The organism is Prevotella sp. S7 MS 2, from assembly GCF_000762865.1.
Classification (GTDB): domain Bacteria; phylum Bacteroidota; class Bacteroidia; order Bacteroidales; family Bacteroidaceae; genus Prevotella.
On record NZ_JRPT01000037.1, the window covers coordinates 1 to 45,924 of the forward strand.

Consider the following 45,924-nt stretch of genomic DNA (forward strand, 5'->3'; position numbering starts at 1 on the left):
ATCCCGAACTCGCGTACAGAATGTAATAGCAAGTATCTATCCTGTATTTCTTGGTATGAGCTTTGATTCGTGGGAAAACTTGCTGATGACTTTTAATCAACTCTGCCAAAAAGGCACTACGCTGGTGCTAGATGAGTTTCCATATCTAGTAAGTTCGTGCAAATCACTTCCTTCTACATTGCAAAAATTGATTGATTCAAAGGACCTTAACTTTAATCTTATTATATGTGGCTCATCACAAAGAATGATGCAAAGGCTGATGTTAGATGCATCTGAGCCTTTATATGGTCGTGCTCATGAACGCATGGTACTTCAACCGATAGGATTAGGTTACTGGAAGCAGACTTTTGATTTGACGGCAGTACAGGCCATTAAAGAGTATGGTGTGTGGGGAGGTGTACCAAGATATTGGGAATTACGTGAAGATGAAGATAGTTTTGAAGATGCACTTAGACGCCTGATATTTGATTCAAATGGTGTGTTATACGATGAACCTGCTTCTCTTTTTATGGATGAAGAAGGAAATACTCAGCTTTATGCTTCCATAATGACAGCATTGGGACGTGGCTTTTGCCAGTTTTCAAGGTTATCAGATGCGGTCGGAAGAAAAACTACGGAGCTTAGCACGCCTTTAAAAAACTTAACGGATATGGCATATATTTGCAAAGAAGTGCCATTTGGAGAGTCAGAGCGTAAAACCAAGAAAACGCTTTATCGGATAGCAGATCCGTTTCTAGAGTTTTATTATAGGTTTGTCGCACCTAACAAATCATTGATAGCAATTGGCAGAAATGAACGGGTAAAAGCGATGGTGGATGCTCAATTTAATGACCATATCGGGCATTTATGGGAACGTCTTTGTCTTCTTGCCGTGTCTGGTAATGTGTTATTTGGTCATGAGTGGCAGATGGCACGCCGCTGGTGGGGAAAAGTTATCAATGAAAAAGGAGAGTCTGAGCAGTTGGAATTTGATATTGTTGCAGAGAGTGTAGATAAAAAATATCTGCTCATAGGAGAATGTAAATGGAATAAAGCAGATTATTCCAGTCGCTTATTAGCCGAACTGCAACGTAAAATATTACTTCTTCCTTTTGCTAAAAAGAAGAAGATTGTGTTATGTTTATTTTTGCGTGAGCAACCTTTGGATAGTGGGGAATGCAATATCCTCTATCCTGATGATGTGGTAAAGATGTTGTAAAGTGTTTTTATATACTTTTGTCGACTACTTACTTTTCCTAGCAATGATTATCTCTTTCTTGTCTTTGGGTAGGGGAGTGAGCCACTTGATGGTATTGTTTTTCAGTTTGAGACCGGCCACACTCTTGGCATATAGTATGGGATTGCCACTCTGCTCAAAGGTATTGCCGATGATACGAATGTTCTTGTGAACCGGGAATTTCGGGTCGATTATCTTGTTTGACGGGTTGATGGCGATGGTAGCACGCTCCGGATTGGCATTGAATCCGCAATCGATAAAAGTGTTTCCCTTGATGAGAACATCGGTTACAGGACCTGATTCAAACCATCCTTCGGCGTCGCCCTCTATAAGTATGGCACTCATACCGGTTTTCAAGAATGTATTATTAGCAATAACGGCTTTACGAGGGGTGGTGACTAGCACGCCACGCGTACTGGTACGCGTGAAAAAGTTGTCTCGAATCTCGACTTCGGGCGTCCATGTAAAATTCTCAATACAGTCGTGATTGAGTTCTATATCTGTTGGGATGTCGCGGTTGAGAACGAGCTGTATGGTTCTTGGATTCAATGCTTTTACAGCTTTTACAGTGCATTGACTGTAGCGCAACATTCTTGCTGCCCGGACGAAATAGACCGTATCGCCGGGAAAGAAGGCCTCGAAGCCGTAGGTTTGTGGATGCATGAAGTGTAGTTCTAAGGTGCGGTTATCGAATTTACGGATGATGCGTAGGTTGGTTCCATGCACGTTGATGCAGTCGTCTTGGGCTCCGGCATAGCGACAATTGGTAACGGTTATTTTGCCGGCACAGCCTGAGAAATGCATGAAGTCGGCCGAAGAAGCCAGCAATCGTCCACTATCTTCGCGTGGTTCACAGTACACGCTGTCCATTGTAATGTCTCGTGTGAACTGACTTACGATACCCAACCCGTGCATATAGTGTACATATACGTTCTGCAAAGTAATATTACGGCTATACGCAAGGAACATTCCCACTTGATCGCGGATGATGTCGCGCACGGTGAGGGTGTTACCTATTTGAGGTTGGAAAGTTGATGGTGTGTGGAATTTTAGGATACCGGAACTGATTTCCTCAACGTCTGAATGAGCTAGAATCTTGTTGAAATCATTGGTATATTGGAAGTGTTGAGTCTCAGGACTGTACTCTATGCAATGGTTGCGATTGCTACGCCAACCTTCACCAACGAGTTGTAGGCGATGGTTGATGATGGTGTAACGACTGTCGGGATGCAGTTTGAGTACCACACCGTCATTGTCTTGCTTTATGTAGGTGAGTTCTGAACCGCCCGGACGCTCAAAATCGAAATGCAGATTATGGAGTTTGATTTCGCTACTGTGCCAAGTGGAGAGCATCGTCATCTTGCCATGATACATGAGAGTGGCTCCATTGCCCTCGATGGTCAGGTTTTGGAGGCTGTCGAGTAACAAGCCAATGACCTTGGTTTTCGACGGACATTCTATCTCGGAAGAGGTGTTGCTGATGTAGAAATCGCGTCGTTGTGCTCCTTCAGGCCATAAATCGTAGCGCCCATTCTCAAATGTAAGCACTTTGACATGATGTGTACGACAGTATTCGATAGCCTGTCGAAGCGCTTTGGTACAATTCTCAAAACTATTGGCGCGAGCACCAAATTGCGCTACGTTGACGGTATCGATAGATTGGGCTTGCAAATGTAGCGAGCAGCAAATGGCAAGAATGGATGCCAACAGTAGTCGGCTGTGTTTCATGGAATAAGGTGTTTGTGTTTATTTGATGTATTGTACTTCTTGCATATCGGCTATTTGCCGGAGGTTGGCAACGATTTCTCGTACCTCATTACGGTTGTGTACACGTACTTCAATGACGCCATCGAAGATGCCATCGTTGCTAGTGACGGTGACTCTGTGGATATTAATATCCATCTTACCGGATATGATTTCAGCGACATCGTGTAGCATTCCCTTGCGATCAATGCCGTGTAATTCGATGATTGCATCGAAGAACATCTGGTCGTGCATGTCCCATTGGGTGGCAAGGATGCGGTTGCCGTAGCTCGTTTTCAACTTGCTTGCAATCGGACAGTTGCGACGGTGTATCTCTATCTGTCCCTTATTATCGATATAGCCGAGCGTGTCGTCGCCGGGAATGGGGTGACAGCAACTGGGGAAGATAAACGTTCTGATGTTGTCTTCATTGATGATGAGCGGCTTCTTGCGGTTGAAGTCTTTGCCTACAATAAATGTCTCCGGCTTCTTTTCGGCAGTTTTATCTTCTTTTTTATTATGTCCTAAGAATGGAACGTATTTACGCCAACCCAGCGATGTGGATTCTTTCTTGGGCTTACCCATAAGCCCGTCCAAGTCTTTGGCTTCAAGAATGATTTTCTTTTCGGCCAATGCTTGGAAGAAACTCTCAGGTTTTTGGACGTCATGAACATCGCAGAGCTTATCTACAATAGACGCCGACATCTGCATATCGTTCTGCTGTAGCCAAGTGTTGAGCAGTTCCTCACCTTTCTTTTGTAATGCTCGTTCATCGCGACGGAGGATGGCTTGTACCTTGGCACGGGCTTTAGCGGTAGACACAAAGTTAATCCACGAAGGTTGAACATGCTGTGCTTTGCTTGTCAGTATTTCTACTTGGTCGCCACTTTGCAGCTTATGACTGAGCGGTACAAGCTTGTGGTTGACTTTGGCACCGATGCAATGACTACCTAAGAATGTATGGATTTGGAAAGCAAAGTCGAGAGCCGTACAGCCGGCGGGCATCGTTTTAATCTCTCCTTTGGGCGTGAATACGAAGATTTCTGATGCAAACAGATTGAGTTTGATGGCATCAAGAAAGTCCATCGCATCGGGTTGTGGGTCGTCAAGAATTTCTTTGATGGTGCGAAGCCAGTCGTTAAGTTCGCCTTCGTCTTCTGTGTACTCGCCCCCCTCCTTGTATTTCCAATGGGCGGCGAAACCTTGTTCGGCCACTTCATTCATACGATCGCTACGTATCTGTACCTCAATCCATCGGCCTTGTTTGCTCATCAGCGTCACGTGGAGTGCTTGATAGCCATTTGCTTTGGGATGGTTAAGCCAGTCGCGCAGACGATCCGGATGGCTCTTATATATCTGACTGAGGGCTACATAGATGTTGAAGCATTCGTTGATTTCGTTGTTTCGTGATTTCGGAGTGAAGATAACGCGAACGGCAAGAATGTCGTAGATTTCGTCGAAAGTGACGTGTTTGTTTTGCATCTTATTCCAAATAGAATAAGGACTCTTCACTCTTGCTTTGATTTCGTATTGAACTCCCATCTTATCCAAAGCCTCTTTGATGGGACTAGTGAACTGAGCGAACAGTGTATCGCGCTGTGCTTCGGTGGCAGCAAGTTTCCGTTCTATCTTGGCATATTCCTCCGGATGTTCGTAACGGAAGCTGAGATCTTCGAGCTCTGTCTTGATTTTGTTGAGGCCAAGTCGGTTGGCCAGCGGGGCATAGATGTACATAGTCTCGCCCGCTATCTTGTATTGCTTGTTGGCAGGTTGGCTATCCAGCGTTCGCATATTGTGTAGACGGTCGCATATCTTAATCAAGATGACGCGAATATCGTCGCTCATGGTGAGCAGAAGCTTTTTGAAATTCTCTGCCTGAGCAGATGCTTTGTCACCAAAGATACCACCGCTAATTTTTGTCAAACCGTCTACAATTTGGGCTATCTTAGGCCCAAACATATTCTCAATGTCCTCTACTGTGTAGTCGGTATCTTCTACAACATCGTGGAGTAGAGCCGAACAGATACTTGTAGAACCTAACCCCATCTCTTCGCAAGCAACTTGTGCGACGGCTATAGGATGCATGATGTAAGGCTCACCGGAGAGTCGTCGCACTCCTTTATGAGCCTGACGGGCAAAATTGAATGCCTTGGTAATGATGTCAACCTTCTTCCTATGGCGTGAAGCCAAGTAGGTATCTAGTAGATGTTGGAACGCATCATTAATCAATTGATTGTCCGCTAGTTCGCGGTTTTGCTCTTTCAAAGTATGCTCGTCCATAGGATGGTATCGGTTAAAGGTTCTTATTTCACTTTTATCTTCTTTCCGGCGCGGATGCTATTACCGGAAATTTTGTTCAGCTTCTTCAGTTTTTTAACGGTCGTACCGTTGCGTGCTGCGATTTCAGAGAGCGTGTCTCCTTGGCGAATGGTAATACTCTTGCCACGGCTTCTCTTCTCTCTTTTGTGGCGACGTGATGATGATGAACTGCGATGACTGTAGCTTTTGCTTGGTCGATAAGATGGTATGTCGTCGTTGACAGCCACTTCTTTACGCTTCATAGCCAAATCGTCAGGCCCGTAAGCATAGACAGCTTTCTCGTTATCGATGAACTCTGTAATCTTAGCAGAGGGTAGACGGAGTGCGGTTAAGCCATTGCTGCCATTGATAATGTTGCGACGATATTGCGGATTCAGCTCTTGTATCTGATCAATGCTGATACCTAGAACGTGTGATAGTTGCTCAAAATGAATGTCACGGTTTACCATTACGGTGTCTGTCTTGCCCGGTAAATCGGTCGTCATAGGACAGATGTTGTGGTCGCAATAGTAGTTCATGATGTAATTGGCGGCTATGAAAGCCGGTACATATCCTCTAGTTTCTTGTGGAAGATAGGGATATATTTGCCAGTAGTCATTATGCTTGGCACGGTGCATGGCTTTGCTAATTTTGTCGGGACCACAATTATAGGCGGCAATGACAAGATTCCAATCACCATAGATGTCGTATAAGTCTTTCAGATAGTGGGCTGCTGCATACGATGCTTTGACGGGATCGCGACGCTCATCGACCAAAGAATTGACTTCAAGATTATACCGTTTGGCTGTTCTTAACATGAATTGCCATAGTCCGGTAGCACCTACACGCGACACAGCAAGCGGATTTAAGGCTGATTCTATGACCGGTAGATATTTCAATTCCAATGGAAGACCGTAGCTTTCCAGTGCCTGTTCGAAGATAGGCATGTAGAAATTCTGTGCTCCAAGCATAAAGGCTACAGAGCGACGGAGGTGTCCGCTATAGCGATCAATGAACTTCTGAACCACATCATTGTATGGCATTTCGATGATAGTTGGCAACTTGCTGAGGCGTTCCTTGTACACTTTGCGATCGTACATAGGATTGATGTCGGGCATGTTACAGCTTGTATCAATTCTCAAGTAGGCCTTTGAATTATAGAGATGGAGCAGACTGTCCAGCTCTTGGGTCATAGCTTCGGGGAGTTCTATTACTTCATTCTTCCCTTGCGCGTCTGTCACTGTGATTTCGTTGTCATCATTTGATTGGGCTTGCATGCTGCAAATCCCACCGAACATCATAGTGATAACGAGTAGATAAAGTTTTTTCATTCTTTTGTTTCTTATTTAAAAGTTCAGGCTACAGTTCAATCCTACTGCACCGGCTTTAAATGGATTGCGCTCTGTCTGATTGTTTATGATGGTGGGTGTCACTCTTAAACTGAGGTCGTTGGATATATCAAACTCAGAAAGAGAGGCATCAACATAAGCGTCAATGACGGAGAGAGCATACACACCTATCAATACGAAGATGCTCAAATCACGCCATCTGCGAAACCTGTCTTTACGTTTTTTGAATAGATTCTGATAGGTAGATATGTTCGAAGAGTTTATCTTAGCTCCTAAATGCAGAAAATCGTTGTAGCTTTGTGTATTTGGATCGTCGTCCATCAAGTCTAGGTATGCTTTGGCATAATCCTTATACATTTGGTTGTTCCAATTGATAGCGTAAGCACAACCGACCATTCCACCATATATAATAGGTAGTTTCCAAAACTTACGGTTATATATCTGTCCGGCTCCGGGCATCACCAAGGCCAGCCAAAGTGCTCGTTTCGGACTAGGTCGCCATGTCGTCCAGTCTCTTTTTTGCTTTTTAAGAGCCATGCTATCAGTCGATGTCAAAGCGAGACTGTCCTTATGTGTTAATGCTTGGGATATCTTAATGGTTGTGGTATCTTGCGGCATTGAGTACTGGGCACGCCCCGATAAAGGCGATAACATGACCAACGCAGTGAACAATATGTGAGTCAAACCTTTCACGTAGGCTTAATCTTTCAGTTTATCGAAGATGTTCATGATACGCTCTAGTTCTTCTTCATTGGCAAAAGGGATACTGATTTTGCCCTTCCCTTTAGAAGAACAAGTGAGCTGAACTTTCGTGTTGAGGAAAGTGGAAAGTCGCTTTTTCAAGATACCGAACTCTTCCGGAAGTTGTCTTTTAGCTATAATCTTCTTCCGCCCGCTCTCTATATCGTCGCCATTCTTGAGATGTTGAACCATCTCTTCGACCTGTCGGACAGAGTAACCGTTCTTTTGTACCTCCTTAAAAAGTTTGATTTGGAGTGATGGGCTATCGATAGCGAGCAGTGCCCTAGCATGTCCCATGTCGATTTCTTTCTTCTGTAATGCCATCTGAACTTGTGCCGGAAGCTTAAGAAGACGCAGATAATTGGCAATTGCCGTACGGCTTTTGCCCACACGTTCTGATACCTTTTCTTGGGTCATACCGCTTCCTTCCATCAGATGTTCATAGGCCAAAGCAATCTCAATGGAGTTTAAATCTTCGCGTTGTATGTTTTCCACCAATGCCATTTCCATCACGTTCTCATCGCTAATCTTGCGAATATAGGCTGGAATAGCGGTCAGTCCGGCCAATTGTGAAGCACGCCAACGACGTTCGCCGGCAATGATTTGGAAATGATTTTCAGCAGTTTGACGTAGCGTGATAGGTTGGATGATGCCTATTTCACGGATACTTGCTGCCAGTTCCTGCAATGCTTCTTGGTCGAATTCGCGGCGAGGTTGATTTGGATTTGCCTCTATTTGTTCGATAGGAATCTCGTTGATAGTCGACGAACCTTGAGTACTTACTCCTTCTGTGGATATTAGTGCATCCAGTCCTCTGCCTATTTGGTCGAGTCCTCTTCCTAGGTTATTATATTTTTTGCGTACTGCCATAGTGCTTGATGAGTTCTTTAGTTGATAAGTTAATGAGTTTTTGACTATATAAGCGGGATGTTTTGATCAAGAACTTATGAACTCAAAAACTCATTAACTTACATCACTTATTCTTATTGATAATCTCTTTGGCCAATGCCAAGTGGTTCTTGCTACCGGTAGAATCGGCGTCGTAAAGTATCACGGGAAGACCATGACTAGGACTTTCGCTTAGTTTTACATTGCGCTGAATGACGGTTTTGAATACCAATTCTTGGAAGTGGCGCTTCACTTCGTCGTATATTTGGTTGGCCAAACGCAGACGACTGTCGTACATGGTCAACAAGAATCCTTCGATTTCCAACTTCGGATTCAACTTGCTCTTGATAATCTTGATGGTATTGAGCAACTTGCTGATACCCTCCAAGGCAAAGTATTCGCATTGAACAGGGATGATAACAGAGTCGGCTGCCGTAAGAGCGTTCACCGTAATGAGCCCTAGAGACGGGCTACAGTCTATCAAGATGTAGTCATATTCGCTTCTAATGGGTTCAAGAAGTTTTTTGAGTACTTTCTCGCGACTTTCCAGATTGAGCATCTCTATCTCTGCACCGACAAGGTCGATGTGGCTGGGGATAATATCCAGACCGTCTATATCTGTTGTGTAGATGGCATCGCGTACGTCGGCATGGTCGATGATACACTCATAGAGAGAGCATTCCACCTCTTTTATATCCACGCCTAATCCACTGGAAGCATTGGCTTGTGGGTCGGCATCTACAACTAGCACGCTCTTTTCCATGGTCGCCAATGAGGCCGCCAAGTTGATAGTTGTAGTGGTTTTTCCCACTCCGCCTTTTTGATTAGCTAATGCGATTATTTTTCCCATTTGTTATTGCTGTTGTCGTTACGGTTTTAGTTGCAAAGTTACAATAATTCATTGAAAAGGCCGTATTTTACTCCTTTTTTTGCTACTTTTGTAGAGAATTCAACATTATTATAAGATAAATGAAGAAACCCTTTATATTAATTTCAAACGATGATGGTTATCATGCCAATGGTATCAAGAGTTTAGTAGCGATGGTTAGTGACTTTGCCGATGTCTTGGTGGTTGCTCCTGAATCAGGACGTTCTGGTTTTTCGGGTGCTTTCTCGGTCACGACTCCGCTACGTTTGAAGCCACGTCACAATATGCCGAATACTGAAGTATGGTCGTGTAATGGTACACCGGTGGATTGTGTGAAGCTAGCTCTCGACCAGCTTTGCCAAGATCGCCGTCCTGACCTCATCTTGAGTGGCATCAATCATGGTGACAATTCGTCGGTCAACACGCATTATTCCGGTACTATGGGAGCTGCCATGGAGGGGTGTATGAAGTATATTCCGTCTATAGCCTTCTCTAGTTGCGACTACGATGTGAATGCCGATTTGACTCCATTGACACCGTATGTACAACGCATTGTACAAAAGGTATTGTCCGAGGGACTTCCCAAAGGCATCTGTCTGAATGTGAACTTCCCCGCAGGTAATACTTTTAATGGTATTAAAGCATGCCGTATGGCTTATGGTCGCTGGATTAATGAGGTGGTCAAAGAGCGGCATCCGCGTGATTTCGATTACTTCTGGATGGTGGGAGAGTACCACTGTGACGAGCCAGAAGCTGCAGATACCGACTATTGGGCATTGGCTCATAACTATGTAGCTATTACTCCTACGCAGATGGATGTCACTGCTCATGAGTTTGTGAAAGAAGTGAATAACTGGGAGTTGTAGGAGAAGTAAGGAGTTAGAACTGGAGTTAATGGGAGATAAGAAGGAAGTTAACAGGAGTTATAAGGGAGATACGGGAGTTAATGGACAAATGTTTTATAGCTTATAAATTATGGACTATTATCTGATAACTTCCGTTAACTTCTGCCTAACTTCCATTTACTCCAATTCTATCTCCCATTAACTTCCTTCTTAACTTCCCAAACTCCTTTAAAAAGAAAATATGAAATACTATCTCATTGTAGGCGAAGCCAGCGGCGATTTGCATGCTTCTCATCTCATGAAATCGCTACAAAACATAGACCCGGAGGCGCAATTCCGCTTCTTCGGGGGCGAGTTGATGTCGGCAGTGGGTGGAATGCGTGTCAAGCATTATCGTGAATTGGCTTATATGGGGTTCATTCCGGTGTTGCTCCATCTACGTACCATCTTCCGGAATATGGCTTTCTGTAAGCAGGATATTGTTCAGTGGAAACCTGATGTGGTTATCTTGGTGGATTATCCGGGCTTCAATCTCAATATAGCCAAGTTTCTTCATGCCCATACCGATATACCTGTTTATTACTATATCTCACCGAAAATATGGGCTTGGAAGGAGTGGCGAATCAAGTCTATACGCCGGGATGTAGACGAACTGTTCTCTATTTTGCCCTTTGAGATTCCGTTCTTTGAGCAAAAGCATCATTATCCCATCCATTATGTGGGCAATCCTACGGCCGATGAGGTACGTCTGTTCTTAACAGATTATCACGAGACAAAAGTCGAATTTTGCGCTCGTCATCATTTGGAAGAGAGTAAACCTATCATCGCTTTGCTTGCCGGCAGTCGTAAACAAGAGATAAAAGACAACTTACCGGCCATGATAGAGGCTTCTCGTCCTTTGGCCGAAGCGTATGGATACCAACTTGTTTTGGCCGGCGCTCCGTCTATAGACGATGATTATTATGTGCAGTATGTGAGTGGTTGCGACGTTCACATGGTCAAGAATGAGACCTTTGCGCTGTTGGCTCATGCCTCTGCGGCCCTTGTTACCAGTGGTACTGCCACGCTCGAAACAGCTCTTTTCCGTGTGCCGCAAGTGGTTTGCTACGAGACACCGGTGCCTCGTCTCATTCGTTTTGCGTTCAATCACATCATCAAGGTACCGTTCATAAGTTTGGTCAACTTGATAGCCGATAGAGAAGTGGTTCCCGAATTGTTGGCCGATAGATTCTCTGTGGCAAATATCAAGAGCCACTTGGAACCCCTTCTTGCTGATAGCAAAGACCGTAGTCTGATGCTAGAAGGTTACGAAGAAGTACACCGTAAGCTTGGCGATACGGTGGCTCCGGACAATGCTGCACGCATCATGGTCGACTTATTAAGCAAGAAAGGGTAGGGCGTATGCGTTGGTTCGTTGGTTTGCTGATAGTTCTCCTAGTATCGTGCAATGCACGTGAAGAAGCTAAATTGCGTGATACCTATTACACACGCAAGGGTGAGAAGGTAGTTATCACGCCCATTAAGCATGCCAGCATTCAGATTAATTTCCGTGGTTTGGAGTACGAGGTAGACCCCGTGAGCAGTTACTCACGCCCCATTATCGACTATACCGATAAGCCTAAAGCTGATTTTATCATCGTCACCAATGAACATTTAGACCACTTCGATCCCTATGCCATTGCCCTTCTGACCAAGAATACGACCAACATTCTGTTGCCTTTGCGCTGTATGAACAAACTTGCTAAGACCACAATTTATTCTCATTGTGTGCTGATGCGTAATGGTTTCAAGGCAGAGTTGGACGACGATGTGACAGTTTTTGCCCTTGCGGCTTACAATATCACGAAAGATAAGCGTCGTCATGCGCCCAAAGGCGTGGCCAATGGTTATATCCTCGACCTTGACGGATTCCGTATTTATATTGCCGGTGATACGGAGTTGACGCCCGAAATGCGTGGTGTGAAGGATATAGACATTGCCTTTTTGCCATGCGATTATACGCAGGCGCTCGATTTAAAGCAGTTCCGTGAGGCAGCTCGGATGATTCGTCCGAAGGTACTTTATCCCTATCATTATGGGGCAACCGATACCACCGCTATCCGGAAAGCTGCGAGCGGACTCGGCATTGATGTTCGTATGAGAGCATTTAGGTAGTATGCCAAAGGTGCCGGAAGGTACTTTGTTTTTATGCATTTAGACTGAAAAACGGAGACACATAAGTGGTTGTGAGCATTTGGCACAACTTCCACTAACTTCTAAACTCCTACCTTCCCATTTTTAACTCGCCTACTTGTCTGCTCATTTACTTATTAATTAACTTTCAAACTCTTTACCCTCAACATCCTGCAAAGGCTCCGCAACATTGCTGCCTCGATGTTTCAGCAATGCTGCGAAGCCGAGACAGCAAAACTGCCAAGCCTTTGCAGTCTGGTAGTTGACAAGTAGGCGAGTAAGTAAATAGGTTTGTGTGTGGTTAGAAGTTGGGGATACGACTTCGTAAAGTGAATAAGATTGAGGGCGAAAAGCGACGGGGCGGTCGGTCATGATAAATCATGATGGGGCAGAATGCCTAGTTTTAAGTATTGCAGAGCAGGACCTATAGGAGTAACTTTGCAGCAAGTTACCCCTATAATTCATTTTAACTCAAAATAAAACTAAAGTATGATAGGAAAATTACGCTTATTTTTATGTATGGCATTGATGGGATTCTTATTGCCCATGAATGCCGAAACAGACACTCCACCGAGTAAAACCGAAGCCAATGTATATGGACATGTAGTCGATAGGAAGACCGGTGAACACTTGCCTTATGCCCATGTGGTGGTGAAAGGAACTACCTTAGAGACGGCTACCGATGCCACAGGACATTACTTTTTGAAGAACCTGCCACTCAGACTCTGTCAAATAGAAGTGACGATGGTGGGCTATCGGACGGCTGTGATGGAAGTGACGACAAAGAAGAATGTTTCTTCCGAACTTAATTTCTCGCTCGAAGAAGATGCTATTTCGCTCGACGAGGTGGTGACAACTGCCAACCGTACGCAGACATTACGGCGCGAAGCACCTAACTTGGTAAATGTCATTGACTCGAAAATCTTTAAGACTACCAATGCCATGTGTATGGCTCAAGGACTGAATTTCCAGCCCGGTGTACGCACGGAAGACAACTGTCAGAACTGTGGATTCTCACAAGTGCGTATCAACGGGTTAGATGGTCACTACTCACAGATACTTATCGACTCGCGGCCTACGTTCTCTTCACTCAACGGTGTGTATGGGCTTGAACAGATACCGGCTTCTATGATTGAACGTGTAGAGGTGGTAAGAGGTGGCGGTTCTGCTCTGTATGGGGCATCGGCTATAGGTGGTACGATCAATATTATTACACGTGAGCCATTGAGAAACTCCGCTGAAGTGGCTCATACATTGACTTCTATTAATGGGAAGAGTGGACGTATAGAAAACAATACCACGGCTAATCTCTCCATTGTATCGGAAGATGGCAAGACAGGGTTGTCTGCTTACACGCAATACCACTATCGTCCGGGCTACGATCATGATGGTGACGGATATACCGAACTACCCAATCTGCGTAATGAGACGCTCGGTTTGAATGCTTTTTATAAACTCAATGCCTATTCCAAGTTGCGTTTGCAACTGCACCATATAGGTGAGTTCCGGCGTGGTGGCAATCATTTGGAGCGTGCACCGCATGAGTCGAACATCACCGAACAGTTAGACCACAACGTGAATGGTGGTAATTTGAGCTATGATTTCATCTCGCGTAGTGCTGTCGACCGTGTGAAAGCATATTTCTCTTTCGGCACCACGCAGCGTAAAAGTTACTATGGCGGTATTGCAGAGGGTACCCCCGACGATGTGGAAACGGCTCTGAAAGCCTACGGACGTACGCGTGATTTCACCTATGTGTTGGGTGGTCAATATGTCCATTCGTTCGCTAAGCTGGGCTTTATGCCTGCTCATCTCACCTTAGGAGGGGAGTATCATTACGATGGATTAAAGGATGAGATCAATGGCTATAATCATTTGTTGGAGCAAAAGGTACGTATCTATAGCGGTTATGTGCAAAACGAATGGCGCAATGAGGCTTGGACATTACTTGTAGGCGGTCGACTTGATAAGCATTCCATGATTCGTCATGCCATCTTTAGTCCGCGTGTCAATGTGCGATATAATCCTTCGCAGGCTGTCAGTCTGCGTATAGGGTATGCCGGAGGATTCCGTGCGCCACAGGCATTTGATGAAGATTTGCATGTAGGCTATGCCGGTGGTGAACGTGTGATGACACAGTTGGCGGCTAATCTCAAGGAGGAACGCTCGCATAGTTTCAGTCTTTCGGCCGACCTATACCACAATTTCGGCAATGTGCAGACCAACTTCTTGGTGGAAGGATTCTATACAATGCTGCGTGATGTGTTTGCTTTGCGCAATCTGGAAAAGAAGGATAGTGAAGGAAACAGTTTGCAGGAACGCTACAATGGTAGTGGTGCTAAGGTATTTGGACTAAACTTTGAAGGGAAAGTGGCCATGAGTCGGTGGTTTGATTTTCAAGCAGGTTTGACCTTACAACGTAGCCTTTACGACGAATTGACAGAGTGGGACGAGGCTGCTCCTAAGGTAAAGAAGATGTTGCGCACGCCCTCTACCTACGGGTATTTCACGGCATCGCTCCATCCTGTACGCCGATTGACGCTCTCGTTGTCGGGTAATTACACCGGGACAATGTTGGTTGGTCATGCCGCCCATACTTTGGAGAATGGCAAAAAAGTAGCTGCTGAAGCGGTACAGACACCAACTTTCTTTACTCTGAACACCAAAGTGGCATACGAATGGCCGCTTACTGCTTATATGAAGATGGAAGTGAATGCCGGCATTCAGAATATTACGAACGATTATCAACGCGATTTCGACCGTGGATGGGGACGTGATTCGGGATATATCTATGGTCCGGGACAACCACGTTGCTTCTTCGCAGGTGTGAAATTCTCTTATTAGAAGCGCGGTATATACGGTAGTAGTATCAAAAAAGCGTACTCTCTCGGTGTGAGGGAGCACGCTTTTTTAATAGTTGTACGTTATCGATTATATTGCCTAATAAACTTTCTGACAAGTTTACCCGACTCGTTTAGGTCGGTATCTTTCCATTTTCCGGTAGACGAAGCACTAGGAAGTAGCATTGAACAAGTTTCTTTCTTATCAGAGATAGACCAGTTGACCCAACTTATTTTCTTGCTTTCCATCAGGTCAATCCACTTCTGCCATTCAGCCATATTGAGTGGCCCGTCGCCCGATGCTTCCATTCCTGCACATTCAGAAACGAAGATAGGCAGGCCGGTATTGAGAGCATCGACCATTCGTTGGCGCAAATATTCCTTGTGAGTTGCGGCATAGAAGTGGAGTGTGTACATCACATTGCTGACTCCCTGTAGTGGACTGGCAGCCACAAGGTGAATATCTTGATCCCAATGGGGGCATCCCATCAAGATAATATTGTCCGGGTCGTGCTGTCGAATAGCGCGGATGATGGTTTGGGCGTATTCTTTTAAGTTTTCCCAAGAGTCTTCCACAGGTTCGTTATACAGTTCGTAGATGATGTTGGAATGCTTTCCATACTTCTGCGCCATCTTACTGAAGAAGTCAACGGCGGCTTGTGTGTGCATCGTATGAGCGTGCCAGTCGATGATAACGTAGATGTTGTTCTTGATAGCTCCTTCTATAATGGGCGTCATACACTTCATGGCCAGCTCCGGATTGTCTAGATAGTTGTTGTCAATCTGGATGCCCATAGCTGCTCGTACCACCGAGACATTCCAGTCTTTGACCAACCATTTCAAGCTTTTTTCGTTGTAGAAGCGTGGCCAAAGATTGTGCCAACCGTAACTGACGCCTCTTAATGAGATGGGTTCACCGGCTTGATTGCATAGTTGTGACCCCTTGACTTGCAACTGTCCCCAGCGTTTGACGGGCGGCGCGGCATGGATATGACATGCCAAAAACACGCCTATGAAGGCGAGTAAGATTCTTTTCATGGTTTGAATGAGTTTGTTTTAAAGTAGTGTTAGTGTATATAAGTAGACGACAGCAGCAGGGATTGCCATGAGCGAAGAGTCGAAACGGTCGAGCATTCCACCGTGTCCCGGCAAGATATTGCCACTGTCTTTAATGCCAAGTGTGCGCTTGAAGAGGCTTTCAACAAGGTCGCCCCATGTACCGAAGAACACGACAACGAGTCCTAATCCCATCCATCCGGCAATACCAAGGGTATGAGGTGTATCGCCTTGGTTGGCATAATAGCCGATGATAGCAGCCACTATCAGCACCAAGATACCACCGCCTATGCTACCTTCCCAGCTTTTGGCAGGGCTTATTCGTGGGAAGAGTTTGTGCTTACCCAGCAGCGAACCGGAGCAATAAGCGCCTGTGTCGTTGGTCCATAGGAATATGAATACGGAGAGAGGAAGCAGCATGTCGTAGGCAATAGCGTTTCCGTCAGCTGCTGTAGACTCGAAAGCCAGAATGTTAATCATGGAGAATGGTAACGCTATGTACATCTGTCCGAGCATGGTATAGGCCCAGTCGTTGATGGGGTCTTTCGTCTTGAGGTACATATTGCTGATGAATAAGTAGATAATCGTCAGCAGATAGGGTACGAAGACGATAAAGTTGGTGACGATACCTGTGCGATAACCGGCTACAGCTAAGAAGAAGTAGACGCCGGCAACGGTCGATATAAATCGATTCACTTGTACGTTTTTACGTGCATTGACGAGTCCGGTGTACTCCCAAAGGGTCAATCCGGTAATCAAAGCAAATAGAAATACCATGGCACGAGGGGTGAAAAAGCACACCACCATGATAACGACAAATAGCACGCCCGTTATCGAGCGTACTATTAGATTCTTCATTTTGTCAGACATAGTTGTTATTTTTAGTCTTAACTTTCTTTTTCTTCGACTAGCTTCTGCTGGTGTTCAGCCTCTGCTTGCTTTACTTCTTCGGGCATATCTTCGAGCTTTGGAGCATTCGCTTCGTTCTCGTTGATAATCTCCTGCGAGCGACTTACCCACGGACGTTTGCCGAAAATCTCTTCCACATCTTCCACGTAGATAACCTCACGCTTGACAAGTAGGTCGGCCAACTGGTTATGACCATCTTTATGTTCGGTCAATATCTGCTTGGCACGAGCGTATTGTTCGTTAATCATCTTCAGCACTTCATCGTCGATAATCTTTGCCGTCGTATCTGAGTAAGGGCGTTGGAACTGATATTCTTGGTTATTATAATAGCATATATTGGGCAATCGGTCGCTCATACCGGCATAGGCTATCATGCCATACGAGCTTTTGGTGGCCCGTTCCAAATCGTTCATTGCACCCGTAGAGATATGTCCGGTGAAGAGTTCTTCGGCAGCTCGGCCACCCAACAAGGCACACATCTCATCGAGCATCTGCTCTTTGGTTGTGATTTGGCGCTCTTCCGGCAGATACCAAGCGGCTCCCAAAGCCTGTCCACGTGGCACGATGCTCACCTTAACAAGTGGATTGGCATGCTCGCAGAACCATGAAACGGTGGCATGTCCAGCCTCATGTAGGGCGATGGAACGCTTCTCTGCAGCTGTCATAACTTTGGTTTTCTTCTCCAAACCACCAATGATACGGTCTACAGCGTCTAAGAAATCCTGTTTTCCTACATAAGTATTATTGTGTCGGGCAGCTATCAATGCAGCCTCGTTACATACGTTTGCGATGTCGGCACCTGAAAAACCGGGAGTCTGACGAGACAAGAAATCGATGTCAACAGTCTTATCTGTCTTGATAGGACGAAGATGAACTTGGAATATTTCGCGTCGTTCTTGTAAGTCGGGTAGGTCTACATTGATCTGTCTATCGAAACGACCGGCACGCAGTAGAGCCTTGTCGAGCATGTCGGCACGGTTGGTTGCGGCCAATACAATGACTCCGCTATTGGTTCCGAATCCGTCCATCTCGGTCAGAAGAGCGTTGAGTGTGTTTTCGCGTTCGTCGTTTCCACCCATTGATGGATTCTTGCTACGGGCACGACCTACAGCATCTATTTCGTCGATAAAGATGATGCAAGGAGCTTTTTCTTTAGCTTGATGGAACACATCGCGCACTCTGCTGGCTCCTACACCCACAAACATTTCAACGAAATCCGAGCCACTCATCGAGAAGAAAGGAACACCGGCTTCGCCTGCAACAGCCTTAGCCAACAGCGTCTTTCCTGTTCCCGGAGGTCCAACGAGCAATGCTCCCTTAGGTATTTTACCACCTAATTCGGTGTATTTAGCCGGGTTTTTCAAGAATTCTACAATCTCTTGAACCTCTTGTTTGGCTCCGGCTTGTCCGGCAACATCCTTGAATGTGATGCCTAGGTCATTGCCTTTTTCGTACATTTTAGCCTTGCTCTTGCCCACGCTGAACACATTTCCGCCGGCAGCACCGCCACCGCCCATGCGTCGCATGATTAAGAACCACAAACCAAAGAAGAGAGCTATGGGCACAAGGGTGCTGAAGAGCATGTTGAGAAGCCCATTGCTTTTCTCGTTCTCGTAGCTGAAATCTACGAATTTACCTTGCTTTTGCTCGTAAGTTAAGAACTCTTCCAGTTTATCGGTTGAGCCAAATTCTACGTCGACAGAGGGCTTGGCGCCTGTCTGCTGAGCGCTCATTTGGAAAACGTCGCGTATGTTTTTTGACTTTACATACATCTTTAGAGTCTTCTTGTCGGTGTTGATGACGATGTTACTAGCGTAACCTTTGATGACGTATTCCTTGAATTTGGCATAAGTTGCCTTTTGTGTTGCCCCGCTATTGCTAGCTATCGAGTTCCCACCTCCGCTAAGAAGGAAGAGAGCCACGGCAAAGATAATCAGCCCATAGAGCCAATTCATGTTGAATCGGGGCATCTTTGGGTCGTTATTGTTGTTGCCGTTAGGCGAAGTTCTATTGTTCATAATGAATTGATTTGATGAATGGAAACTCTAATATCAAATATCGTGCCAGTCTTAATCGAGGTTAGGAATGTTGGTCAGTTTGGCATCTTGCCACAGATTCTCAAGATCGTAGAACTGTCGAGCTTCTGGTAAGAACACGTGTACCAGTACATCTACGTAGTCCATGGCAACCCATTGGTCGGTTCCCAACCCCACCACATTGACGGGTTTCTCGCCCAAATCGATGCGTGCCATGTCGCCGATGGATTCGGTTATGGCCTCAATCTGTGCAGGAGAATTACCTTGGCAGATAATGAAATATTTGGTTATAGCACCGTCGATACCCTTTAAATCGACGATAGTGATGTTCTCTCCTTTTTTTTCTTGTATACCCTTGGTGATTGTCTCTACCAGTTTTGTTGTTTCTTCCATTAATTAATATTGTATAAAGCTTTTGTTTTGGCAAAGTTAGTGCTAATGAGGGGCATGTGAACTTGTTCGCAAATGGCCGACTATAGCCTAACTTATGCAAAGTTAGCAGAACTAAACAGAATGACAAAATAAAAGAACTTTTTTTTCAATTTATACTGTTATTGGTAGTGTAATAGGGGGTGTTAAATATATAAAAAAGTAATGTTGTTATTTTTTTTTACCTGTTTTATGCTATCTTTGTGAGCGCAATCTAATTTAAATATTGGCCTATGTATTATAACGCTAAGAAACTTTTGCGCGATGAAACGATTGACACGGCGCAGTGTCGAGATGCTTGTTACAATCATCCAGCTACCTTGAAAGACTATCTTTTAGCACTCATAGTGGAAGATTTTTGTAATAAAATAGGGCAGAATTTATTTTTATTGTTCCTCTTTGGTTTGCTAGCCATGGGACAAGGTTATGTTCATATCCTCGTCTTATTCATTTGCTGGTTAGGCATTAAAGTCTATGTGCTCGCGAAACATGTGCAGATATACAAAGGAGCTACGTACAAACTTCCTGATGGTATAAACGGTATCAGCGTGGATGGTGAGAGGATTAATTGTCTATCGGGACGTGCAGACAGAATAGTTATTCGTTACTTGCGTTATCGGTGGGATCATATCAAATGCGTGCGAACCTTTCAAAATATGGTGATAGTAACTCAAAAGCACCATGTTCCATCGCTGGTTCTTAGCATGGATGAAGTGGATGAAGATGTGAAAAACGTGTTGGCGCTATGGAAAAGAGCCTTGGTGGAAGGTCCTAGCCTTCTTTCTTACACTTACCAACAAGATGAAATGGAAGCACTGGATAGGTCGCTAGACAGAATGTTCTTGGACGACGAAAGTGATATGACAGATGAGGAAAAGGAAGAGAATGCATTCGTTTATCATGAGATAGTGTCTGATGACATTCATTTAGACATTATGGTGTACCGGCCAACCGAGTATCGCCCGTATTATAAGTTGTGTACGTCGGGGCTTGGTGCATATCGTATGCCTTTGTCGGAGGAAGAAAAAGACGACGGACAGCCCGAACGCGCGGAACTCATGATGTATCTTCCGGCCGACTGGAAATTGATGCTTAGCGAGGAAGATGAAGCTGTGTTTCAAGACGAGAACAACTATTGGCCGATACGATTGCTCAAAGATTTTGCACGTATGCCGCTGCAAGATGGTTGTTGGATAGGCTATGGGCATAGCATGTCGAATGAAGATGGTCGGCCTTTGGCGCCGAATACGACTTTCTCGGCAGCCGTATTGTGTATGCCACCAGAAGAATTCTGTGTCACCAATTTGCCTACCGGCAAGAGTGTTGTACACTATCTGGTGGTTCCAATTACAGCCGAAGAGTTGCAATTTAAATTTGATAACGAATATAAGGCGGATGGATTGTTAGAGAAGATAGGTCTGTGGAATGAACAGTTTGAGACGAAAGAGGGAGTAAATGAGTTCTTACAAACTTATCTGAAACGCATACGAGAGAAAGGCGTGTGATTTGTAGTGAGGACTTTTGGAAATGTTTGGGTGAATTGTATTCGCCCAAACGAGCGAGTAGAAGTCTTTGTACTGGCTTTGTAAAAGGTCGTATGTACACCGTCTCCTGTGGTTTTGTGTGCTGATAATTAGTATCGTTTGTTTGGGAGACGGAAAATTTTCCGTCTCTACTGTCGCTCTCTTCTCATTCTTAACTCATCATTTCTCACTCATAATTCGTCTACTTGTCACCTCGTTAACTTGTCAACTGTCCCACTGCAAAGGCTTGGCAACATCGCTGCCTCGACTATGCAAGAATACTGAAAAGGTGATGCAGCATTGCTGGAAAGCCTCTGCAGTGAGCCGTCGGACACATGAAAAAAGGATAAAAATTATTCCATTACAAAATAAAATGCTATTTTTGCAAGGATTAAAACGAAAATGCTAATTTGTTATGGTAAAAATCACATTCCCCGATGGCACTGTACGTGAGTACGAACAGGGTGTCACCGGTTATCAAATCGCAGAGAGTATTTCGCCTGCTCTCGCCCGTGACGTTGTATCTTGCGGGATTAATGGCGAAACAGTAGAATTGAATCGTCCTATCAACGAGGACGCTACCATTGCCCTCTATAAGTTTGAGGACGAAGAAGGCAAGCACACATTTTGGCATACCTCTGCCCATTTGTTGGCGGAAGCATTGCAGGAACTCTATCCCGGTATACAATTTGGTTTTGGTCCTGCCATCGAAAACGGATTCTTCTATGACGTGATGCCGAAGGAAGGCGACGTCATTAGTGAGTCTGATTTCCCCAAGATTGAAGCGAAGATGAAGGAACTGGCTAAGCAAGACGAGGCTGTAGTTCGCAAAGATATATCAAAGGCTGACGCTCTGAAAGAATTCAAGGCCGATGGACAGGAGTATAAATGCGAGCACATAGACCTAGACTTGAAAGACGGTACCATCTCTACTTATACTCAAGGTAAGTTTACCGACCTCTGTCGTGGCCCGCACTTGATGTCTACGGGGGCTATCAAGGCTATCAAGATTACGAGTGTTGCCGGCGCATTTTGGCGTGGTGACGCCAAGCGCGAGCAGATGACACGTATCTATGGTATCACATTCCCGAAGAAGAAGATGCTCGACGAGTATCTGGCAATGATAGAGGAGGCCAAGAAGCGCGACCATCGTAAGATAGGAAAGGAGATGGAACTCTTCATGTTCTCGGAGCGTGTAGGCAAAGGTTTGCCTATTTGGTTGCCGAAGGGAACAGAACTTCGCTTGCGTTTGCAGGATATGTTGCGCAAGATTCAGAAGCGTTTCGGCTATCAAGAGGTTATTACTCCGCATATTGGTTCAAAGAATTTGTATGTGACTTCAGGTCACTATGCACACTATGGCAAGGATAGTTTCCAGCCTATCCATACGCCGGAAGAGGACGAGGAATACATGTTGAAACCTATGAACTGTCCTCACCACTGCGAAGTATTCGCTTGGAAGCCACGTTCATACAAAGACCTACCGCTGCGTATAGCAGAGTTTGGTACCGTATATCGCTATGAGAAGAGCGGCGAGTTGCACGGTCTGACACGTGTGCGTTCGTTCACTCAGGACGATGCCCATATTTTCTGTCGTCCCGACCAAGTGAAGAGCGAGTTCTTACGTGTAATGGATATTATCCAGACGGTATTCAAGATATTCAACTTTGACAACTTTGAAGCCCAGATTTCTCTGCGCGATCCTAACGACCACGAGAAGTATATCGGTTCTACCAAGGTGTGGGAAGAGAGCGAGAACGCTATCAAGGAAGCTTGCGAGGAGAAAGGGTTGAATGCCAAGATAGAATATGGTGAGGCTGCATTCTATGGTCCTAAGCTTGACTTTATGGTGAAAGATGCCATCGGTCGTCGCTGGCAGTTGGGTACAATTCAGGTAGACTACAATTTGCCGGAGCGTTTCAAGTTGGAGTATACCGACGATGACAACACCAAGAAGACTCCTGTGATGATTCACCGTGCGCCATTTGGCAGTTTGGAACGCTTCTCTGCTGTGCTCATCGAGCATACTGCTGGTCATTTCCCATTGTGGTTGACACCCGATCAGGTGGCTATCCTTCCTATCTCTGAAAAGTATAATGATTACGCCAAGAAGGTGGCTAAATACCTTGACGGACAGGGTGTGCGTGCTACGATTGACGACCGTAACGAGAAGATAGGCCGCAAGATTCGTGACAACGAGTTGAAACGCGTGCCTTATATGGTCATCGTGGGCGAGCAAGAAGCTGCCGAAGGTCTTGTTTCTATGCGTAAGCAGGGTGGTGGCGAGCAGGCTACCATGACGATGGAAGCGTTTGCCGACCGTATCAATGCAGAAGTTGCCGAGATGTTGAAGGCTACAGAAATCCATCCACAAGATTGATTGAATAAATAAATATTAAGGTGGAGATGAACATTTTTTAAGCATGAAAGTGTTCATCTCTATTCTTTATTATATATAGATGGCTTGCTGATGTTAAAATAAGCGTGGAAAAATTTTGCTAGTCAAGTGAAAACTCGTAACTTTGCAGCCGTTTAGCAAAAACTGTCACATAAAATAGTTGAATGAAGAATGACAAAATGAAAAACCAGTATCGCGTAAATGAACAGATACGCGTACGTGAAGTCCGCATCGTAGGTGAAAGCGGATCAGAGGTGATTCCTACACGAAAGGCGTTGGATATGGCTCGTCAACAAGGGGTAGATCTTGTTGAAATCTCACCAAATGCCCAGCCACCGGTTTGTCGTATCATTGACTATTCGAAGTTCCTTTACCAGCAAAAGAAGCATCAAAAGGAGATGAAGCAGAAGCAGGTGAAGGTAGAAGTGAAGGAAATTCGCTTCGGACCGCAGACAGATGAGCACGACTACCAGTTTAAACTGAAACACGCTCAGGAGTTCCTCAATGAAGGTAACAAGGTGCGTGCGTATGTTTTCTTCCGTGGCCGTTCTATTTTGTTCAAAGAACAAGGTGAGGTGTTGTTGCTACGTTTTGCCAATGACTTGGAAGAGTATGGTAAAGTAGAACAGATGCCTAAGTTAGAGGGGAAGAAGATGTTCCTCTATCTTGCTCCGAAGAAAGCTGCTGTTGTAAAGAAAAGTCAGCAGAAGATGGATCGCGAAAAGCGTGAAGCAGAAGCTAAGGCTGCCGCTAAGGAAGAGCAGGCTGTACTGGCAGAGAAGAACGGATTGTTCGCCAATGCTAAGAATGGCGAGGATGTGCTGAGCAAACTCAAGGGAGAGTAAATCTCTCATAGAAAGAGAAAAAGTGCGTAACGCCGGGTATATGCGTTGCCACTCTATATAAATAACAATTAAACAACAAAAAAATGCCAAAAGTTAAGACAAACTCCGGTGCAAAGAAGAGATTCTCTTTCACTGGTACAGGTAAGATTAAGAGACATCATGCTTACCACAGTCACATTCTGACTAAGAAGACAAAGAAGCAAAAGAGAAATCTTGTTCATCAGACATTGGTGGATGGGACAAACTTGAAGCAGGTTCGTGACTTGCTGTGTCTCCGTTAATTATTACTTTTTAGTCGAACTTTTTAAATTAGCAGAAAACTATGCCAAGGTCAGTAAATCACGTTGCTTCTAAAGCAAAGAGAACTAAAATTCTGAAGCTCACAAAAGGTTACTATGGAGCTAGAAAGAATGTTTGGACGGTAGCAAAGAATACATGGGAAAAAGGTCTTACCTATGCTTATCGCGATCGTCGTAATAAAAAGCGCAACTTCCGCTCATTGTGGATTCAGCGTATCAACGCAGCTGCTCGCTTACAGGATATGAGCTACTCTACATTGATGGGTGCTCTACACAAGGCCGGTATCGAGATTAACCGTAAGGTTCTTGCCGATCTCGCTGTCAACAACCCTGAAGCATTCAAGGCTATCGTTGATAAAGTGAAGTAAGGTATATCCTCTACAAACACGATATGAAAAGTGTGTCAGATGTTCTGACACACTTTTTTGTTGCTAGTTAGTTTATAGAATGTAGCTGAATTGAGTGTTTGTTGTGGATATGAGTGAGGATAGGGCGAAAAGAAAAGTGTCATCAACTCTTTAAGAGTGATGACACTGATTATAAGTTTACCTATTACGCATTCTTAAAAAGAATTTGCTAGAAGTGGTGCCACCAGGAATCGAACCGGGGACACAAGGATTTTCAGTCCTTTGCTCTACCAACTGAGCTATGGCACCATAGTCATTTAAAAGGTGTTGCAAAGGTATATATAAAAGCTGTAAATATCGAATGACCGCGATAGTTTCCCTTGGTGGTTAATAAAAATTAACTATATAAGGCTATTTACCGGACTTAGCCATTGGATTCCAACCTTGTGCTAAAAGTTCAAACTCGTTTCCATCTCTACTGATGAGCTGCTTACCAAGTTCTTCTTTTGTGATGTGTCCGATGAGCCGCACGCCTTCAATGTTTTCTATTTTGGCATGGTCGCCAATGGGAACTGTGAAGAGTAGCTCGTAGTCTTCGCCACCATTGAGAGCACAGGTGGTAACATTCAGGTTGAATTCTTCTGCCATGACGGCTGTTTGATAGTCGATAGGGATGTTCTTTTCGTATATGCGGCATCCACAATGGCTCTGCTTACAGATGTGTAGGAGCTCACTACTGAGTCCATCGGAGATGTCCATCATGGCTGTAGGATGGATATTTGCCTCGCGTAATTTTTGTATCATATCTCCACGAGCTTCCGGTTCCAGTTGGCGTTGGAGCAGGTATTCCTTGCCGGCAAAGTCGGGTTGGAAGTTACGAAGTTGTTCCAGTGCATGCTGGTCGTTCTTCTTTTGAGCTTCTTCCACTTGTTGGTAATAGACCGATTTCTCGCGTTCGAGCAACTGTAAACCCATATATGCGGCTCCGAGGTCGCCCGTTACACATACGAGGTCGGTATCCTTGGCTCCATTACGGTACACAATATCCTCTTTTGCTGCTTCACCGATACACGTGATACTGATAGCCAGTCCGGTATAAGACGAGGTCGTATCGCCACCTACAATGTCGATATTCCACTTGTCGCAAGCCATACGTAGTCCACTATAAAAGGCTTCCATATCCTCAACTTTGAAGCGTTTGCTGAGCGCTATGTTGACAATCATCTGCCTTGGTGTACCATTCATGGCGAAAATATCGCTGATATTCACCATTGCCGACTTATATCCGAGGTGTTGAAGGTCGATATATGTGAGGTCGAAATGTACCCCTTCCATCAGCATATCGCTTGTTACGAGCACCTCTTTGTCAGGATAATGAAGTACGGTGCAGTCGTCTCCCACACCATACTTTGTCGATTCGTTCTTGATTTGGATGTCTTTTGTGAGTCGTTCGATGAGTCCGAACTCTCCCAATTCAGATATTTCCATATATTAATATCGTCTTATTCTGTTCTTTTAATCATCTCGCGCATAATCTCGGTCATCAATGGTTGAGCACGATTAGCAGCTTCCTGCACTTCTTCGTGAGAAACTTCTACAGCCTGACCTTCCAATCCTAGATCAGTGATGATGCTGATTCCGAATGTGCGGATGCCACAGTGGTGAGCCACGATAACCTCTGGTACGGTGCTCATACCTACAGCGTCGGCTCCCATACGATGGTACATTCTGTATTCAGCGGGGGTCTCGAAGGTCGGACCTTGTACTCCCATGTACACACCATGCATCACTCTGATGCCCTTTTCTTCTGCGATTTTGTCGGCCAAAGCAATAAGGTTCTTGTCGTATGGTTCGTGCATATCGGGGAAACGAGGACCTGTCGGGAAGTTCTTTCCGCGTAGTGGATGCTCTGGGAAGAAGTTGATATGGTCGTCGATAATCATCAAATCACCGATTTTAAAGTCGGGATTCATACCTCCGGAAGCGTTGCTTACGAAGAGAGTTTTAATTCCCAGCTCGTACATGACGCGCTCTGGAAACGTTACTTCCTTCATGTCATAACCCTCATAGTAATGGAATCGTCCCTCCATCGCCATGATGTCTTTACCTCCAAGTTTACCAAATATCAGCTTACCTGCATGTCCTTCGACCGTAGAAACGGGGAAATTAGGAATTTCACTGTATGGAAATTCATAACTATCAGTTATCTCTGAAGCTAATTGTCCGAGTCCTGTTCCGAGTATGATTGCCGTTTTTGGACTTGTTGTCATCCTTTCCTTTAACCAGAATGCTGTTTCTTGAATTCTTTCGTACATAGTCAATGATTTTTTTATTGAATTGCTCTTCGTCGTCGAGCATGAATTTTATTTGGATGGGAAGTGCATAGATATGACTCCGTACAGGTTCGCTGAATCCATCTAAGATGCTCAGTCGGGCGGCATCTTTCTCTGTTGTGAGGATGATGCGAGGCTCTGGTAGGGCCATGAATGTTCTTTCTATCTCTTCAATATCGCGTGCTGTGAAGCGGTGATGATCCGGAAAACTCATCGGTGTGAGCGTTTTGACGCAGGCCGTAAGGTCTTGTTCCATTTGCTGTGGAGAGGCAATGCCGGTCAAGAGTAGCGTGTTATAATTCTTCAAGTCTTCTTTTTCAATTTCCTTGTCAATGAATACAGCCTTTGGGTCTGCATATTCTATGGTGGAGAAGAAAAGACTCTGATAAGGATATAAGTCCATTGCCTTGGTCAATACACGAAATTCCATCGGGTTCAAATCCTTTGGGCATTTGGTGATAATAACGATATCAGCACGATTTTTTCCGGAATGTGGTTCACGAAGTCTTCCTGCCGGCAGCAGTTTATCGTAAATAATAATGCGATGATAGTCGACTAAAAGAATGTTGATGCCGGGTTTTACATAGCGATGCTGGAATGCATCGTCTAGCACAATGACGTCGGTATCGTTGGTAGCTGCATCTGTTGTGAGCCTATCAATGCCTCTACAGCGCTTCCCATCTACCGCAATATAAATATTAGGATATTTCTTTTTCATTTGGAAAGGTTCGTCGCCAATTTGCTCCATAGCCGTATTTTCATCGGCAAGCAGGTATCCTCGTGATTTGCGCTTGTATCCTCGTGACAGCACTGCGACTTTAACCTTATCTTCAAGTAGTCGAATCAGGTATTCCACGTGTGGAGTTTTACCCGAACCACCCACTGTAATATTTCCTACAGAGATAACAGGTATATCAAAAGCTTTACTTTTGAGCACACCCATTTCAAAGAGACAGTTTCTGAATCTGACCCCTATGCCATAGAGCCAACTTAATGGTAATAGCCATTCATTGATTTTTATCAGATCTCCTTCTGTTCTCATTGCGTTATTGTATTCTTAATATGTAAGGCATGGCAGCTTGCAATCTGTCCCTATGTTGCATATCTTTGATAAGTTTGAAAGTCGTGTAGTATTCGCCAAATGTAGTTTCCAATTGTTTGTCAAGGAAACTGCTGTTATCCGGTATAGCCATAATGTTATCCAACCAGCTTTTGGCTTCAGGATAACTAGCGGTACCGTAATTCTTCAACTTTGCCAGTTCGGCAGCTTTAGCTATGGCCTTATTCAAGCCTCCAAGTTCGTCTACGAGACCTATTTTGATGGCATCTGCACCTAGATAAACATGACCTTGAGCTATGTTTTCCACTTGTTCCATAGACAACTTCCTGCCTTCAGCCACCCGTTTCTTGAACAGTTTGTATCCATTCTCAATGGCTGTTTGCATGATATTGAACTGTTCACCGGTCAAGAAGTGACCACTAGCCCCAAATACGGAGTTACGATTGGTCTTCACCTCGTCGAATTTCAGGCCTAACTTCTTGGTCATTAGTTCTGATTGGTCGGGAAGTAGTCCGAAAATACCGATGCTACCGGTAATCGTTGTGGGATCGGCAACAATCCAATTGGCCGGACAACTCATGTAATATCCACCCGATGCGGCTGCACCACTCATCGAGATTACCACCGGTTTCTTCTTGCGTAACTCGGCTACTTGATGCCATAGTTGTTCCGATGCGTATGCATCTCCACCTCCGGAGTTGATTCTTATAACTACAGCTTTTATATCATCATCGTCAGCTAAATCTTGTAAATCGCGGCAAACATCTTTAGCTACAATCTCATGATTTTCACCAAACATACTTTGTGGCATCTTGTTGTTTACTATATTTCCGTATGCATAGTACACAGCGATATGCTTTTCGGCACTTTCACTTTTCTGTGCTACCAACTCTGATGGTGTGATGAGATTCAGTTCCTCGTCTTTATCTATACCGATAGCTTTCTTTACGACATCCTTGATTTGGTCGTTATAGTACAGTCCATCGACCATTTTGTAACCAACCATCTTTGAAGTCTCCTCCATACCAATCAGTCTGTCGGCGTAAGCGTTAAGAGAATCCTTCGATATTTTACGACTGCCGGATACTGCATTTAATACTGTGTCCCACCATCCATGGATATATCGTTCTGTCTGTTCGCGATTTGGATCGGACATTTTGTCCTCAGTGAACATCTCCACGGCACTCTTGTATTTGCCCATTCTGAATGGAACGACCCTTACACCCACTTTAGCTAGCAAGTCTTTCACATATACCATCTCACCACCTATACCTTTCCAAGTAATCGAACCAATAGGATTCATGTATACCTTGTCGGCAGCTGTGGCCAAATAATAGTTCAATAGTGAATAGTTCTCACCGTAGGCTATTACTTTCTTTCCACTCTTTTTGAATTCCAAAAGCGCATCGCGTAACTCTTGCCTTTGTGCTATATCGGCAGTCAAGTTGCCTGATTCCAAATAGATACAGCTGATATTATCATTATGGGCAGCCTCGTTGATAGCTTCTATATAAGTTTTGAAACTGACACCCGTATTTCCATAGAGTTGGTCACTCAATGTTGTTTCGTCTTGTTCAGACATGTTTCCGTCGAGTTTCAGCAACAGTACTGAGTTTGATTCTAGCTTCTTGGTAGAGCTATTGGCTGTTATCATACCGATAGCACCGATGAAACAGAAGAACACTGTAATAATTCCGAAGATAAAAAGGCCTACAATTGTGGCAAGTACGTTTTTGAAAAAATCCTTCATATATAGCTTTTGGTTTCAGAGATGATATGATGCAAAGATACGTGTTTATTTTTATTTTATTTGCTAAAGAACTATATTTTAATCAAAAAGAATTAACTTTGTACTTCATGAAAAAGGCTGTTATCATGGGAGCTTCGTCGGGAATAGGGCGCGAAGTAGCCCTACTTCTTTGTCAAGCCGGTTGGCATATCGGCATTGCTGCACGACGTTTGGATGCTTTACACGATATTCAAGCGAAGTATCCTGCACAGGTTACTATCTCGCAGATAGATGTTACGACGATGGATGCGCCAATCTTGTTGACTCGCTTGGTCGAAGAGATGGGTGGGATAGGCCTTTATGTTCATGTATCGGGTGTAGGAAAGCAGAATCCTATGCTTGAACAGTCTATAGAGACAGCCACGGTCGATACCAATGTCAGCGGTTTTACACGTTTGATTGATACCATGTTCCATCTCATGGAGCATCAGAGATATGGCCATATAGCTATTGTTTCGTCTATTGCTGGTACTAAAGGACTAGGTCCGGCTCCCTCTTATAGCGCCACCAAAGCCTATCAAGCCACCTATATTCAAGCTTTGGAGCAGTTGGCTCATAGCCGTCGATTACCGATTACATTTACCGACATCCGTCCGGGATTCGTAGATACCCCCTTGCTATCGGGTGGTCGTTATCCCATGTTGATGGATAAGGAGCGAGTGGCACGTGCTATAGTTCGCAGCATATTGGCTCGTCGCCATATTGTAGTGATAGATTGGCGCTATGCTGTTCTCACTTTCTTCTGGCGATTGATACCCAATTTCATTTGGAGACGTATGAAATTGACTAGATAAAACATAGAACTAATTACTTTTATATGAGAAACTTATTACTACTTTTCGTCTGTTTGCTATCCTCGGTGACAGGGTGGGGCAAGACGGTAACTTTCCAATTAAAACTTGCAACAGGTCGTAACACCGTGTTGACGGCTTATCTCCCCGATGCCTCTGTAGCTACCGGGCGTGCCGTTGTAGACTGTCCGGGTGGCGGATATACGATACTTGCCACCGATCATGAGGGACACGACTGGGCTGATTACTTCAATCATCAAGGCATAGCCTACTTCGTTTTGGAATACAATATGCCACATGGCGACCGCAATGTGCCTCTAACCGATGTCCGACAGGCTCTCCGTACGGTGCGTGATAGTGCGTCTACGTGGCGTATCAATCCTGCCGATGTGGGCATTATGGGCTTTTCTGCCGGTGGTCACTTGGCTGCCATGGCTTCTTGTTTGTTGAGTTATGCCGACCGTCCCAACTTTTCTATTCTCTTTTATCCAGTTATTACGATGAAGCGTGGCACTCATGTCTCTTCCAGAGAACAGTTGCTTGGCTCGTTAAAAGACGATGCTGCCATGCAAGAACTGTATTCCATGGAGACTCGTGTACGCGTGCATAGCACGCCACCAGCCATTATTCTGCTAGCCAATGACGATGATGCGGTGAATCCGATCTATAATGGTATAGCCTATTATTCGGCCATGCGACGTGAGGGGAACGACTGTTCGCTCTATGTTTATCCCGGTGGTAGTCATGGATTCGGGTTTTGGTCGAGTTTTGGTTATCACGACCAAATGCTGAACGACCTCACTTCTTGGCTCCATCATCTTAAGTCTCCGCGTCCCGATGCAATTCGTGTGGCTTGTATCGGAAACTCTATTACGGAAGGAATGGCCTTGAGTATGGCCTCTCATACGAGTTATCCATCTGTGTTGCAACAGCTGTTGGGTAGCCAATATCATGTTGGTAATTTCGGTATATTAGCCCGAACGCTGCTTCGCAAAGGTAATCTGCCGTACGTAAATGAACCGTTATGGAGAGATGCAAGGGAATTCCAGCCGAATGTAGTGGTACTGAAGTTGGGTACTAATGATACCAAACCGGAGAATTGGCAGTATGGTCAAGACTTTGCCAGCGATTTGCAAGCTATGGTCGATACCCTTAAAGCCTTGCCCACTCACCCTACAATCTATCTGTGTACGCCCATTCCCATCTTCAAGCCCACGTGGAATATGAGCGATTCTGTGCTGGTCAACTCTATCATTCCAACTATTCGGAAGGTGGCAAAGAAGAATAAATGCAAGGTTATCGACTTGCATACGGGTTTTTCTCCCTACGGTCATTTGGTCATTCAAGATGGTGTTCACCCTAACGAGCGGGGAGCTAAAAAGTTGGCAGAACTCGTTGCGACAGAATTAAAGAAGCATTAGACTCCATACTTATAGGAGTTGTCTTTGATATTTTATTTCCTTTTAAAAAGACTACAGGCATGGTGTATCCAGCGTTCTATGCGATACACCATGCCTGTTTAGCTTTAGAAAAGCTTTTACCTTCTCATAATCAATGTCTTGTATGATGTTGTTTTTGTTTGCTCCTATATATATATTCCATCCAATTCTCGTCCGGAAGACTTTTCCAAAAATCAACATCGTTTACCCATAATCCTAGTTTTATAGTCACTAAAAATGCAGTATTCGTTGCTTCTATTTCTTTTACTGTCTTATCAAAGAATATTACGCCGGTCATATATTCTATTCCATCTGGTTGACTCCATGGGCCAACTGTAGAGGTTGACATATGTTTTATGGGGAATCCACCTTGTTTAAGAGTCTCATAAGCCATGGAAGCTGGTCGCCCAATAAGCATTTTCTTGTCTTTCACTAATCGTTTTAGGAAGTTCTCTTTCTCTAATTCTGTTTCCAATGGAGGAACATGCGTAGTCCCCGTAGTTTGCGCATTGCCAAGTATACATAGCAAGGTAAGCAAACATAATGTTATTAGTCTTTTCATATAATTGTTCTTTATGGCTGTTTATCTCAAAAATCTTAAATTTCAAAAGGGGCTATTTGGGGCTGCTGCATGAGCCGAACAGCAATGCTGTCAAGCCCATGCAGCAATGCTGAAAAGGCTTGGCAGCACGGTCAATGTTTTAAGAGGTAGATGCAACCATCGGTAGATGTGGTGACAAGATGGTGTTTATCGATGGGTACAACGGTGTTAACCAGCGAGTTACCCACTTTGTGTTGCCATTTGATACGGCCGGTCTTGCCATCAAGTGCAATCACCAACCCCTCTTTGGTGGTGCTGAATACCGTGCCATCGTATTCGGGTAGCATGGTTGTGGCATGCTCGTAGCCGAATTGGGCATTGGTAGCCCACAGTTGTCGGGGGATGTCTGATGTGGCACTATAGCAGACGATGCTGTCGTTCATAGTCTTGGCGTAGATGCGTAGACCATCGGCTGAGAGGCCAATACTTTCGCGAACCATTGATTGCTTGGTACTCCAAAGCGTTTTACCTGTGGTAAGATCGATAGCAGTCAGTACTCTACGAGGGTCTACGATGAATACGCGACCGTTGGAAGATACCGGCCATACAGCAGCAGGCGAGAAGTGCATGCGCTGTTCGCCATTAGTCCAGCGCCAACGTTCGGTTCCGTTTGTCGTGTTCAGACAATAAAGGGTATTGTCCCACGCACCGAAGATGACGGAACCATCTGTTACGAGTGGCAGAGTCTCAATATACCCTTTGACACCCTCGTACTGCCATTTCTGTTGACCCGAATAGAGGTCGATAGCTCGGAATATGCCGTCGCTGCCACCTACATATACCGTGTGGTGGGTGATGTTGATGGCTCCTAAGACCGGAGCATCGGTATGAACCGTCCATAAATTTTTACCACTCTTGGCATCAAATCCATAGATATTTTTATCGGCTGAACCACATACTACAATGCCATCCGTGGCAGCAGGTGTACCCACAATGCGTGCTTTCAGCGATTGTTGCCACAGTTGCCGGCCGTCTTTCAGTCGATAGGCCGTGAGATTTCCGGCGTCATCGCCCACGAAGAGGTGGTCGTTGAGTATGGCAGCCGATGAGAGGATGGCCGTACTGGTGGCTAGTCGCCATTGTGCCTTTACTTTGGAGTATTGCTTGTTGACACTATAGTCGGGGTATTGTTTGGCATGGCCTTGGTGGTCGAAGTAGTTGGTATGCAAGGATAAGGCAACCATCGGACGACGTGAACCGTCGGAGTTTTGTACGTAAGAGGTGATGGAATCGGGAGTAACTGTGAAGATGCTATAACCCGTGGTGCCTTGCTTGTCGCGCAAGTTGCTGCGAGTGAGTATTCCGGGAAGACCGTCGTAATCGAACATTTTGTTGCGATGGTAATGTCCGCCGATGAAAAGGCGAACGTTATAAGGGCGCAGAGCATCGGTCACTTCGTACCAATTGTCTACGTCTCCCGGCAATATGGGATAGTGGGTGACCAACATTACGGGCAGCCGAGGATTGCCTAGTCGCTGGCTCTGTGTCTCTATCTCGTGTTTGGCCCAAGCTATATCTTGGGGTGGAACATGGCCTAATGCCATGCGGATGAGTGGCCCGGAGTTGAACCCGAGGAAGAGAATGCCCCCATGGATGAATGAGAATCGTTCGCTACCGAAGATGTCGGTGAAGGCTGTACAGCCCGATTCGCTCCACTTGGTCTCGTGGTTGCCCATGATGGTGTAATACTTATAGCGTAGCAAATCCAGACAACTTTTAGCCTTTTGTAGTGAGATGCGGTCGCCATTATCGGTCAGGTCGCCGGTGACGAGTACAAAGTCGAGGCTGTCGGTAGCGTTGATGGCAGCTACAGAGCGTAACAGGTCTTCTGTAGGTTGTGGGCTGTTAGGATTCAGATGGAGATCGGTGATTTGGGCAAAGCGGAAATGTTTGATTTGCTGTGCCTGCATAGAAAGGACGAATCCTATGAGAAGCACTATCAAACAAAAAGTTTTTTTCATGTATGTGTTGTTACTGTTGTGTCGTATAAAAATAAAAACCGTGCCTGACCATCGGTTCAGTCGGGCACGGTTATGATAGTATTGAGTCTTACCAGTTAGGATTCTGTCCGGTGGAAGGGTTCAAAGTAAGCTGGCTGTTGGGGATAGGATAGAGGTAATACTTGTTGTTGAATGTACGCGTAGCAGAGGTTCCAATCATGTAGTGGTTCTCGTCTACCTTCACGGCATTGTCGGTCATGTTGGTGAGGTTGGCACCACGATTGATGTTAGGATACTTGTTGGAGTCGAGTTTGTCAAGCTGATGCCAACGTACCAAGTCCCAATAGCGGTACCAGTTGTCGGTCATCAATTCGCAACGACGGCAGCGACGAATCTCCCAAAGTAGGTCGCTGACACCCATATTATTGGCTGGGTCGGCAGCAACGGTTGTTGTCATGGCGGGGAGTCCGGCACGCTTCTGTAGCAAGTTGATGGTCTTGTCGAGGTCGGCATTGGTAATGGTACCTAATTCGGCCTTTGCTTCGGCATTATTGAGTAGCACTACGGCGTACCAATAGAGCGGAGCATCGGTATAACCGGTGTTGGTGTTGGTGCGGTAGTAGGTCTCTAATGTGAGGTTATCATACTTTCGGATGGTGTAACCTGTCGATGAAGTCATCTCTGCCGAACCCGAAGGTTTGCCCTCGTTGTTCAAGCGTGCCCATCCATGTCCTTTAAAACAGATGATGGAATCGAGCAAAACGCTGAGTCGACCGTCGCGTTCTGCGAGCAGTTTGCTGATAGAGAAGTTGCCATTCTTGTTGATAATGGCCTTGTCGTCTTTATTGCGAGAAGTGGTAGCCAATGGCTTTCCATCGGTAAAGAGGAATGCATCGAAGGCGTCTTTCGTGATACCGCTGATGGTGGTAGAGCTACAAGTGTAGTCGATGGTTCCGTGCATGACCATATCTTTCTCGTAGTTGCGGAAGAAAATGATTTCACTGCAGTTGTTCAAGTCAAGACTATTATAGATTTCACCATACTTGTCGGTCAACTTATAGGTACCCGAAGCGATGATGGCATCGGAAGCATCGGCACTCTCTTGCAGGTATTTCTTGGCACGGGCAGCATCGGGAGCCTTGCCATTATCGGTTTGTGTGCGGTATTTACAGAACGTGCCTTCGTAGAGACAGATATCACTCTTCATGGCTAGTGCCATGTTTTTGCTCCATGCAGTCTTATCCTTGGTGGTTCCAAGGTTGGCAATGGCGTAGTTCAGATCGTTGAGTACAGAGTCCATGACGACGTCTCTATCGGTGCGAGAACCATAGATGGTAGGGTCTTCCGGGTTCAGAATTACTTCGTTCTGCCACTGTACGTTACCGTATTCGCGTACCATTTGGTAGTATTGCCATGCTCTGTTGAGACGGCCTACAGCTTTATAGTAAGTACGATTGGCAAGGGTTGAGTTTTCCAAACCTTGCAACATGTAGTTGATACGGCGTATCTCTGTGAATCCGCCTGACCAATCACTGGCTGTAGAAGGGATGGTCTTGAAGGTCCAATCGGAGAAATTGGCATTCACTTGGTCGTCGGATAGGGTCTTGAAATAGAACCATCCGGCACCGCCACCAGAACTGTAGCCGGTGTAGTTGTCGTAGAACTTATTGCTATAGCTGGCTACGTCGTTGGCGTTATTCCAAAAGCTTGGGTCGTTGGTGAACGTGTCACGAGGTGACTTTTCCAAAAAGTCGTTGCAGCTAGTCAGCATACAACCGGCCAAAGCCATGATATATAGGATTGATTTTTTCATAATCGTAATATCTTAAAGTGTTTCTATTAGGTTTAGAATGTAACTTGCAGACCTACCGACCATGTGCGAGTGATAGGATAAGTACGTCCCCATGTGCCGTATGAGAGTGAACCTTGGCCTTCGTTCATTTCGGGGTCGACAGGCAGATTGCCGCTACCTTTGTAGAGCAGACAGAGGTTGTCTACGCTTCCATAGACGCGAAGTTTCTGGATGTAGAACTTCTTACTGAGAGAAGCAGGCATGGTATAGCCCAATGTGATGTTCTTCAAGCGGAGGTAAGCCATGTTAACTAAGTACTTGGTCTGAGGATAATAGTTGTGTTCACCACCGATGGGTGCAAGTCCGGAAACATTGCCTGAACCTTCGTTACCCGGATAGAGACATGGGAAATCGTTGCTCTCGCTGATATTGGTGTTCTTACCTGTAGGGTCGTAGACGTTGTACTTCGTTTGGTTAGCATAAATGGCAAGGTCGGCAGCACGCATCTCCGGGAATGCAAATGCAGACTTTGTCCACATGTCGCGCTTACCAACTCCTTGGAAGAAGAGGTCGAGGTCGAAGCCTTTATAGTTGCCACCGAGGTGAAAGCTATATTCGTAGCGAGGTAGAGTGTTACCGATTACTTTCAAATCTCCGTGATCATCGGCTGTACCTTTACCACCGTCGATGACGCCATCACCATTCAAATCTTTGAATTTAATATCACCGGGACCATATACGAAGTTATCGGTCTGGATACCAACTTGGCTAGCTACGCCACTCTTATACTTCCAACTACCATCGGCATTTTTGCCGTCGAAGTCGTTTTCGGTAAAGTAACGTTCGGTTTCAAAGCCCCAAATATCGCCCCAATTTTCACCTGCGTAAGCGTAGGTTTTAGCATTGTTGTCGCCTACGATGCCACCGGTGTAGCCAATAACCTTAGAGTTGTTGTTCCACTTCTGCACCTTTACCTTAGAATCACTGATGCTGAAGTTGGCATATACGCCTAAGTCTTTATTGAGTTGCTTGCGATAACTGAGCGAGAGTTCCCAACCGCGTGAGCGTAATTCGCCTGCATTGGTGTAAGGAGCAGCAGCACCTACACTGGCCGGAAGGGCTGTACCGGGAGCTAGCATGTTGGTGGTAGAACGCTGGAACCAATCGGCTGTTAAGTTCAAATCGCCATTGAGGAAGCTTAAGTCGATTCCGGCATCGAGTGTATGGATGCGCTCCCACGTCAAGGTAGAGGATACCCAAGAGGGGATAGCAAACTGGGTGACTTTGGTACCAGCGCTGTTCAACCATGTAATTTTAGACTCTGAGTAAGGACTCATCGTAGAGATGAACATCCAGTCTCCTACAGCCTCGTTACCTATCTCACCGTAAGAGAAACGCAACTTACCACTTGAGATGTATTTATGAAGGTCTTGCCAGTAGGGCTCTTCGGTAAATCTATAACCGGCAGAAATGGATGGGAAGAAAGCCCACTTGTCTCCGTTGGGGAAACGGGAAGAACCATCGTAACGTCCGTTCAGTTCGAGTAGATAGATACCCTTGTAGTCGTAGTTGATACGACCGAAGTAACCGGCAGAGGCACGATCGCCTGTCGAAGAGTCTAGGGTGGCTTTCTTTAAATCGCCATAAGCCAAATTGATTTCGGGATAGTTCTCATCATAGAGCTGTGTGCGATTTACATAGAAGTAGTCTGATTTATAGTTTTCGCCATTGATACCGACCATGACGTTCAGATTATGGGCGTCGTTCCAAGAGTGGGTGTAGTTCAAGTAAGCGTTGGCAGCCCAACGTGTCTTCTTGGTATTCCAACGGGTAGCGCTTGAAGCTGTTGGCTGAACGATGTATGTGGGACTTGTTCCCGACCAGTTCATGCCATATACGCTATGGTCGCTCGACTTGAAGTTGAAGTTTTCTACATTATATGTGTAGTCAGCATTCAGTGTTAAGTCTTTCGTAATGTTGGCTTTGATATACGCATTGAGGCTCATTTGGTCGTGGAAAATATACTGTCGAGCAGCCTGTTTCTGCAGAGCTACGACACGATAATCGTTGATAGTGCCATCTTCAGACTGCATATAGCCCGACGGAATGAAGAAAGAGCCCCAACGCCATAGGTACTGATAGATGTTATTGTAGGTATCGGCGCGCCCCATCTTGCGGTGAGTATAGTTCACTCTGACGCCTGCGCTCAGCCAGTCGGTGATATCTGTGTTGATATTAACAGTGGCATTATACTTATCTCTGATACCCGGATTGAACTTCATGATATCTTGTTTACTGCTGTAGCCGTATGATGCGTAGAAGTTGGTACGACCGCTGGAACCACTCAAAGAGATGTTGTGACTCTGTGATGGTGCGGCGTTGTTGTACCATATTTTTTGAATATCGTAGTCGGCATAGTACATCGGTTGCCCGTTGACAAAGGCATAATCGCCTACGTTACTGTCGCTCTGCCATGGCTCCATAGCACTGTATCCCTTACGACCACTGTGTTGTGCTTTCCATTTTTCGGCATAAGGGAGTAGCTTGTCGAAGTACATACCGAACAATTCTACAGATCCTGAGCCTGCTCTTGCCTTGGCTGCGATGGCTGCATTCAACTGGGTAGGAACATCGGGATAATCGGGAAGGTAGGTAGAACTGTCCCAACCGAACTTTCCATCGTACTTCACAGAAACCTTATCGCCTCGTTTTCCCTGCTTGGTTGTAATAAGGATGACACCGAAAGCAGCGCGGCTACCATAGATAGCAGAGGATGCGGCGTCTTTTAAAACAGAGATAGAAGCGATGTCATTGCCATTGATCATGGAGAGGTCGTCGACCGGAACACCGTCTACAACAATCAGAGGTGAGGACTTCTGACCATTAGAAAGCGTACCCAAACCACGAATTGTGATAGATGGAGTGCCGTCCAAATCGCCACTAGAGTTTAGGATGGTCAAGCCGGGAACGGACCCTTGAAGTGCTTTTGTTACGTCTTGTTCGGGGCGACTGCCCAATGTTTTGTCAAGATCGACATTGGCAACGGCACCCGTCAGGTTTACTTTCTTCTGCTGACCGTAGCCTACTACTACGACTTCATCGAGCAAAGCGTTGTCTTCGGTAAGCTTGATCTTCATCCCGTTGGAAGCTTTTACTGTAACGGTCTTGTAGCCTAGGAACGAGATTGTGAGCTTGGCATTGGTACCGGCTTTGAATGAGAAGTTACCATTCAAGTCGGTAACGGTTCCTCGTGTCGTTCCCTGTTCGGCAACACTGGCGCCAATGATAGGCTCGCCTTGGCTGTCGACTACTGTACCTTTGACGATTTCTGTCGTCTCACTTTTGCTTACAAACTGAGGAGGATTGGCTGCATACGTAGATGCCAAGTTCCCCATAGTGCCACCATAGAGGAGGAGTGCACTAATAAGTGTGATTTGTTTTTTCATAAGCGATGTATTAAAGTTATAATAAAATTGTTCTTGTTTTCATGTTTATCGTATTCGTGGAGTAGGGAGATATGCCCTTTTGAGATAGTCAAACTTATTAGAGGTCTTGACGTTCCAGATTCCACGACCACTTGTCGAAATATAGATTGCCACCACGCCATTCCACTTCGCCACGTTGAAAGTCTACGGTTTCACTTCGCGGATAAGTCTTGGTAGGGTATAATGACATGCCAAAATCTTGGTTGACTACCATGCGCCATGAGTCGAGACCACCTAAGAAGAACCATTTCTCGCGTTCGTTTTGGGCATAAGAGGGTATGCCGAACGATATATCTACAGGCACCCAGCCGATTCCTTCGAAATAGATTTCACACCAATCGTGTAGATTTTCATTGTCGGGATGTAGCATGAAGCCACTTTGGAAGTGCGAGGGAATACCGCAAATACGGCATAGGGTGGCGAACAATAATGTGACTTGTCCGCAGTCGCCATGCTTGTTGAGAACCACATATTCAGGGATATTCTCAATCGTAGAGTATTCTCTAGCCGATGCCCACGGATAGTTGGTATCTATATAAGCGAATATTCGACGGGCTTTCAACAGCGGATTGCTTTCTCCACGCGTCAGACTATCGGCCAAATGACGTAACATCGGGGTGAAAATCATGTGCTTGTCACGCTCCGAGGTGTATTGTTTATAAAGCTTACTATGGGTATTGTATGGCTTGATTTGGTCAGGGCTTAGGCCTGCCCAATAGCCATAAGTGGTGTATTCGAAAGTTTCTGAGAAGATTGTAGGTTCATCGGCTTTGGCTCGTTTCTCCATGTAGAGAGTAGAGTGAGCATGATTCTGTGGTGAACGTTGATATAGTATCTCACTTGTACTCAACAGTTTTACGTTGGTTTGTCGGGCTATATCGGTTCTCGGAAATGGCAACCAACATCTGATAAGTTCTCCTGCGGGTACGGCATTTGGCTTTACGCTCAAGGTATAAGTTACCTTGATGCGCTTTGGTTCTGCCAAATGAGAGACTTTGTCAGCATTTTGAATGATAAATGGTACATTGTCTTTGTCCTTCTCTTCATAGCCTTCTTGCGACAAGCCTTCCTTTTCTGTTTTGATACGGATGCAATCTTTATCAATTCTGAAAAGGTTGGGAGCGGCGTTATGGAAATACCGTTTCTTGCCATCTATGACCATACTCTCCAGTGCATGAGATGCTTCCCATATATCCATCTGCTTGTCTGTCACATCAGGAATAAATCGTTGGATGTAGGCTTTGACCTCGTCTCGACTTTTATTGAAATCGACTAACAGGCGATGATGCAAATCTTCTTCCCATGAGTAAGCGCTTGCTGTCAACGAACAAACGGCAAGAAAGGATAGTAAGATAAGACGTGGAGCACGCATGATATTTCTTTTTAGGTTATATTTTCACAATGCCAATACCGGGACGGTCGGGTAGTGTAATCTTTCCTTTTACGACTTCCATTCCTTTGAAACGGTCGTTAGAGATGAGAAGGTTTCCGTCTAGGTCGGCAAAGTCGACTGCGGGTGCCAATTGGGCGGCCGCACTGACTGCACAAGAAGTCTCTGTCATACAGCCCACCATTACTTTCATGCCAATGGAACGAGCATAGTTCAGCATTTTCCAAGCCTCGCGCATACCGGTGCATTTCATGAGTTTGATATTGATACCGGAGTAGGCTCCTCGCACATTCTCAATATCTTTCAGTCGCTGGATGGCTTCGTCGGCAAAAATAGGCAGCGGACTTTGATCTGTAACCCATGCAATGTCGTTTTTCATCTCTTTGGGCATGGGTTGCTCTACCATCACGATGCCTTGCTCTTTGAGCCAAAGAATCATGTCGAGAGCCATTTGGCGGTCTTTCCATCCTTGGTTTACATCGACGGCAATAGGTAGATTGGTGACGCTTCTAATGGTCTGAATGAGTTCTTTATCGTTGTCTCTGCCAAGTTTCACCTTTAATATATTGAACTTATCAGCACATTCTTTGGTTTTTTGTCTGACCACTTCGGGAGTGTCTATACCGATAGTAAAGGTGGTTGAAGGAGCTTTCTGCTTGTTCAGTCCCCATATCTTATACCATGGTGCACCAAGAAGTTTGCCCACTAAGTCGTGCAAGGCGATGTCTACTGCGGCTTTGGCTGCCGTATCACCCGGTGACAAACTGTCTACATAGGTAAGTATATCTTCAAGTTGGAAAGGATCGTTGAAGCGGCTCAAATCCACCTTTTGTAGGAATGTCGTCACACTGTGTACGGTCTGTCCTAAGTATTGGGGCATAGAAGCCTCACCATATCCCGTCACTCCCTCATATTCAATTTCCACTTGAACATCGGGAGTCATGGTGCGAGAGTAGGTAGCTACGGTGAATACATGGCGTAGCTTGAGATCGTAAGGGAAGAATCTCATTTTTAGTTTCCCTGATTTTCCTGCGCGATTGATATTGATGGCAGGAATCGTTACATGCTTGATGGCATCTATCTTGCCTGTAGAGATGGCTGCACCTAGTGTAGCCAATGTGGCCTTTTTAATAAAATCTCGTCTGCTACTCATCGTAATCAATATTTATTGATAATAAGTATTGTGATTGGTGGTCATCATTCCTTCTTCCTTATTAATATAAGGTAAGATGCGTTCCGCCCATAATAGTCGGTTCAAGTCGTATTCATCGTATTCTTCATCATCGGGATTGAAACTGCTGATATGAACAAATCCTAATGAATGGATGAATTTCTTATTACCTATATATATACCCACATGAGAGACGCGAGGCTTGTTGGTCTCTGCATTTCTGGAACCGAAGAAAACCAAGTCGCCCGGTTTTAAATTGCCAAAATCAGAGGTAATGTCAATATGTTCTCCTTTGTAAGCCTGTTGGGAGGCATCACGTGGAATAATAATGTCGTGCATAAAGAGAGTGGTACGTACAAAACCGCTACAGTCAACGCCCTTGGTACTCGTTCCACCCCACATATATGGTAACCCCATCAGGCTTTTCCCCGTAGCAATGATACTTTGTGCATCGTACTTCAAATGCTTGCGCCAATGACTCAATAGATCTCCGTCGGTCTTCTTCAAATATCCCTTTCGACCATCGGGATAAGCTATGTGGAAGAAATATTTGGTGCTGTTTAATAGTTTGAATCGATTTCCGGCTACTACATCGCTCATGGTTTGAGAACTTAATTTTGGTTCAGAATAGACCATACTGTAGATACTTGTTACAACTACTTGTTCTGAAGCATTCCATTCTGCATGCTGTTCAGCGCTGACATGTGTAACCGTTCGTGTTAATGTCCAGCCAATATAATCTTCCGGAGTCTGTATCTTGGTCCATTCGTGGCTTTCACCTAGTATTTTGACAGGCATTCCTAAGAGCGCTTGGGAAACTTGCCCGGAATCGTAATCATCAGCTTGTCGCATGTTACAAACAGAAACGGTGACGATTCCCCAACTCTCCATAGTTTGCTTAATAGTAGCATTGGAAATTTTTGAAGAATTTTTTGGCTTGCCTGTAAAAGGACGTGCCAACTTCTCAAAGGCATGAGCCTTTTCCAAAATCAATGTGGAACCGACTGTAGCAAGAACTGCTTTTTTTAGAAAATCTCTTCTTGTGTACATGGTCATAAGCTTATGATTAATTGGCTACTAAAATACGATAAAATAAAAATAAATGCAAGAGAAAACTTTAAATATATGTAAATTTAAATATTAGAAATATATTTTTGCATTTAAAGAAGGCGGTATAATGCTTATTTATATTTGTTTTGGGGATGTAAGATAATCTTTATTATAAGATTCCAGTTATCCAGTTTGGTATAGTATTGGTTGCTATAGCACAGTGTTGAAGAACTATTATTGTTTAGGGAGTCTGGAAATTATTTCCATGATAAGTAATCAGCCCTTCCAAAGAAGATTCCACAATAGCTGCGGGAGTGATGCTGAATTCGTCACATACTTCTAATAATAGGTCGGAATAGGTGTGAGCTACGTTACCAATAAAACTGATGGAGTAGTCTTTATAAGGTAATTGTGCGATGTTGCGTTTGAAGAAGCTACGGAAATTATTGACAATCAAGTCGTGTACATATGGATTTCCGGTATGTGGTGTGAGAAAAAAGGCCGTCTTGGCCAAATAATAATTGGGCCTAGGTTCGTTGTATACGGCATTCATCACTTCATCGGCATTTGTATAATTCTGCTTGTAAAAGGTGTGGGCCAGTTCTTCGGGTGCTAAATTTTTCAGTACATCAGATAGAAAACTCTTACCAATGGCCGAACCACTACCTTCGTCTCCTAAAATGAATCCACAGGTTTTGACGCTTGATACAATTTGCTTGCCGTCGTAAAGGCATGAGTTCGACCCCGTGTCTAGGATGCAGGCAATGCCGGGCTTGTCTTGGCAGAGTCCTCTAGCTGCTGCCACAAGATTGCTTTCTACGGTCACCGGCGTGCGAAACTGAGAGATAAGAGAGGCCTTCACGGTGTTTTTACGAGTTTCAGTATCGCATCCTGCTCCGTAAAAATAGATATGTTGAATCTTTTTGTGAAAAAACTCTTCGGGGAGTCCTAGCCTGATGCTTCTGCTAATCTCTCTTCGGTTCTGAAAATAAGGGTTTAAACCATCAGAGCGTTGTTGCTCTATAATCTTACCATTTTCAATTAGTACCCAACTCGTATGTGAAGAACCACTTTCTGCAATTAGTTTCATCATGGTCGTCGTATTATCTCAAAGTTAAACGATCTATTAAAGTTTACTAGAGCAAAATTATAAAAAAAAATAGAAATAAGGCAATTTTTGAGATTTATTTATAATCGTTATTAATCCTATGATTAATAGGTGTTATCTCTCGAAAATATTGTTATTTTATTAAATAATGTTAAGCTTAGAATCGCGTATCTATATTTTTATTATGTTTGTAATAAAATATTTTAGAATAAAACTAAGAGTATCTTTTTTAAAAATAAAATACAGATTAAGTGAATACTAAACTAGTTTTAATTACAGGTGCTACCAGTGGAATCGGTGAGGCATGTGCTCGCAAGTTCGCACAAGGTGGTTACCGATTGATATTGACAGGGCGTAATGAGCAAAGGTTAGAGAGGTTAAAGGCTTTGTTAGAAGAAGATGGTGCAGAAGTCAGACTGTTGAAGTTTGATGTGCGCGACCGTCAGGCGGCAAAGACAGCAGTAGAGTCGTTGGATGGAGATTGGAAAACTGTCGATGTTCTTATCAATAATGCTGGTTTGGCTTTGGGTTTGACCAAAGAATATGAGGGCGATGAAGACGATTGGGAGACAATGATAGATACCAATATCAAGGGTTTGCTCACCATGACACGTCTGATTGTACCCGGAATGGTAGAGCGAAATCGTGGACATGTCATCAATATTGGTAGTGTAGCAGGTGATGTGGCATACGCCGGAGGCAATGTATATTGCGCAACTAAAGCTGCTGTCAAGACTTTGACCGATGGTTTACGGGTAGATTTGGTAGATACTTGCGTGCGAGTAACCAATATCAAGCCGGGATTAGTAGAGACTAATTTCAGCGTTGTACGTTTCCATGGGAATCAGCAACAAGCAAAGCATGTATACGAGGGGATTCATCCTTTGAACGGAGATGATATCGCCGACGTGGTATTCTATGCTGCATCAGCCCCAGAACATGTACAGATTGCCGAAGTGTTGGTATTGGCTACACATCAAGCAAACGGTTACACAATCAGTCGTGATGTGAACCGTGAAGAACATTTGTCCTAAAGAGGACTGCAACTTAATGAAAGTACAGGATGACTTTGTGTTTTGTAAAAAATAGCTTTTAAGCTACAATAGGTCCTAGATTAGGTAAAGGAGGAATTCAGGACTAACAAGAACAGGTCCTCCAACCTGTCTTTCTGTG

At 44.8% G+C, this 45,924-nt stretch carries 35 protein-coding genes and 1 tRNA gene; 13 read left to right on the plus strand and 23 right to left on the minus strand.

Annotated features, from left to right (window positions below; all coding sequences use genetic code 11):
- On the plus strand, positions 1–1,198 hold a 1,198-nt coding region (locus HMPREF0671_RS07390; protein ID WP_036898875.1), incomplete at its 5' end, for an ATP-binding protein.
- A 24-nt stretch (positions 1,199–1,222) separates the two neighbouring features.
- On the opposite strand, the gene HMPREF0671_RS07395 is transcribed toward HMPREF0671_RS07390, so the two are convergent.
- The 6 genes from HMPREF0671_RS07395 to HMPREF0671_RS07420 form a co-directional block, all read right to left on the minus strand.
- Positions 1,223–2,944, minus strand: coding sequence for a right-handed parallel beta-helix repeat-containing protein (locus HMPREF0671_RS07395; protein ID WP_036898878.1), 1,722 nt, complete (start codon positions 2,942–2,944; stop codon positions 1,223–1,225).
- Positions 2,945–2,962: 18 nt separating this feature from the next.
- Positions 2,963–5,239 (minus strand): bifunctional (p)ppGpp synthetase/guanosine-3',5'-bis(diphosphate) 3'-pyrophosphohydrolase, encoded by a 2,277-nt coding sequence (locus HMPREF0671_RS07400; protein WP_036898882.1) that lies wholly within the window; start codon positions 5,237–5,239, stop codon positions 2,963–2,965.
- Positions 5,240–5,262: 23 nt separating this feature from the next.
- Positions 5,263–6,588, minus strand: coding sequence for a lytic transglycosylase domain-containing protein (locus HMPREF0671_RS07405; protein WP_036898885.1), 1,326 nt, complete (start codon positions 6,586–6,588; stop codon positions 5,263–5,265).
- A 15-nt stretch (positions 6,589–6,603) separates the two neighbouring features.
- Complete coding sequence (locus HMPREF0671_RS07410) at positions 6,604–7,260, minus strand: DUF5683 domain-containing protein (RefSeq protein WP_052052920.1); 657 nt, start codon at positions 7,258–7,260, stop codon at positions 6,604–6,606.
- 45 nt (positions 7,261–7,305) lie between these two features.
- On the minus strand, positions 7,306–8,217 hold the full coding sequence (locus HMPREF0671_RS07415) for a ParB/RepB/Spo0J family partition protein (RefSeq protein WP_036898891.1): 912 nt from the start codon (positions 8,215–8,217) through the stop codon (positions 7,306–7,308).
- 103 nt (positions 8,218–8,320) lie between these two features.
- Positions 8,321–9,085 (minus strand): ParA family protein, encoded by a 765-nt coding sequence (locus HMPREF0671_RS07420; RefSeq protein WP_036898894.1) that lies wholly within the window; start codon positions 9,083–9,085, stop codon positions 8,321–8,323.
- Between the two features lie 119 nt (positions 9,086–9,204).
- Here HMPREF0671_RS07420 and surE point away from each other — a divergent pair, with 119 nt between their 5' ends.
- The 4 genes from surE to HMPREF0671_RS07440 all read left to right on the plus strand — a co-directional run bounded on the left by surE (position 9,205) and on the right by HMPREF0671_RS07440 (position 14,964).
- Positions 9,205–9,969 (plus strand): 5'/3'-nucleotidase SurE, encoded by a 765-nt coding sequence (surE, locus tag HMPREF0671_RS07425; protein WP_036898897.1) that lies wholly within the window; start codon positions 9,205–9,207, stop codon positions 9,967–9,969.
- A 220-nt stretch (positions 9,970–10,189) separates the two neighbouring features.
- A complete protein-coding gene (gene lpxB / locus HMPREF0671_RS07430; RefSeq protein ID WP_036898901.1) occupies positions 10,190–11,344 on the plus strand; it encodes a lipid-A-disaccharide synthase in 1,155 nt (384 codons plus the stop codon).
- Positions 11,345–11,349: 5 nt separating this feature from the next.
- Positions 11,350–12,102, plus strand: coding sequence for an MBL fold metallo-hydrolase (locus HMPREF0671_RS07435; RefSeq protein WP_036898904.1), 753 nt, complete (start codon positions 11,350–11,352; stop codon positions 12,100–12,102).
- A gap of 507 nt (positions 12,103–12,609) precedes the next feature.
- Entirely contained in the window at positions 12,610–14,964 is a 2,355-nt protein-coding gene (locus HMPREF0671_RS07440) for a TonB-dependent receptor (RefSeq protein ID WP_036898907.1), read from the plus strand.
- Positions 14,965–15,044: 80 nt separating this feature from the next.
- Here the strand turns inward: HMPREF0671_RS07440 and HMPREF0671_RS07445 are convergent, their stop codons facing one another.
- The 4 genes from HMPREF0671_RS07445 to rsfS are packed head-to-tail and all read right to left on the minus strand — an operon-like array spanning position 15,045 to position 19,354.
- Positions 15,045–15,998, minus strand: coding sequence for a glycoside hydrolase family 5 protein (locus HMPREF0671_RS07445; protein WP_036898910.1), 954 nt, complete (start codon positions 15,996–15,998; stop codon positions 15,045–15,047).
- 18 nt (positions 15,999–16,016) lie between these two features.
- Entirely contained in the window at positions 16,017–16,886 is an 870-nt protein-coding gene (locus tag HMPREF0671_RS07450) for a phosphatidate cytidylyltransferase (protein ID WP_036898914.1), read from the minus strand.
- 17 nt (positions 16,887–16,903) lie between these two features.
- The gene (gene ftsH, locus HMPREF0671_RS07455) at positions 16,904–18,943 is read right to left on the minus strand and encodes an ATP-dependent zinc metalloprotease FtsH (protein WP_036898917.1); all 2,040 of its coding nucleotides are present in this window, start codon (positions 18,941–18,943) and stop codon (positions 16,904–16,906) included.
- 51 nt (positions 18,944–18,994) lie between these two features.
- Positions 18,995–19,354 (minus strand): ribosome silencing factor, encoded by a 360-nt coding sequence (gene rsfS / locus HMPREF0671_RS07460; protein WP_036898920.1) that lies wholly within the window; start codon positions 19,352–19,354, stop codon positions 18,995–18,997.
- Positions 19,355–19,623: 269 nt separating this feature from the next.
- Here rsfS and HMPREF0671_RS11780 point away from each other — a divergent pair, with 269 nt between their 5' ends.
- The 5 genes from HMPREF0671_RS11780 to rplT all read left to right on the plus strand — a co-directional run bounded on the left by HMPREF0671_RS11780 (position 19,624) and on the right by rplT (position 24,823).
- On the plus strand, positions 19,624–20,895 hold the full coding sequence (locus tag HMPREF0671_RS11780) for a suppressor of fused domain protein (RefSeq protein WP_052052923.1): 1,272 nt from the start codon (positions 19,624–19,626) through the stop codon (positions 20,893–20,895).
- A gap of 433 nt (positions 20,896–21,328) precedes the next feature.
- Complete coding sequence (thrS, locus tag HMPREF0671_RS07470) at positions 21,329–23,293, plus strand: threonine--tRNA ligase (protein WP_036898924.1); 1,965 nt, start codon at positions 21,329–21,331, stop codon at positions 23,291–23,293.
- Positions 23,294–23,475: 182 nt separating this feature from the next.
- The gene (gene infC, locus HMPREF0671_RS07475; RefSeq protein ID WP_036898927.1) at positions 23,476–24,156 is read left to right on the plus strand and encodes a translation initiation factor IF-3; all 681 of its coding nucleotides are present in this window, start codon (positions 23,476–23,478) and stop codon (positions 24,154–24,156) included.
- Positions 24,157–24,239: 83 nt separating this feature from the next.
- Positions 24,240–24,437, plus strand: coding sequence for a 50S ribosomal protein L35 (gene rpmI, locus HMPREF0671_RS07480; RefSeq protein WP_036898929.1), 198 nt, complete (start codon positions 24,240–24,242; stop codon positions 24,435–24,437).
- A 41-nt stretch (positions 24,438–24,478) separates the two neighbouring features.
- On the plus strand, positions 24,479–24,823 hold the full coding sequence (gene rplT, locus HMPREF0671_RS07485) for a 50S ribosomal protein L20 (protein ID WP_036898932.1): 345 nt from the start codon (positions 24,479–24,481) through the stop codon (positions 24,821–24,823).
- 215 nt (positions 24,824–25,038) lie between these two features.
- Here the strand turns inward: rplT and HMPREF0671_RS07490 are convergent.
- From HMPREF0671_RS07490 to sppA, 5 genes are all read right to left on the minus strand, one after another.
- Positions 25,039–25,111 (minus strand) — tRNA-Phe (locus HMPREF0671_RS07490).
- Between the two features lie 102 nt (positions 25,112–25,213).
- Positions 25,214–26,290, minus strand: coding sequence for a thiamine-phosphate kinase (gene thiL / locus HMPREF0671_RS07495; RefSeq protein WP_036898935.1), 1,077 nt, complete (start codon positions 26,288–26,290; stop codon positions 25,214–25,216).
- A gap of 14 nt (positions 26,291–26,304) precedes the next feature.
- A complete protein-coding gene (locus HMPREF0671_RS07500; protein ID WP_084589739.1) occupies positions 26,305–27,117 on the minus strand; it encodes a purine-nucleoside phosphorylase in 813 nt (270 codons plus the stop codon).
- Complete coding sequence (gene lpxK / locus HMPREF0671_RS07505; protein WP_036898941.1) at positions 27,002–28,177, minus strand: tetraacyldisaccharide 4'-kinase; 1,176 nt, start codon at positions 28,175–28,177, stop codon at positions 27,002–27,004. Before lpxK ends, HMPREF0671_RS07500 begins: the two co-directional genes overlap by 116 nt.
- A 4-nt stretch (positions 28,178–28,181) precedes the next feature.
- Positions 28,182–29,945, minus strand: a complete 1,764-nt coding sequence (gene sppA, locus HMPREF0671_RS07510; RefSeq protein WP_036898944.1) for a signal peptide peptidase SppA — start codon at positions 29,943–29,945, stop codon at positions 28,182–28,184.
- Positions 29,946–30,052: 107 nt separating this feature from the next.
- On the opposite strand from sppA, the gene HMPREF0671_RS07515 reads away from it, so the two are divergent.
- Positions 30,053–30,778, plus strand: coding sequence for an SDR family oxidoreductase (locus tag HMPREF0671_RS07515; RefSeq protein WP_036898947.1), 726 nt, complete (start codon positions 30,053–30,055; stop codon positions 30,776–30,778).
- 23 nt (positions 30,779–30,801) lie between these two features.
- Positions 30,802–32,196, plus strand: coding sequence for an acetylxylan esterase AxeA1 (gene axeA1, locus HMPREF0671_RS07520; protein WP_036898950.1), 1,395 nt, complete (start codon positions 30,802–30,804; stop codon positions 32,194–32,196).
- Positions 32,197–32,326: 130 nt separating this feature from the next.
- Here axeA1 and HMPREF0671_RS07525 read toward each other — a convergent pair whose 3' ends face one another.
- The 8 genes from HMPREF0671_RS07525 to HMPREF0671_RS07560 form a co-directional block, all read right to left on the minus strand.
- A complete protein-coding gene (locus HMPREF0671_RS07525) occupies positions 32,327–32,776 on the minus strand; it encodes a hypothetical protein (RefSeq protein ID WP_036898954.1) in 450 nt (149 codons plus the stop codon).
- A gap of 131 nt (positions 32,777–32,907) precedes the next feature.
- Positions 32,908–34,776 carry a PQQ-binding-like beta-propeller repeat protein gene (locus HMPREF0671_RS07530; RefSeq protein WP_036898957.1) on the minus strand — a complete coding sequence of 623 codons (1,869 nt, stop codon included), beginning with the start codon at positions 34,774–34,776 and terminating at the stop codon, positions 32,908–32,910.
- 88 nt (positions 34,777–34,864) lie between these two features.
- Positions 34,865–36,568 (minus strand): RagB/SusD family nutrient uptake outer membrane protein, encoded by a 1,704-nt coding sequence (locus HMPREF0671_RS07535; RefSeq protein ID WP_036898960.1) that lies wholly within the window; start codon positions 36,566–36,568, stop codon positions 34,865–34,867.
- Positions 36,569–36,600: 32 nt separating this feature from the next.
- Positions 36,601–39,993: a TonB-dependent receptor gene (locus HMPREF0671_RS07540; RefSeq protein ID WP_036898963.1), complete on the minus strand. Its 3,393-nt coding sequence runs from the start codon at positions 39,991–39,993 to the stop codon at positions 36,601–36,603.
- Positions 39,994–40,090: 97 nt separating this feature from the next.
- The gene (locus tag HMPREF0671_RS07545; protein WP_036898966.1) at positions 40,091–41,404 is read right to left on the minus strand and encodes a transglutaminase-like domain-containing protein; all 1,314 of its coding nucleotides are present in this window, start codon (positions 41,402–41,404) and stop codon (positions 40,091–40,093) included.
- A 16-nt stretch (positions 41,405–41,420) separates the two neighbouring features.
- Complete coding sequence (locus tag HMPREF0671_RS07550) at positions 41,421–42,575, minus strand: dipeptide epimerase (protein WP_036898969.1); 1,155 nt, start codon at positions 42,573–42,575, stop codon at positions 41,421–41,423.
- A gap of 12 nt (positions 42,576–42,587) precedes the next feature.
- Positions 42,588–43,643 carry a C40 family peptidase gene (locus HMPREF0671_RS07555; protein ID WP_231725632.1) on the minus strand — a complete coding sequence of 352 codons (1,056 nt, stop codon included), beginning with the start codon at positions 43,641–43,643 and terminating at the stop codon, positions 42,588–42,590.
- Positions 43,644–43,884: 241 nt separating this feature from the next.
- Positions 43,885–44,733 carry a hypothetical protein gene (locus tag HMPREF0671_RS07560; protein ID WP_036898982.1) on the minus strand — a complete coding sequence of 283 codons (849 nt, stop codon included), beginning with the start codon at positions 44,731–44,733 and terminating at the stop codon, positions 43,885–43,887.
- A 269-nt stretch (positions 44,734–45,002) separates the two neighbouring features.
- On the opposite strand from HMPREF0671_RS07560, the gene HMPREF0671_RS07565 reads away from it, so the two are divergent.
- Complete coding sequence (locus HMPREF0671_RS07565; protein ID WP_036898973.1) at positions 45,003–45,785, plus strand: SDR family NAD(P)-dependent oxidoreductase; 783 nt, start codon at positions 45,003–45,005, stop codon at positions 45,783–45,785.
- The last annotated feature ends 139 nt before the right edge of the window (positions 45,786–45,924 follow it).

Bases quoted from the DNA above. Each gene is read 5' to 3' on its own strand.
- HMPREF0671_RS07545 (WP_036898966.1), bottom strand. From the start codon at position 41,404: ATGCGTGCTCCACGTCTTATCTTACTATCCTTTCTTGCCGTTTGTTCG.
- HMPREF0671_RS07560 (WP_036898982.1), bottom strand. From the start codon at position 44,733: ATGAAACTAATTGCAGAAAGTGGTTCTTCACATACGAGTTGGGTACTA.
- HMPREF0671_RS07440 (WP_036898907.1), top strand. From the start codon at position 12,610: ATGATAGGAAAATTACGCTTATTTTTATGTATGGCATTGATGGGATTC.
- HMPREF0671_RS07450 (WP_036898914.1), bottom strand. From the start codon at position 16,886: ATGTCTGACAAAATGAAGAATCTAATAGTACGCTCGATAACGGGCGTG.
- HMPREF0671_RS07540 (WP_036898963.1), bottom strand. From the start codon at position 39,993: ATGAAAAAACAAATCACACTTATTAGTGCACTCCTCCTCTATGGTGGC.
- HMPREF0671_RS07435 (WP_036898904.1), top strand. From the start codon at position 11,350: ATGCGTTGGTTCGTTGGTTTGCTGATAGTTCTCCTAGTATCGTGCAAT.
- HMPREF0671_RS07420 (WP_036898894.1), bottom strand. From the start codon at position 9,085: ATGGGAAAAATAATCGCATTAGCTAATCAAAAAGGCGGAGTGGGAAAA.
- rplT (WP_036898932.1), top strand. From the start codon at position 24,479: ATGCCAAGGTCAGTAAATCACGTTGCTTCTAAAGCAAAGAGAACTAAA.
- HMPREF0671_RS07410 (WP_052052920.1), bottom strand. From the start codon at position 7,260: ATGTTATCGCCTTTATCGGGGCGTGCCCAGTACTCAATGCCGCAAGAT.
- HMPREF0671_RS07445 (WP_036898910.1), bottom strand. From the start codon at position 15,998: ATGAAAAGAATCTTACTCGCCTTCATAGGCGTGTTTTTGGCATGTCAT.
- thiL (WP_036898935.1), bottom strand. From the start codon at position 26,290: ATGGAAATATCTGAATTGGGAGAGTTCGGACTCATCGAACGACTCACA.
- HMPREF0671_RS07395 (WP_036898878.1), bottom strand. From the start codon at position 2,944: ATGAAACACAGCCGACTACTGTTGGCATCCATTCTTGCCATTTGCTGC.
- sppA (WP_036898944.1), bottom strand. From the start codon at position 29,945: ATGAAGGATTTTTTCAAAAACGTACTTGCCACAATTGTAGGCCTTTTT.
- HMPREF0671_RS07530 (WP_036898957.1), bottom strand. From the start codon at position 34,776: ATGAAAAAAACTTTTTGTTTGATAGTGCTTCTCATAGGATTCGTCCTT.
- surE (WP_036898897.1), top strand. From the start codon at position 9,205: ATGAAGAAACCCTTTATATTAATTTCAAACGATGATGGTTATCATGCC.
- HMPREF0671_RS07400 (WP_036898882.1), bottom strand. From the start codon at position 5,239: ATGGACGAGCATACTTTGAAAGAGCAAAACCGCGAACTAGCGGACAAT.
- lpxB (WP_036898901.1), top strand. From the start codon at position 10,190: ATGAAATACTATCTCATTGTAGGCGAAGCCAGCGGCGATTTGCATGCT.
- axeA1 (WP_036898950.1), top strand. From the start codon at position 30,802: ATGAGAAACTTATTACTACTTTTCGTCTGTTTGCTATCCTCGGTGACA.
- HMPREF0671_RS07415 (WP_036898891.1), bottom strand. From the start codon at position 8,217: ATGGCAGTACGCAAAAAATATAATAACCTAGGAAGAGGACTCGACCAA.
- HMPREF0671_RS07500 (WP_084589739.1), bottom strand. From the start codon at position 27,117: ATGTACGAAAGAATTCAAGAAACAGCATTCTGGTTAAAGGAAAGGATG.
- thrS (WP_036898924.1), top strand. From the start codon at position 21,329: ATGGTAAAAATCACATTCCCCGATGGCACTGTACGTGAGTACGAACAG.
- HMPREF0671_RS07525 (WP_036898954.1), bottom strand. From the start codon at position 32,776: ATGAAAAGACTAATAACATTATGTTTGCTTACCTTGCTATGTATACTT.
- lpxK (WP_036898941.1), bottom strand. From the start codon at position 28,177: ATGAGAACAGAAGGAGATCTGATAAAAATCAATGAATGGCTATTACCA.
- rpmI (WP_036898929.1), top strand. From the start codon at position 24,240: ATGCCAAAAGTTAAGACAAACTCCGGTGCAAAGAAGAGATTCTCTTTC.
- HMPREF0671_RS07550 (WP_036898969.1), bottom strand. From the start codon at position 42,575: ATGAGTAGCAGACGAGATTTTATTAAAAAGGCCACATTGGCTACACTA.
- HMPREF0671_RS07555 (WP_231725632.1), bottom strand. From the start codon at position 43,643: ATGTACACAAGAAGAGATTTTCTAAAAAAAGCAGTTCTTGCTACAGTC.
- HMPREF0671_RS11780 (WP_052052923.1), top strand. From the start codon at position 19,624: ATGTATTATAACGCTAAGAAACTTTTGCGCGATGAAACGATTGACACG.
- HMPREF0671_RS07405 (WP_036898885.1), bottom strand. From the start codon at position 6,588: ATGAAAAAACTTTATCTACTCGTTATCACTATGATGTTCGGTGGGATT.
- rsfS (WP_036898920.1), bottom strand. From the start codon at position 19,354: ATGGAAGAAACAACAAAACTGGTAGAGACAATCACCAAGGGTATACAA.
- HMPREF0671_RS07535 (WP_036898960.1), bottom strand. From the start codon at position 36,568: ATGAAAAAATCAATCCTATATATCATGGCTTTGGCCGGTTGTATGCTG.
- infC (WP_036898927.1), top strand. From the start codon at position 23,476: ATGAAGAATGACAAAATGAAAAACCAGTATCGCGTAAATGAACAGATA.
- HMPREF0671_RS07515 (WP_036898947.1), top strand. From the start codon at position 30,053: ATGAAAAAGGCTGTTATCATGGGAGCTTCGTCGGGAATAGGGCGCGAA.
- ftsH (WP_036898917.1), bottom strand. From the start codon at position 18,943: ATGAACAATAGAACTTCGCCTAACGGCAACAACAATAACGACCCAAAG.